Annotated in this window: 49 protein-coding genes and 2 tRNA genes (2 of these 51 cut by a window edge); 25 read left to right on the top strand and 26 right to left on the bottom strand. The window is 39.5% G+C overall.

Annotated features, from left to right (window positions below; translation table 11 throughout):
* On the top strand, positions 1-749 hold the end of the coding sequence (locus tag FBD94_RS10840; protein ID WP_136880226.1) for an OstA-like protein. 1,510 nt of this gene lie to the left of the window's left edge; only the last 749 of its 2,259 coding nucleotides appear in the window; the start codon falls outside the window, past its left edge; it ends in the stop codon at positions 747-749.
* Here FBD94_RS10840 and FBD94_RS10835 read toward each other — a convergent pair.
* The gene (locus tag FBD94_RS10835) at positions 715-1,299 is read right to left on the bottom strand and encodes a non-canonical purine NTP diphosphatase (RefSeq protein WP_136880225.1); all 585 of its coding nucleotides are present in this window, start codon (positions 1,297-1,299) and stop codon (positions 715-717) included. The genes FBD94_RS10840 and FBD94_RS10835 overlap by 35 nt on opposite strands.
* 2 nt (positions 1,300-1,301) lie before the next feature.
* Positions 1,302-1,853: a hypothetical protein gene (locus FBD94_RS10830; protein WP_136880224.1), complete on the bottom strand. Its 552-nt coding sequence runs from the start codon at positions 1,851-1,853 to the stop codon at positions 1,302-1,304.
* 111 nt (positions 1,854-1,964) lie between these two features.
* Here FBD94_RS10830 and FBD94_RS10825 point away from each other — a divergent pair, with 111 nt between their 5' ends.
* The 3 genes from FBD94_RS10825 to FBD94_RS10815 all read left to right on the top strand — a co-directional run bounded on the left by FBD94_RS10825 (position 1,965) and on the right by FBD94_RS10815 (position 4,861).
* Complete coding sequence (locus FBD94_RS10825; protein WP_136880223.1) at positions 1,965-2,462, top strand: hypothetical protein; 498 nt, start codon at positions 1,965-1,967, stop codon at positions 2,460-2,462.
* A gap of 65 nt (positions 2,463-2,527) precedes the next feature.
* A complete protein-coding gene (locus FBD94_RS10820) occupies positions 2,528-3,892 on the top strand; it encodes a peptidylprolyl isomerase (protein WP_131610068.1) in 1,365 nt (454 codons plus the stop codon).
* A gap of 6 nt (positions 3,893-3,898) precedes the next feature.
* Complete coding sequence (locus tag FBD94_RS10815; RefSeq protein ID WP_136880222.1) at positions 3,899-4,861, top strand: AAA family ATPase; 963 nt, start codon at positions 3,899-3,901, stop codon at positions 4,859-4,861.
* Between the two features lie 9 nt (positions 4,862-4,870).
* Here FBD94_RS10815 and FBD94_RS10810 read toward each other — a convergent pair whose 3' ends face one another.
* From FBD94_RS10810 to mutL, 7 genes are all read right to left on the bottom strand, one after another.
* Positions 4,871-5,749: a glycerophosphodiester phosphodiesterase family protein gene (locus FBD94_RS10810; protein ID WP_136880221.1), complete on the bottom strand. Its 879-nt coding sequence runs from the start codon at positions 5,747-5,749 to the stop codon at positions 4,871-4,873.
* Between the two features lie 105 nt (positions 5,750-5,854).
* The gene (locus tag FBD94_RS10805; RefSeq protein WP_169472279.1) at positions 5,855-6,712 is read right to left on the bottom strand and encodes a YybH family protein; all 858 of its coding nucleotides are present in this window, start codon (positions 6,710-6,712) and stop codon (positions 5,855-5,857) included.
* 79 nt (positions 6,713-6,791) lie between these two features.
* On the bottom strand, positions 6,792-8,252 hold the full coding sequence (gene cysS / locus FBD94_RS10800; RefSeq protein ID WP_136880219.1) for a cysteine--tRNA ligase: 1,461 nt from the start codon (positions 8,250-8,252) through the stop codon (positions 6,792-6,794).
* Positions 8,253-8,270: 18 nt separating this feature from the next.
* A complete protein-coding gene (locus tag FBD94_RS10795) occupies positions 8,271-9,380 on the bottom strand; it encodes an endonuclease/exonuclease/phosphatase family protein (protein WP_136880218.1) in 1,110 nt (369 codons plus the stop codon).
* The gene (locus tag FBD94_RS10790; protein WP_136880217.1) at positions 9,380-10,246 is read right to left on the bottom strand and encodes a rhomboid family intramembrane serine protease; all 867 of its coding nucleotides are present in this window, start codon (positions 10,244-10,246) and stop codon (positions 9,380-9,382) included. The genes FBD94_RS10795 and FBD94_RS10790 overlap by 1 nt, the downstream gene beginning before the upstream one ends.
* Positions 10,239-10,976, bottom strand: a complete 738-nt coding sequence (locus FBD94_RS10785; protein ID WP_136880216.1) for a rhomboid family intramembrane serine protease — start codon at positions 10,974-10,976, stop codon at positions 10,239-10,241. The genes FBD94_RS10790 and FBD94_RS10785 overlap by 8 nt, the downstream gene beginning before the upstream one ends.
* A 4-nt stretch (positions 10,977-10,980) precedes the next feature.
* A complete protein-coding gene (gene mutL, locus FBD94_RS10780) occupies positions 10,981-12,852 on the bottom strand; it encodes a DNA mismatch repair endonuclease MutL (protein ID WP_136880215.1) in 1,872 nt (623 codons plus the stop codon).
* A gap of 144 nt (positions 12,853-12,996) precedes the next feature.
* Here mutL and FBD94_RS10775 point away from each other — a divergent pair, with 144 nt between their 5' ends.
* Positions 12,997-14,790 (top strand): serine hydrolase domain-containing protein, encoded by a 1,794-nt coding sequence (locus FBD94_RS10775; RefSeq protein ID WP_136880214.1) that lies wholly within the window; start codon positions 12,997-12,999, stop codon positions 14,788-14,790.
* A gap of 48 nt (positions 14,791-14,838) precedes the next feature.
* Here FBD94_RS10775 and FBD94_RS10770 read toward each other — a convergent pair whose 3' ends face one another.
* Positions 14,839-15,549: an XRE family transcriptional regulator gene (locus FBD94_RS10770; protein WP_136880213.1), complete on the bottom strand. Its 711-nt coding sequence runs from the start codon at positions 15,547-15,549 to the stop codon at positions 14,839-14,841.
* Positions 15,550-15,649: 100 nt separating this feature from the next.
* On the opposite strand from FBD94_RS10770, the gene FBD94_RS10765 reads away from it, so the two are divergent.
* Positions 15,650-16,786 (top strand): hypothetical protein, encoded by a 1,137-nt coding sequence (locus FBD94_RS10765; protein ID WP_136880212.1) that lies wholly within the window; start codon positions 15,650-15,652, stop codon positions 16,784-16,786.
* 165 nt (positions 16,787-16,951) lie between these two features.
* On the opposite strand, the gene FBD94_RS10760 is transcribed toward FBD94_RS10765, so the two are convergent.
* On the bottom strand, positions 16,952-17,914 hold the full coding sequence (locus tag FBD94_RS10760) for an isopenicillin N synthase family dioxygenase (protein WP_136880211.1): 963 nt from the start codon (positions 17,912-17,914) through the stop codon (positions 16,952-16,954).
* 247 nt (positions 17,915-18,161) lie between these two features.
* On the opposite strand from FBD94_RS10760, the gene msrA reads away from it, so the two are divergent.
* Positions 18,162-18,761, top strand: coding sequence for a peptide-methionine (S)-S-oxide reductase MsrA (msrA, locus tag FBD94_RS10755; protein WP_136880210.1), 600 nt, complete (start codon positions 18,162-18,164; stop codon positions 18,759-18,761).
* A gap of 71 nt (positions 18,762-18,832) precedes the next feature.
* A complete protein-coding gene (locus tag FBD94_RS10750) occupies positions 18,833-19,093 on the top strand; it encodes a 4a-hydroxytetrahydrobiopterin dehydratase (RefSeq protein ID WP_136880209.1) in 261 nt (86 codons plus the stop codon).
* 20 nt (positions 19,094-19,113) lie between these two features.
* On the opposite strand, the gene FBD94_RS10745 is transcribed toward FBD94_RS10750, so the two are convergent.
* Positions 19,114-20,400 (bottom strand): SGNH/GDSL hydrolase family protein, encoded by a 1,287-nt coding sequence (locus FBD94_RS10745; protein WP_136880208.1) that lies wholly within the window; start codon positions 20,398-20,400, stop codon positions 19,114-19,116.
* Positions 20,401-20,418: 18 nt separating this feature from the next.
* The gene (locus FBD94_RS10740) at positions 20,419-21,624 is read right to left on the bottom strand and encodes an OmpP1/FadL family transporter (RefSeq protein WP_131610084.1); all 1,206 of its coding nucleotides are present in this window, start codon (positions 21,622-21,624) and stop codon (positions 20,419-20,421) included.
* Between the two features lie 262 nt (positions 21,625-21,886).
* Here FBD94_RS10740 and FBD94_RS10735 point away from each other — a divergent pair, with 262 nt between their 5' ends.
* The gene (locus tag FBD94_RS10735; RefSeq protein ID WP_131610085.1) at positions 21,887-22,519 is read left to right on the top strand and encodes an NAD(P)H-dependent oxidoreductase; all 633 of its coding nucleotides are present in this window, start codon (positions 21,887-21,889) and stop codon (positions 22,517-22,519) included.
* Between the two features lie 173 nt (positions 22,520-22,692).
* Positions 22,693-25,419 (top strand): carboxypeptidase-like regulatory domain-containing protein, encoded by a 2,727-nt coding sequence (locus FBD94_RS10730; RefSeq protein WP_131610086.1) that lies wholly within the window; start codon positions 22,693-22,695, stop codon positions 25,417-25,419.
* 73 nt (positions 25,420-25,492) lie between these two features.
* On the opposite strand, the gene FBD94_RS10725 is transcribed toward FBD94_RS10730, so the two are convergent.
* Both FBD94_RS10725 and FBD94_RS10720 read right to left on the bottom strand, forming a co-directional pair.
* A complete protein-coding gene (locus FBD94_RS10725; protein WP_136880207.1) occupies positions 25,493-27,031 on the bottom strand; it encodes a PspC domain-containing protein in 1,539 nt (512 codons plus the stop codon).
* Positions 27,028-27,396: a PadR family transcriptional regulator gene (locus FBD94_RS10720; protein WP_131610088.1), complete on the bottom strand. Its 369-nt coding sequence runs from the start codon at positions 27,394-27,396 to the stop codon at positions 27,028-27,030. The genes FBD94_RS10725 and FBD94_RS10720 overlap by 4 nt, the downstream gene beginning before the upstream one ends.
* A gap of 259 nt (positions 27,397-27,655) precedes the next feature.
* Here FBD94_RS10720 and FBD94_RS25935 point away from each other — a divergent pair, with 259 nt between their 5' ends.
* A complete protein-coding gene (locus tag FBD94_RS25935; protein WP_165503628.1) occupies positions 27,656-27,814 on the top strand; it encodes a hypothetical protein in 159 nt (52 codons plus the stop codon).
* 10 nt (positions 27,815-27,824) lie between these two features.
* Here the strand turns inward: FBD94_RS25935 and FBD94_RS10715 are convergent, their stop codons facing one another.
* The gene (locus FBD94_RS10715) at positions 27,825-28,967 is read right to left on the bottom strand and encodes a putative sensor domain DACNV-containing protein (RefSeq protein ID WP_131610089.1); all 1,143 of its coding nucleotides are present in this window, start codon (positions 28,965-28,967) and stop codon (positions 27,825-27,827) included.
* Positions 28,968-29,088: 121 nt separating this feature from the next.
* Between FBD94_RS10715 and FBD94_RS10710 the strand changes: the two genes are divergently transcribed.
* From FBD94_RS10710 to FBD94_RS10700, 3 genes are read left to right on the top strand one after another with little or no spacing between them, the layout of a single operon-like run.
* Positions 29,089-29,751: a metal-dependent transcriptional regulator gene (locus tag FBD94_RS10710; RefSeq protein WP_131610090.1), complete on the top strand. Its 663-nt coding sequence runs from the start codon at positions 29,089-29,091 to the stop codon at positions 29,749-29,751.
* A 44-nt stretch (positions 29,752-29,795) separates the two neighbouring features.
* Positions 29,796-31,082, top strand: a complete 1,287-nt coding sequence (locus tag FBD94_RS10705; RefSeq protein ID WP_169472278.1) for a DUF2130 domain-containing protein — start codon at positions 29,796-29,798, stop codon at positions 31,080-31,082.
* A 6-nt stretch (positions 31,083-31,088) separates the two neighbouring features.
* Positions 31,089-31,394: a hypothetical protein gene (locus tag FBD94_RS10700; protein ID WP_131610091.1), complete on the top strand. Its 306-nt coding sequence runs from the start codon at positions 31,089-31,091 to the stop codon at positions 31,392-31,394.
* On the opposite strand, the gene rlmF is transcribed toward FBD94_RS10700, so the two are convergent.
* Positions 31,391-32,323 (bottom strand): 23S rRNA (adenine(1618)-N(6))-methyltransferase RlmF, encoded by a 933-nt coding sequence (gene rlmF, locus FBD94_RS10695; RefSeq protein ID WP_169472277.1) that lies wholly within the window; start codon positions 32,321-32,323, stop codon positions 31,391-31,393. The two genes, FBD94_RS10700 and rlmF, sit on opposite strands and share 4 nt — an antisense overlap.
* Positions 32,324-32,430: 107 nt before the next feature.
* Here rlmF and FBD94_RS10690 point away from each other — a divergent pair, with 107 nt between their 5' ends.
* The 5 genes from FBD94_RS10690 to FBD94_RS10670 all read left to right on the top strand — a co-directional run bounded on the left by FBD94_RS10690 (position 32,431) and on the right by FBD94_RS10670 (position 34,964).
* Positions 32,431-32,790, top strand: a complete 360-nt coding sequence (locus FBD94_RS10690; protein WP_131610093.1) for a diacylglycerol kinase family protein — start codon at positions 32,431-32,433, stop codon at positions 32,788-32,790.
* A complete protein-coding gene (recO, locus tag FBD94_RS10685) occupies positions 32,780-33,505 on the top strand; it encodes a DNA repair protein RecO (RefSeq protein ID WP_131610094.1) in 726 nt (241 codons plus the stop codon). Before FBD94_RS10690 ends, recO begins: the two co-directional genes overlap by 11 nt.
* A gap of 128 nt (positions 33,506-33,633) precedes the next feature.
* Positions 33,634-33,711, top strand: a tRNA-Val gene (locus FBD94_RS10680).
* Between the two features lie 44 nt (positions 33,712-33,755).
* Positions 33,756-33,830, top strand: a tRNA-Val gene (locus FBD94_RS10675).
* Between the two features lie 492 nt (positions 33,831-34,322).
* A complete protein-coding gene (locus FBD94_RS10670; protein ID WP_131612981.1) occupies positions 34,323-34,964 on the top strand; it encodes a DUF6266 family protein in 642 nt (213 codons plus the stop codon).
* 244 nt (positions 34,965-35,208) lie between these two features.
* Here FBD94_RS10670 and FBD94_RS10665 read toward each other — a convergent pair whose 3' ends face one another.
* The 3 genes from FBD94_RS10665 to FBD94_RS10655 form a co-directional block, all read right to left on the bottom strand.
* Positions 35,209-35,685: an OsmC family protein gene (locus tag FBD94_RS10665; RefSeq protein WP_131612982.1), complete on the bottom strand. Its 477-nt coding sequence runs from the start codon at positions 35,683-35,685 to the stop codon at positions 35,209-35,211.
* A gap of 62 nt (positions 35,686-35,747) precedes the next feature.
* Positions 35,748-38,291, bottom strand: a complete 2,544-nt coding sequence (locus tag FBD94_RS10660; protein WP_131612983.1) for a phosphocholine-specific phospholipase C — start codon at positions 38,289-38,291, stop codon at positions 35,748-35,750.
* Between the two features lie 105 nt (positions 38,292-38,396).
* Positions 38,397-39,218, bottom strand: coding sequence for an SMP-30/gluconolactonase/LRE family protein (locus tag FBD94_RS10655; RefSeq protein WP_131612984.1), 822 nt, complete (start codon positions 39,216-39,218; stop codon positions 38,397-38,399).
* Positions 39,219-39,498: 280 nt separating this feature from the next.
* Between FBD94_RS10655 and FBD94_RS10650 the strand changes: the two genes are divergently transcribed.
* The 6 genes from FBD94_RS10650 (at position 39,499) to FBD94_RS10625 (ending at position 47,205) form a co-directional block, all read left to right on the top strand.
* On the top strand, positions 39,499-40,644 hold the full coding sequence (locus FBD94_RS10650) for a glycoside hydrolase family 88/105 protein (protein WP_136880205.1): 1,146 nt from the start codon (positions 39,499-39,501) through the stop codon (positions 40,642-40,644).
* Between the two features lie 89 nt (positions 40,645-40,733).
* Entirely contained in the window at positions 40,734-42,017 is a 1,284-nt protein-coding gene (locus tag FBD94_RS10645; RefSeq protein WP_136880204.1) for a PQQ-dependent sugar dehydrogenase, read from the top strand.
* 9 nt (positions 42,018-42,026) lie between these two features.
* A complete protein-coding gene (locus FBD94_RS10640; protein ID WP_136880203.1) occupies positions 42,027-42,476 on the top strand; it encodes a c-type cytochrome in 450 nt (149 codons plus the stop codon).
* A 2-nt stretch (positions 42,477-42,478) separates the two neighbouring features.
* Entirely contained in the window at positions 42,479-43,699 is a 1,221-nt protein-coding gene (locus tag FBD94_RS10635) for a glycoside hydrolase family 88/105 protein (protein ID WP_136880202.1), read from the top strand.
* Between the two features lie 138 nt (positions 43,700-43,837).
* Positions 43,838-45,226: a LutB/LldF family L-lactate oxidation iron-sulfur protein gene (locus FBD94_RS10630; RefSeq protein ID WP_131609147.1), complete on the top strand. Its 1,389-nt coding sequence runs from the start codon at positions 43,838-43,840 to the stop codon at positions 45,224-45,226.
* Between the two features lie 74 nt (positions 45,227-45,300).
* On the top strand, positions 45,301-47,205 hold the full coding sequence (locus FBD94_RS10625) for an alpha-ketoacid dehydrogenase subunit alpha/beta (protein WP_235884443.1): 1,905 nt from the start codon (positions 45,301-45,303) through the stop codon (positions 47,203-47,205).
* 2 nt (positions 47,206-47,207) lie between these two features.
* Here FBD94_RS10625 and FBD94_RS10620 read toward each other — a convergent pair whose 3' ends face one another.
* The 6 genes from FBD94_RS10620 to sov form a co-directional block, all read right to left on the bottom strand.
* Positions 47,208-47,822 (bottom strand): SprT family zinc-dependent metalloprotease, encoded by a 615-nt coding sequence (locus tag FBD94_RS10620; protein WP_235884441.1) that lies wholly within the window; start codon positions 47,820-47,822, stop codon positions 47,208-47,210.
* Positions 47,823-47,840: 18 nt separating this feature from the next.
* Positions 47,841-49,958 (bottom strand): ferrous iron transport protein B, encoded by a 2,118-nt coding sequence (gene feoB, locus FBD94_RS10615; protein WP_136880201.1) that lies wholly within the window; start codon positions 49,956-49,958, stop codon positions 47,841-47,843.
* Between the two features lie 4 nt (positions 49,959-49,962).
* Positions 49,963-50,178: a FeoA family protein gene (locus FBD94_RS10610; protein WP_090777697.1), complete on the bottom strand. Its 216-nt coding sequence runs from the start codon at positions 50,176-50,178 to the stop codon at positions 49,963-49,965.
* Between the two features lie 302 nt (positions 50,179-50,480).
* Complete coding sequence (locus FBD94_RS10605) at positions 50,481-50,885, bottom strand: VanZ family protein (RefSeq protein WP_136880200.1); 405 nt, start codon at positions 50,883-50,885, stop codon at positions 50,481-50,483.
* Between the two features lie 3 nt (positions 50,886-50,888).
* Positions 50,889-51,269 carry a glycine cleavage system protein GcvH gene (gene gcvH, locus FBD94_RS10600; RefSeq protein ID WP_131609155.1) on the bottom strand — a complete coding sequence of 127 codons (381 nt, stop codon included), beginning with the start codon at positions 51,267-51,269 and terminating at the stop codon, positions 50,889-50,891.
* A gap of 103 nt (positions 51,270-51,372) precedes the next feature.
* Positions 51,373-57,671, bottom strand: the 3' portion of a protein-coding gene (gene sov / locus FBD94_RS10595; protein ID WP_136880199.1) for a T9SS outer membrane translocon Sov/SprA. The gene runs 892 nt beyond the window's last position; the window shows 6,299 of its 7,191 coding nt (coding positions 893-7,191); the start codon falls outside the window, past its right edge; the stop codon is at positions 51,373-51,375.

Below are 57,671 nucleotides of genomic sequence, written 5' to 3'. Positions count from 1 at the left end.
ACACAAGTGCAGACTCTACACTTCGCTGGTACCGAGATCCCATTTTATGGTCGGAAGGCTCACAACAAACGGGAGATACCATTTACCTGCAATTGAAAAACAAGAAGCTAAATGCCGTTCAGGTAATTCAAAATGCTTTCCTTGTCAATGTCAATGCGGATTCGGCAAGATATAACCAGATCAAAGGAAGATTGATTACCGCCTTTTTTAAAGAGGGAAAACTGCAAAACATGTTTGTAGATGGAAATGCAGAAAGCATCTTTTTCAACCAAAATGAAAAGAAGATTTATACGGATATGAACCAAACGGTTAGCAGCCGATTAAAGGTTCTTTTTAAAAATAAAGAAATTGCAAAAATTGTAATCATTAGAGAGCCTGAGGGGGTTAGAACTCCTATTCCTGAGTTAAAAGAAGATGTTTTCCTTACCGGTTTTAAATGGAAACCTGAGCTAAGGCCGCTTTCTAAAAAAGAGGTGATTAATGGCAAACCTAAGCTTAAAGTTCCAGCTAAGAAGGCTACACCTGCAGCCTCAAAAACAACGGGTAAGCCTGTTGCAGCAACTAAAGGCAAAACAGAGCAGAAAGAGACGTCGGTTAATCAAAGAGATACAGTTAAGAAAGCGACTCCTGTCCTTAAAAAGGACAGCACAGCAGTTGTCCCTGTTGCGCCCATTAAAACTAATCCCGATACGACAAAGGTAAAAACAGATACAATTAAACCTGTTTCTGCTCCTTTAAAAAAGATATAAGTTTTTTCATGGCTAGTGCCCGGTGACTGATCTGATTCTTTTGTTCCATACTCATTTCGGCAAATGAATGGTCATAACCATCAGGCACAAAAATTGGATCGTACCCAAAACCTTGTGCTCCAGTTGGAGTTTCCCGGATGGTTCCATTTACAATGCCTTCAAATAGAAAATTCTCTCCTTCGCGCATCAAAGAAATAACAGTTCTGAAGCGTGCCTTTCTATTGGTCTGCCCCTCCATCTTTTGAAGCACGAGTGTTAAATTTGCCTGATCATCCCTACCACCTGAATATCTGGCGGAAAAAATACCTGGCTCCTGATTTAGGGCTTCTACTTCCAATCCGCTATCATCAGCAAAGCAATCTATATGATAATGCTCAACAACATAACTACTTTTCAGTGTTGCATTTTCGGCAAAAGTACTGCCGGTTTCAGGAATATCAGTTGTACAACCTATATCATTTAGGTTTAATACATTATAATCATTTAAAAGTAGGTTACGAACTTCTTGAGTTTTGTGTTGGTTATTGGTAGCAAATACGAGTTCTCTCATTGTTATAATCCAAGGTTTTGAAGACTTCCCCACAGTGCTTTTTTTCCAGCCGGGTTTTTATCCAGCGTTTTCAATTCGGCAGAGAAGATCATTCTTATGGTTCCCTCCTGTACAATTACATTTTCTGGATGCGCTGTAGCCAACGAAAGCTGTGCTGCTGTTACCCCAAATGCAAAAATGAGTGTGCTAGAGAAGTAATCTTGTAGCGCTTGAAACCCCGTACCCTTGTATTTTGCATAATTTAACAATGCAAAATCGTTGGCACTAAGATTTACTGACTTTACAATTTTTCTTAGCAATTCACGTCCCATTTCATCACTTACCTCATTTTCCTCATCGTTGACAAGGATCAGGATATTGCGTTTATTATTGCCTAAAAACTTAAAGTCGACAGATTGCGCTACAGGCGAAGCCGGAGGTTGGCTAATGGAAGCAGATTTAACCGAACCAGAAACCACCGTATCCAACTGAATACCAGGCTCATTTACCAGATAAACATCATCGGTAAAAAATAAATGCAGGGCTCCTTTGTCGGCTGTTAATTGGCTATCCATTAATGATAATTTTACTGGGAATATTTTTTCTGTTAAAATTAGTTAAATATCTTATTATAGTGCCTTTATTTATTACTTTTATGCCTTAAAAATGTACACTATATAACTTTCGTGAACGCAGTTTATCGTATTATAGCTTTAGGTCTTTTTACTTCTGGTGCATATGCACAAAATGTAGCCACCATTAATGGGAAGCCTATAACTAATAAGGAGTTTATGTGGTTTTACAAAAAAAATCATGGTGGAAACGCAAATGTGTCTGCTAAAGATTTAGAGACCTATTTAAACCAGTACATCAATTTTAAGCTCAAAGTTTTGGATGCAAGGGAAATGGGTTTAGATACAGACACAACTTATCTTGCAGAGATAAAAAACTATGAAACGACATTAGCTGCTCAAAAAAGAACATCTAAGACAAGCATGACCTATACAATGGTCTTGAATGAATATAAAGAGGCGGCTTTAATGTTTAATGTCTCGGAGATGAAAATATGGAATAAGTCGAAAGATGATCAAGATAGTCTGGAAAGAGATTGGACAGATTCACTTAGAAAGAAATTTACGGTGAAGATTAACCAGAATGAAGTAAAGAAACTGGCAAAGTTGTAAAAAACTAGCCATTAGCTATTGAGAATATTAAATTTGCAAAACGAATACAATTGAACAAACATATAATGAAGAAATTTTTAATGATTACAGGCGGATTAATCTGTTTGTTTTTAAATACTCAGGCACAAAAAAAGAATATAGACAAGGTCGTTGCGGTATTGGGAAGCAACATTATTCTATTATCTGATTTAAACCAGCAGTATGCTCAATATCTAAACATGGGTAATCCTGATAACCCAAGCGTTAAGTGTGAAATATTACGCCAGATTCTTACCAATAAGCTTTTAAAACAACAAGCGGAGATTGACTCGATCACTGTTGACGAAAGTCAGATTGATGAAGAGGTAGACAAACGTATGCGCTATCAAATTCAAAAAGCTGGTGGACAAGAGCGTTTAGAGCAATTCCTAAATCGTTCGGTATTGCAGTACAAAGACGAAATCAGACCTGACATTAAAGAGCAGTTGATTTCGAGAAAAATGGAATCACACATCACTCAGGACATTAATATTACTCCTCTTGAAGTAAAAAAATATTTCGATTCTTATAAAAAAGATAGTCTGCCGGATATCCCAACTGAGTTTGAGGTTGGAGAAATTGTAATGTTCCCTAAGCTGACTAAAGCGGAAAAACAAAAGTTTCATGATAAGATTGATGCTTTACGTTTAAGAGTAAAGAGCGGTGAGGACTTTGCGTTCCTAGCGAAATCTTATTCTGAAGACCCTGGATCGGCACCAGAAGGTGGTGACCTTGGATTTTTTGACCGTAAGGCAATGGTAAAAGAATTTACTGCTCAGGCATTTAAATTAAAAGCTGGAGAAGTATCGAATGTTTTTGAAACTGAGCATGGTTTCCATATTTTACAGGTTATAGAACGTCGCGGAGAGCAGGTTCAAGCTCGCCATATTTTGATTCGTCCGCAAAATACGCCAGCCAGTATGGATCGTATTAAACTTAAAGCCGATACGATATACAAGAGTTTAGTGTCTAAGAAAGTTCCATTCTCTTTTGCAGCATCACAATATTCAGACAACAAAGAATCTCAGTACAATGGAGGGATGTTATTATATGCAGATAATGTAACCGCCAGGACTTCTTTTATCCCTGCGGATAAATTAGATCCAAAAGTATTCCTTGTTGCAGATACCATGAAAGTTGGAGAAATATCAGCTCCTACTCTCTTCACTGATCAAAGTGGCAAAGAAGGTTACAAAATCATTTACTTAAAATCTAAGATACCTCCTCATAAAGCTAATTTAGAGCAGGATTACGCTAAGTTTAAAGAATATGCACAACAGGATAAAGTAAACCGTGAATTAAGTGCATGGTTTGAGAAAAAAAGAGTGAACACCTATGTTCGTATAGACGAAGATTATACGGACTGTGCGGAGTTAAAAATGTGGACTTCTCAAATCTCAGCAAAAAAATAAGCGCTCATGCAGTTTGACAATGACATAAAAGCCGTTGATGCGCTGCATCAATCCTACAAAAGCATCAAAGCCGAAATAGGAAAGGTTGTTATCGGACAGGACGAGATCATCAAGTCTGTTCTGATATCCATTTTTAGCAATGGACATTGTTTGCTGGTTGGTGTTCCAGGTCTGGCCAAAACGTTACTCGTTCAAACGGTAGCAAATGTGTTGGACCTCGACTTTAACAGAATACAGTTTACCCCCGATCTGATGCCCAGTGACATCATAGGGGCTGAAATCCTGGGTGAGGACAGAAACTTCAAATTCATTAACGGCCCGATATTCTCTAATATTATTCTTGCCGATGAGATCAACAGGACACCGCCTAAAACTCAGGCGGCCCTATTGGAGGCCATGCAGGAAAAAGCAATCACAGCGGCCGGATTAAGGCACATATTGCCAAATCCTTTCTTTGTACTCGCTACCCAGAATCCTATTGAGCAAGAGGGTACCTATCCCCTTCCGGAGGCTCAGCTAGACAGGTTTATGTTCAATGTCCTGTTAGGCTATCCTTCATTTGAGGATGAAATGACTATTGTTAAAAATACAACCAGCAATCATGAGGTTGTATTAAATAAAATCATCAATGCAAGTCAGATACAATACTTCCAAAAACTGGTAAGAAATATTCCCGTAACTGACAATGTTGTTGAATATGCCGTTAAGCTGGTTAGCAAAACACGCCCCAATACCCCATTATCTACCGAGGAGGTAAATAAGTATGTAAACTGGGGTGCTGGCCCAAGAGCCTCACAATTCCTGATTATAGGCGCTAAATGCCATGCGGCAATTAGCGGCAAATATGCACCTGATATTGAAGATGTACAGGCCGTAGCAGAGGCGATTCTTCGCCATAGAATTGTACGGAATTACCGTGCAGAGGCCGAAGGTCTTTCGATAGAGCACATCATCAAAAACCTTTTTTAAATCCCCTCTTTATTCTTGCATCACACGGGTGTACTGATTTGGATAATCAGTAATCACGCCATCTACACCCAGGTTAATTAAGTACTTCATATCTTTTGCTGTGTTTACCGTCCATGGGATAATTTTTACCCCCGCAGCATGACAACGATCTACTAAGCCTTTTCCAACCAAGACGTAGTAGGGGCTGTAATAGGTTGGTGTAAAACCCAATGCCTGAATGCCATCTTCAAAATCCTGCTTCTCATCTACCATTAATGATGTTTTTATAGCTGGGAAGTACTCATGAAGATACTGAAGTGGACGAAGATCGAGCGACTGAATGACCACTCTTTTTGTCAGTTTCTTTGCTTTTACAATATCCATGATCCGCTCGATAAACACCGAAGCATCTGGCTGGAATTCGTCATCCCCTTTCCTGATCAAGGAGGTTTCTATATTATAAGTTGGCTTTGGTAATTTATTTGCCTTTACATATGCCTCTACAGAGTCTATCACATCTACCAGCAGTGGCTTGTGGATTTTTAACTTCATCTGGCCAGGGAAACGCTTATGCACCTTACTGCCCACATCAAACTTTTCGATCTCTGAATAGTTCATTTTATACATATTGTAGGTCTTCTCATCCTTAAAAGTGATTGCCTTTCCATCCGGTCTGGTGCTAATCTCGTTGTTAAAGTATGGTTCGTGAGAAAGCACAACCTGTCCGTCCTGAGAGATCACCACGCCCATATTAAGTACATTTACATTGAGATCTAAAGCCTTGAGCATTCCCGGGAGGGTATTCTCGGGCATAATCCCCCTAGCTCCCTGATGACCAATAAGCAGAAATTTTTGAGCATGTACCTGAATGGCTGAGGCTAAAATTATAATCAGTAATATTTTCTTCATTTATTTTGTATAACGGCTCAAAATAAGGATTTATTGGCTGCAAACAAAAAAAGGGGCTTTACCATTTACATGATAAAAGCCCCTTTTTGGATCAAATGAGTTTATTTAGCGTTCTGCTGCTGTAAAAATCTGAGCAATAATATTCCAGTTATGATCTGGCTGACGCTCATAAATAAACACGTAATTGAAGCTTTCTCTTAGGTCTGCTTTATAATCTACAGTAGCAATACCATAAGTATAAGCCAAATCACCACCATCTGCTTTATTTGCTTTAGTTGTTTTTAGCGATACTTTATCTACCATACTATTAAAGAAAGGCAATATTTTATCTTTACCAACAATTGGCTCATATCCCGGGAATATCAATCTTGCATCAGGATTCAGGAAACCTGAAAAAGCAGAAATACCATAAGTTTTTAAAGTTGTATTTAGTGTTTTTTCTGTAGTTGCAACAATATCTGCACCTGCAGCTCTCACCTTATCATTTAAAAACTTTGGTTTATAAGACTCTTTAGGCTCTATATACTCAGGAGTTACTTTGTTTAATGGTTTATTACTTGAAGTACCTAAATCCAAAACAAGTTCCCATTTGCCATTATTTTCTTTCCATACAGACAAATATTGTCCGTATGATGGCTTAGTACCAGCTTCCGTGTATGGACCGGTTGTAAAGCCCCAATCACCACTTTTTGACACTCTTGCATATGCAGGTGTCCAGCTAATATTTTTACTATCCGGTTGCGCTGCATAAAAAGTTTTAGCATTTACAGGATTTGGTCTAAAGACAAGGCCGTCTGCTGCTGCGAAAGCAGTATATGCAGCTTTCGACCCATTTTTTGCAAAGCTATCTGCAAATTCTTTTTCAGCTTTCACGAGAGATTTAGTGCTTCCATCAGATTTTTGGGCGTAAGCTCCAAGGGTTAGAGAAGCGGCAATAATTGTATAAAGAAACTTGTTCATCATTATGTTTAAATAGTTTGCGATACGAATATAGGGTTTGGGATTATTTCTCTTTTAAAAAGTAATTAACAATTAAACAATCCTAGGCTTTAGTCCAGGTAGTACCGTCCTTACTGTCCTTTAGTTGTATACCCATACTTTGCAGGCCTACACGTATTTTATCAGAAGTTGCATAATCTTTGTTCTCTTTAGCTGCTTTGCGGAGGTCGATAAGCATATCCAACACTGAATTTAGCTCAACATTGGAGGTCTCTTCATCCTTAAGTCCGAAAATATCGAATACAAAATCGTTCATCAGCTTTTTCAGCTTTTCCAATTCCGGGGCAGAGATTTTACCTTTTCCATCAAATACGATATTGATGATCCGGCTGGCTTCAAACAGTTCCGCAATCACTACCGGGCTATTGAAATCATCATTCATTGCTTTAACGCACGCAAGCACCAAAGGCTCAATTTCGAAATCACTATCCGCTGAAGGTATTAACTTTTCTAATAGATTTACGGCATTCATTAATCTTCTGAACCCTTTCTCTGAAGCATCTAATGCTTCATTAGAGAAATCCAGGGTACTGCGATAATGTGCCTGAAGCATAAAAAACTTAACCGTCATTGGACTATATCCACGATCCAACAAAGGGTGGTCACCATTAAAAAGCTCACCTGGCAGGAATCCATTACCAGCTGATTTAGACATGCGGGTTCCATTTACGGTAAGCATATTGGTATGCATCCAGTATTTTGCCGGTTGCTTTTGGCTGCAAGCTTCAGACTGGGCAATTTCATTGGTATGATGCGTTGCTGCAAGGTCCATCCCCCCGCCGTGAATATCAAACTCATCACCGAGGTATTTAGCGCTCATAGCCGAGCATTCAATATGCCATCCAGGAAAGCCGACGCCCCATGGAGAAGGCCAGCGCATAATGGTTTCAGGTTTAGCCTCAATCCATAATGCAAAATCAAGTCTGCCATGTTTATCATCCTGACCGCCCAGTTCGCGAGTGTTGGCCAGCATATCTTCCAGATTTCTGTTGGTTAATATGGTATAATTATGAGCGGCACTATACTTCTCTACGTTAAAATAAACCGTTCCGTTTACCACATAAGCGTAGCCATTGGCAATGATCTCTTTGATCATTTCAATCTGCTCAGTAATGTGTCCGGTAGCGGTTGGTTCAATGCTTGGAGGAAGGGTGTTGAACATCCTCAATACATCATGGAAACCCAAGGTATATTTTTGGACAATCTCCATAGGCTCCAGCTGTTCCAGCTTTGCCCTTTTTGCAAATTTATCATCCCCTTCATCACGGTCGCCTTCCAAATGGCCGGCATCAGTGATGTTTCGAACGTAGCGCACCTTATAACCACTATATTTTAAATATCTGAATATTAAATCGAAAGAAATAAAAGTACGGCAATTGCCTAAATGAACATCACTGTATACGGTAGGTCCGCAAACGTACATACCAACATTCGGAGCGTTTATTGGTTCAAAGGGTTCCTTTTTTCGCGAAAGCGTATTATATAGGTGTAGGCCTGTATTCATTATACAAAGGTAAAAATTTTAGGGGTTTAATCTTAAGTCACTGCGAACAGGAAAATGGTCTGACAATTCAGCCTCAGCGATGTGATAATTCAACACATCTATGCTTTTAGTAGTCGCTATATAATCGATCTGAAAATTAGGAAACTTGCCATTGTAAGTTTTCCCAAACCCAGTTCCTTGTTCTTTAAATGTATTCTTTAATGATTTTGTCAATTGCGTTACTGCATAAGACGCAGGGGTATCATTAAAATCACCAGCAATCAAAAAGGGAGTTTCACAGGTCTTCATGTGCGCCTTCATGACGTCTACCTGTTCACTACGCAACAAAAAGGCATTTCTTAACATCACCAAAATTCTTTTTGAGGGGTAAAGCTTAGGGTTCATATCTTTAACCCGGTCAATATAGTCGTAATCCTGTTTATCAAAAGAAATGGACTGTAAATGCACATTATATACCCTGATCTTTTGTTTTTTAATCATTACATCAACATATATGCTGGCATTGCCACCGTAGTTTTCACCAAAAACGATAGTCCCTTTATCAACAATAGGGTATTTAGAAAAAATAGCCAATCCGGTAGCTTCGTAATCGTTTTTAGAAGAAGGCACAAAATAATAATGTGGCTTATTCAATATCCTCTTTAAACTATCCGTGATGTCAAAAGTTCCTTTTCTTCGGGTAAAATACTCTTGAAAACAAATGATATCTGGATTTTCATTTTCAATCAAATTCAGCATCTTCTGCTTTACTGGCTCTACATTTTCCTGACCATAAGGTTTAAAACTATGTACATTATAGGTCATCATCCGTATCAGTCCAGCATCAGATTTAGGTCCTTTTCCGGTTTCACCACTAAATCCAAATGTAGCAGTTAAGGCAGTCCAGCCAACCAGAATCAAACCCAGTGTAGCGAAAGCGAAAAGCCATCTTTTACGCAGGCACCACCAAACAATCATCAATACGTTTAGCACCAGAAAAAAGGGATAGGCCAGACCAAAAAAAGCGAGAAGCTGGAAACTACGTGGATCAAACCTACCAGCCAGGAAACCAAGCACCAAACCAAGCGCAAGCCCAGCAGCTGCCAGGCGAACCAATTGATCTAAAAAGGTAGGTTTAGCGTTTCTCATTAATCTTTACTGGCCTTAAATAAGGTTTCTTTTTCTTGTTTACTAAGTTTATCGTACCCGGTTTTAGAGATTTTATCCAATATTCTGTCTATCTCTTCCTGCTCTACACCGTCATTTTGTTTTTGTGTGCTTCGTTTCCCAGATTCATTTTTAACTACTTTTAATTTCGGTTTGCGCTTAAACCAGGTACTCCAATCTGTTCCACTTTTTAACAACTTAATGTAGGCAAAGCCAAATATAGCTCCACCAATATGCGCAAAGCTACCGCCAGCATTGCTAGAGGCAATATCTATTAAATCCAGCACAACATAAGCTATAGCTAGATACTTCAATTTTACATCGCCTAAAAGCAGCAACCTCATGCTATAATCAGGCAACAAAGTGGCTATAGCAACAATAATTGCCATTACCGAAGCCGATGCGCCAATAATTGTGGCGCCCGATAGTGACATGGCAAAAACGGGGAAAATATTATAGGCAAACAAGTATAGTAATGCACCGAAAACACCTCCGCCGAGGTATACAAAATGAAACTGACGCGGTTTTAAAAAATCAAGAAAGATGCTCCCCAGCCAAAATAGCCATAGCATATTAAAGAGGATATGGAGTAGTCCATCATGAAAAAACTGGTAAGTGAGGATCGTATAAAACCTGAATGGCAGCTTTTCCAATGCGGCCGGGAAGCCAACATATTCGCGGACCAAGCTATCGTAAGCAATCCCACCTTTACCTGACAAAAAGAAAGGAATATTTAGGAGCGCTAAAACAACAAAAATAAGGACATTAACGCCTATATAAAAGAATACAGGATTGCCCGATTGAAATACTTTATACTTTAAATCTTTTAAAACGTTATTGCTATTCATAGTAGGTATAAAATCTATCGTTATTTTTGTCTTTCCAAATCTTCACAAGGATAAAGCCAATTAATGCACCACCCAGGTGAGCATAATGGGCTACCGAATCCCCAGGCCTATTTGCAACTCCCATAAACAATTCAAAGAGAATGTAACATGGAATAAAGTATTTTGCCTTCACTGGAACTGGGATAAACATGATGTATAACTCTGTATTTGGATACAGCATACCAAAAGCAACTAACAATCCAAATATAGCGCCTGAAGCACCAACCATAGGGGACGCATAAATACCAAATAAAGTGGCCTGATCTAGCTGCGACAAGCCCGGAGGCAGTTTAACATAATTTGCAGCAATATCAATGACAACCGGATTGTTCACCGCTGATCCGGTAATATGATAAACCTCATAAGCCTGTACCCCCATTTGCAGGGCTACAGCTCCCAAACCTGTAATCAGGTAAAAATTAATAAACCTTTTTGCCCCCCATCGTGCTTCTAACACGCCACCAAACATGAATAATCCGAACATATTAAATGCGATGTGCCAGAAATCACCATGCATGAACATATAAGTAACCACCTGCCATACATTAAAAAATTGTGAATCAAAATAAAAAGCACCTAACAAGGTATCTAAATCTATGTTGGCTCTCTGAAGCACCAATTTTGCAACAAAAAACAGCACATTGATGATCAGCAAATTCTTTACTACAGGAGGTATGTGGATATTATTCATCTATCTATTTATCAAATTTCTTATCTAATTCGGCCAAACCAATGGTCTGGATAACAGGCTTCCCACTAATACTAAAGTTAGGACTTTTACAAGCAAAAAGCTGCTCAATCAATGTATTCATCTCTTCCTGTCCCAAAACTGTACCATTCTTTATGGCACTGTTTCTAGCCATACTTCTGGCCAAAGCATCTCTTTTATCTAATTTCAGCTCTTGCTGTGAGTTTTTAAACCCTTCTATTAAATGCTCAAAAAGCTGGGTTTCATTAATATTCCCACCTCCAAGATCAACAGGAATACCTTCGATCACTAAAGTATTTTTACCAAACTCTCTGACCTCAAATCCCAAACTTTTAATATCCTCCAATAAACTTTTTGCCAGTTCGTAGTCATTAGGACTTAAAGTTACCGTTTGCGGAAATAAACTTTGCTGCGAAGCGCCCTTTCTATCCTCTAGATGTACGGTAAAACGTTCATACAAAATTCTTTCGTGCGCAGCCTGCTGATCAATCAACATTAGCCCCGATTTAATTTGGGAAATGATATAACGGTTATGCAATTGCATCAATTGCTTTTGCACGGGACTAAACTGATGCTCAGCCTCCTCAGTAGGTAAATCTAATGCAGCTTGCTCTTCCGGGGCATGATTGGCAATCTCGTACAGTGATCCCCAGTTTTTTGTGCTTGGTGACATACTGCCGCCACCTCCGCCATAACTTTTTGGGAAGCTGGCATATGCAGATTCTCTTGAAGTTGCCGGTTTATCATCCGAAAAGGGATTAAAATCAGGATTAAAGCTAATACTTGGTGGCACAATTTCTTCAGGTGATTTATGGGTGATCATCCCACTAAAACCTGTTTCCTGATCAAAATCTATGGTTGGACTGATATTAAATCTGCCTAAGGACCTTTTTACTGCTGAATGCAATATGGCATAAATAGATTTTTCATCTACATATTTGATCTCCGTTTTTGTAGGATGCACATTGACATCAATATTAGCGGGATCAATATCTATAAACAGCACATACATCGGAAAATGATCATCTGCCAACAATTCTTCATAAGCCCTGCTCAATGCATGATTCAAATAAGCATCTTTTATAAAACGGTTATTTACAAAAAAGAACTGTTCTCCTCTTGTCTTCTTGGCAAATTGTGGCTTTCCAATGTATCCTTTTATGTTGATGATACTAGTTTCCTCTTCAACAGGGATCAAACGCTCATTGTAATTGTTCCCAAACAAATGAACAATGCGCTGTTTTAAAACAGACGATGGTAAGCGGTAAATCTCTACCCCATCATGGTGAAGTGTAAAAGCTGTAGCTGGATTTGCAAGCGATACCCGTTGAAACTCATCAAGAATATGACGCATTTCGGCTGGGTTACTTTTTAGGAAATTACGTCTTGCAGGTGTATTGTAAAACAGATTTTTGATGCTGATACTGGTACCTTCTGAAGTAGCAACTGGCTCCTGCTTAATAAAAACAGAACCTTCTATCTCAATAAGCGTTCCCAGCTCTTCATCATGTTTTCGGGTTTTCATTTCCACCTGTGCAATCGCTGCTATAGAAGCCATTGCCTCTCCTCTAAACCCCATAGTCCGGATAGCAAACAAATCTTCCGCCTTGCGTACTTTAGAAGTAGCATGACGTTCAAAGCACATCCTTGCATCGGTTACGCTCATCCCAGACCCATTGTCGATCACTTGTATCAATGCCTTCCCAGCATCTTTAACAATCAATTGTATTTTATTCGCCCCCGCATCTATCGCGTTCTCCAATAGCTCCTTTACTGCCGATGCTGGCCGTTGTACCACCTCGCCTGCGGCAATTTGATTGGCTACACTATCGGGTAAAAGCTGTATAATATCTGACATCTATATTTCTTCGGTAAAGCTGCTAATTTAGGCAAAATAAGCCTCATCCTTTGTTTCATTCCAGAATATTTTGTCGTAGTATGGTTAAAAAATTACCATACACTTATTTACCGTCCTTTATATCCTTTTGTTATCTTTAACCTTATGAATAAATTGATCATCGGCCTGCTTATTTTGTGCTCATTCAATGCCTGCGCACAGGACAGTAAACAAAACGAACAACAGCTTCAAATATCGAATGCCATTAAAAATAACACCGTCCTTTTAAATAATCAAGAGGCGGTTGTCCCCTTATTGAAACTCGACAAGAGAACCATTGCAAGTGTTTCATTAGGATTTAGCTACCAAACTGTTTTCGATAGTTTATTGAATAAATACGCTAAAACAACCAACTTCTCTTCGGCGCAATATTTAAGCGATACGACCCTGGATAACCTGGAAGACGATCTCAAATATTTTAACACAGTCATTATCACGCTCCCCTCTACTGAGGCGCAAAATGCAAGGAATATCAATTTTATTTTAAGCATTTCTAAAAGCAAGCAGGTTATTTTAGCTCTTTTTGGTGATGCTGGAGGGCTTCAATTTTTCAATTCCTTAAATAGTCCAATCATCTGGACCGACCAAAATACACCAATTTCTGCTTCAGTGATTCCTCAAGCTATATTTGGGGGAATTGGCTTATCTAAGAAATTAGCGGCAACACTATCACCAAAATACACCTTAGGTGCTGGTTTTACCACCAATAGTACGCGATTGAAATACACAGTGCCTGAGGACGCAGGCGTGAACACCAATAATCTTAAAGAAATTGATGCTATAGCAAGAGAAGCCATCGAGGCCCGAGCCACTCCAGGCATTGTGGTACTAGTTGCTAAAGACGGAAAGGTCATTTTTAATAAAGCTTACGGAAACCACACCTATAGCAATGAAGCACCAGACAAGCTAACTGACATTTTTGATTTGGCCTCTTTAACCAAAACTACAGCCACTACGCCTACCATCATGCGATTGGTTGAGCAGAAAAAATTAAACCTCGACACCAATATTGGCGCTTACATCCCTAAGGCCAGAATGTCACCGATGAATAACATTAAGGTGCGCGAAGTCATGCTTCACCAGGCAGGTTTTATTCCTTATATCCCTTTCCATAACGCTATACAAACGGGCGACTATAGTCGTGATTCGAGTGCTGCATATCCGACCAAAGTAGCTGATAACTATTACATCAGAAAGAATTACTTTAAAGATGTGATGTGGCCAAAAATGCTAAACTCGCCGATAAAAACGAGGGGAACTTATGTATACAGTGACATCAGCATGTATGTAATGAAGGAAATTGCAGAGCGCATTACCGGAACTCCATTGGATCAATATGTACAAGACAATTTCTACAAACCGCTTGGTATGCAAACTGCCGGCTTTTTACCTAGAAACAGATTTCCAAGAGAACAGATTGTACCTACAGAACAAGATACCTATTTCAGAAAAACATTATTGCAAGGTTATGTACATGATCAGGGTGCCGCGCTTGCTGGCGGGGTATCTGGACATGCCGGCTTATTTGCCAGTGCCAACGATGTAGCCATCATTTACCAAATGCTATTGAATAAGGGCAGCTATGGGGGCGAACAATACTTTACACCACAGATTGTAGATATGTTTACAGCCAAGCAATCTAATGTGAGCAGAAGAGGCTTAGGCTTTGACAGATGGGATCCTGACTTGACAAAAAAATATCCTTCAGAAACTGCATCTCCACAAACTTATGGACATACGGGCTATACTGGAACCTGTGTTTGGGTAGACCCTGCAAGGGGATTGGTATACATATTCTTGTCTAACCGCGTCTATCCTTCTGTAACGGATAAATTAGGTACACTAAAGATCAGAGGACGCATACAAGATGTGATCAATAAGGCCATTGATCAGAAATAATCAAAATGCCCTTCTACAAGCCGACTGCTCATGGAAGGGCATTTTATTTTACAATTGATTGCGGGTAACTTTACCTTTTATCAAAAACATCTTTTGAATAGAATCTCTAAGAACCACAGTATCCCCCTTAAAATTAGGATTTGAGGACCGAAGGATAATCTTCGCTGCATCCGGATGCTCAAAGATCAACTTTACCGTAGTCATATGATTAGAACGCTCATCAGTGACCACCAAATACGCCTCTCCCCATTGAAGAACATTGAAGTTTGTAATCTCACGAATCGCAATAATTTCACCGCTTGCGTATTTCGGATACATACTATCTCCATAGATCGGCAAATAGGCATCACAGTCATTGAATGGCCTGAAATTAACGTAGTATTCGGGAGCCTCGCCTAGTACCCCATATTCTCCAAAGGAGATTTCGGAGAGATTTACATTAAAAAAGGGTACGCCCTTCTCATCCGACTCATTAAGCCCCATTTCAGTGACCGGAGCTGTAAGCTGCATTTCTCCCTCCCCTGTCTGCAACCATTCTGGATTAATAGGATAATAACCCGTGATCTCCTTTATTAGTCTTATGCCTATCGACCTGTGACCATTTTCAATGGCCACATAATTACTGACATTTGGGTTAACCGCACCATAGAACTCTTTTGAGTTCTGCCCTTGGACTAAACGGAATTTTTTTAAGCGCAGACCAATTTTAATTGATTGAGGATCAGCTTTTTTCAAAATAATATCATCATTAATAGTCATTTGACTTTTTTATCTAATCAAAAGATGAGAAGTTTGTTTTATCAGTTGCTGCAAGATACAAAACTTACTAGCAGTAAAACACTAACCAAAACCAGATATTATGAAATACACCGCATTTTGTTGTTATGGAAACCGTATTAGCTCGTTAACAAAACAGGAAATTAAAAATCCATTATCCGTCCTTGAAACGATCTACACCCAAAGAGAGTTAAAAAGCTTCAAAGAAAACCTGTGGGATCTTTTCTCGAGCATCTACAGGGATCAACACTGGAGAAAAAAGGGCGCTGCTCAGCTTAACCGAATCTATATCGATTTAATTAGGCTGATAGATGCACTATGGTTAATCTATACTTATCACCCTCAACTTTGTACGCCAGTCCAAAACAATCAAGGGTCTATAAAAACACCGGGGTTGATGAATAATTTCAACATCCTATTTACCTGCAGGCGAAGGAACAATAAGCAAGCTCCAAGAAACACCTTAAAGTCTTTTTACAAATCCAGATCGCTATCTGCTATTAAGAAAAATATCTACAACTACTTGCAACTGGCATTAAACGCGTCTTATATGAACAGCAATAAGGATGGATATTTCGCTTTACCAGAGTATAATGTAGTTGACGATTTTTTGAAGATTGAAGGTTTAATAGCACATGGATCTAGTATTTATAGCAACTGTTCCAAACAGAAGCCAAGAACTGGCAAGGCTGTTAAATTTGCCAAAAACCTGGATCATACCACAACACTAAGCAAAGAAGAGATCGTAAACCCAGCCTATCACGTAAGAAACATATACCTCCAAGACCTCAGATTTGAGCAGATATACGAGAGTATAAAAATCTGGGAGCATAGTTTTTACAATAAAGACTTTTGGGGCAAAACAGACAACCCTGGCAATATCCTCTTTTTCACAGAATGCATAAAGCAGCTCATCGATTGTACCTGGCTAATGACTCAAACTGGCGAACTGAAAGCCGCAGATGAAAAAAAAGACATCTCCAATAGTAAGAGAAAACAGTTCGTGGCTTTAAATAATCAAGAACTGAACCAGCCCCTCTTAGTTATAAGCAGTTTTTTTGAACATAAAAAAATGCATGAATGGAAAATACAATTGGATGAGTGGACGGAGATCAGTTTGAGTCAAACAGCTATACCCGAAAACAAAATTAAAACATCGGAAGACCTCAACTATCTTTTAAAATTCGTAGAGGCCTCGCACTTACTAACTTGCTTATAATCTTTACCCACCTGATAAAAAAACTTACCCTCTAAAGCAAGGCTGCAGGCCGTATACCCCATAGCCCTATGGACGGGCGGCCCTACATCAACCTATAGAAAATCTGAACTCTTGCTGGTAAGCAAAAAATCCGTGCCCTTTTTGTGGACACGGATTTTTTAAATGTTATTTCTTAAGACCGATTTCCCTTAATCGTTCATCAAGATATTCTCCTGCCGTCATGTCTGAGTATACTTTAGGATGTTCCGCATCCACACAAGATGGCAAACTTGTTAAATCCATATTGCTTCTTGGATGTAAAAAGAAAGGCACAGAAAACCTTGAAGTCTTCATCAATGCCAATGGCGGATTTACAACCCTATGTGTAGTTGAACGTAGCTTATTATTGGTTAAACGTTGCAACATATCGCCTACGTTCACCACAATATCAGTATGATGCGCCTTAATTGGCAACCACTCGTTGCTTCTAGTTAATACTTCTAAACCATCCGCACTAGCACCAATCAACAACGTTATTAAGTTAATATCTTCATGGGCACCTGCACGAACTGCATCATCAGGCAAAGTTTCTGGATGTTCAATTGGAAAGTAGTGAATACCCCTTAATATAGAGTTCCCATTATGAACCTCTTTATCAAAATAATCAATTGGCAAGTTTAAATAAGTGGCAATGGCCCGAAGTAAATGTTTACCATTAACTTCCAAACGTTGATAAATCTCTCTAGTTACGGCATTAAATTCAGGAATTTCTTCCAAATATTCATTATCAGGATACTGCTCTTTTATTGGATCTTTATCCATTACCTCTTGCCCAATTTGCCAAAATTCTTTCAAATCAGCAGTCTTTGCACCCTTTGCAGTTTCTTTACCTGGACTAGTATAGCCACGTTGTCCTGCAAGCTCAACCTTTTCGTATTTCTTTTTCTGCTCGGGCGAAAGACCAAATACAGCTTGTATATTTTGATATAGCTTATCGATCAATTCCTGACTCACCCCATGATTGGTAATCGTTACAAAACCCGAATCATTGAATGCTCTGCCTAATTCGTCAGAGAATTTTTTACGCTGTGATTCATTTCCGTCGATGTATGAACCCAGATCTAAACAGGGAATATAAGGTGTAGACATAATCTTTAATTTATATAGCTAATAACCACGAATTTAAGAAACTATTGTTAATAAACATTAAATCTACAAATCCTTCGTTTATAAAGAGCTGCAAATAAAAAGCTTAAGTTACCAACACCACAGCCCCTAAATTCATCAATTATCAGCTGATTGTAATTTAGTGCAGTATAATCTAATGATAAAAACTAAAAGCCTGCCCGATACGTAACTTTATGAAAGAGATGATTCTCCTTTTATTTAAACAGCCATGAAGAATTTATCAATTATGATTATTGTTCTCTTATCAGCAATAGGTACAAATGCACAGTCTAAAAACCTACAGAAGGCAACTTTTGGAATGGGATGTTTCTGGTGTTCGGAAGCTTTATTCCAAAGACTTAGTGGCGTGATTAGTGTTCGATCAGGATATGAGGGGGGCAACATCGCCAATCCATCTTACGAAGAGGTTTGCACAGGAACCACCGGCCATGTTGAAGCGATAGAGGTTACTTATGATCCGCTCAAAATAAAATATGACGAGCTACTTGAGGTTTTTTGGAAAAGCCACGACCCAACCACGCTAAACCGTCAAGGTGCAGATATAGGCACGCAATACCGTTCTGTTATATTTTATCATAATGATGAACAACGAAAAATTGCTGAAAGCTATAAAAAAGAGTTAAATGACACCAAGGCTTTTGCTAAGCCTATAGTTACCGAAATCAGGAAAGCTGCGCCATTTTATGTAGCAGAAAATTATCATCAGGATTATTTCAACAAAAATGGGAGCGAGCCTTATTGTCGCCTGGTAATTTTACCAAAGATGGAAAAGCTAGAGAAATTATTTAAAGCGAAGTTGAAGCATTAAAATAAAACTTATATATCAAAACTTTGTTTCCTTATCGGATTGCAATCCCGCAGTCTGCCTAGTATACGATTATGGAAAAAATCTTGCAAAAACAATGGGAAGAAAAGGATAAAAAGCTCTATAAAGTTGTCATTTTTAAAGATTTCGAAGAAGCTTTCAGCTTTATGATTCGTGTAGCTTTTTTAGCAGAGAAACACAATCATCATCCTAAATGGACCAATGAATGGAATAAGGTAGAGATCTGGTTATCTACACATGATGCCGGAAACATAGTCACAGAAAAAGACCGAAGCCTTGCAATGGAAATCGATAAGTTACTTGGTGTAGAATAAACTACACCAAGCAGAATCAATTAAGGGAATTTAACCCCTCTGTACTTACTAATATCTACGACAGGAATGCTTGAACCATACTTAGCATTGATCGCCGAAATAAAAGCATTTGCGGTTATTGCATAGCCCAGTGGAGTTAAGTGTATTCCATCCAATGAGAAAAGATTACCCTGGATAAATGCTCCACTAACCGGAATACCGTTTATATGCTTACCCGCAGCATATTCATTTAACAAAGTGTAACCATCCATAATGGCGATACCTTTTGCATTAGCTATGCTCTTAATCGTGTTGTTGTAGGAGTTGATATAATCATTTACAATAAGAACTTCCGCTTTATCCAATACATACTGACTCGCTACAGGATTGCGTGGATCTAAACCATAAGGTATACCTCCAGTTGGCACACCTATTAAATTAGCAGAACCTAATGGCAATGTAAACAGATCACCAACCGTAGCAGCTCTAGCTTGTCCCACACCTGGCTGAATATAAATGTCTTTTACACTGGCACCCGCAGGAGTAGCATTAACTGCCGCAAGAATTGTTTTTAAAGTAACTGTATTAAAAAATGCTGTTGAAGTTACCCCAGGAATAGTCCCTACTACACCCTTTGCCCCCGTTGAAGTCAATTTAGCGATTACGGCATTGTACTCTGTCGCGAACACCCCCTTATCGGTCGGCGGTGCACCTGCGGCACCGGCAGTAGCATAGGCTAAGATATCGTTGTTACCTAACCAATTGCTAAAAAACGTCCAGGGTTTAGCTGTTGCAAAATCCAAATACGTTGTTGGGTTAGTTCCATACTCACCTGGCAGTAAACGCTCATAAAGTCCATTCGCATTCGCGTATCCAGCTATTCTCGCATGAGCCAATTTAATATTAGGGACACCAAAATTGTTAATCTCTCCTGTGTACTTAGTATACAGCGTTACGCCCCCCTGTGATCCCCGAACGGCCGTGTTAGATGTTTCCGGGACAATAGTAGGCACACCATTAGTCAATGCAGTTAATTTAAGATACCCCGTTCCATTTGCTTTATCCGCAGGAAAGAAAGGTGTACTAAAACTACCACCGCCAACTGCCTTCATCTGCTCAGCGATCATCCCTGGGAAAGAATTTTGTTGTCCTTCCAGGGATAAGCCGCCGTCAGCAAAGCCCGCAGTAAGTGAATTCCCTAAGGCAATGTAACGTGTAAAATCTTCCGTTCCCTTACTTGGGGCAGGAACATCTATGGTCGGTTTGCAGGCCGCCAATCCAAGAATGGCTAATGCCAATGCACTTTTATAAAAATATGTAGAGTTCATGATGTTACTATTTGAAGATTAGAATTTATAAGATAATGCCACACCTGGGATATAGGCCACGGTTTTAAATGTGCCACTAAGCCCTGATTCGATATTGGTTTCGGTTCTTGACTTTAAGTTCTCGTACAAGAAAGAAAAATCAATACCAAACCTTTCTGATGGTTTTAAACCAATACCTGCGCTTAGCAGAATACGATTTGCATCAGGCACTTCTGGTGTAACATAGCCTTCCCCTACTGGAGATAATGCATATGCTGCACCTGCCCTAAGTGTTAAGAACGAAGAAGCTACATGCTGAATACCTGCTCTAAAAGTTGCCGCATCATGATAATTACGTGCTGATATTGTAGAATTACCGTTGTTATAATAAAAAGCAAGCTCTTTATAAGTATGCCACCATATCCAGTTCACATCAAGTGCAATGGTAGTTTTTTCTGAGGGATAAAAACCAAAACCAACAGTACTGGTAGCAGGTAGCGGCAAAGTTGCGTTAAATGAAGCTGGTAACAATGGCTGTACAGAAGAAGGTACGTTAGTGAAGATCGCATCTCCATTCTTTACTGTTGCTGACACCTGAGAACGGTGAGTAAGACCAACCGACACTCCTGAAATTGTTTTAATAAAGATACCAGCATTCCAACCAAAATCTTTTGCATCACCTTTGAGCTTCACAGTAGCCTGCTGCCCATTACTGGTATATGGAACTGACATTTGAAGATCTACCTTCCCTAAAGCATATACCAAACCTCCGCCAATACCAATTTCATCTGTGATCTTTAAACTCAAAGTTGGCTGGATATAAATTGCTTGCAAATCAAGAGCGGTTACAGTAAACTTTCCTGACCAATCCTCTTTCCAGTGCATTGCCCCACCAAAGGGAGTATAAACGCCAATCCCAAATCTCAAACGACTTTCTGGAGAACCAAAAATGGCATAAGCCGCCGCTGGAGTAGGCACTTTATTTTTATTATATTCTGTAATTGAAGAACCTGCTTGATTAAAGGCCGTTTTTAGCCAAATGCCATTTATCCCAGCTTGTACTCCATTATTTTTGAGAAAGGAAACTGCCCCGGGGTTAAAAAATACCGCAGCCTCATCTAGGGCGAGTCCGACACCAGCGCCGCCCATTGCGGTTTGTTTTTGTCCCTGGAGATTAACCTGAAATGATTGCGAGAATCCGAATACAGGAATAGCCAGGAAAAAACTTAGTAAAATCTTGTTCATTGGTACTTAATTTAGGTGGATGATTGATTAGTTCTTTTTATCAAAAATTTAATGTTTTAACTTATAACAAGCTTTAATAAGTATAAGTTTTAGCTAATATATAACTATGCATGCATAATAAAAAGAACATTTTTCATTTAAAAGTCAAAACCGCATGAAGATTATTCAGGGAAAGAATAACATGCGTACATTTGCTAACACTGTTATTATTTCCTAAAAATAGACAGCATTTTGATTGAAAAATTGATTTAACTATTAGAATATGAGCTTAATAGAAGCATTAAACTGGCGTTATGCCACAAAGAAAATGAATGGCGAGAAAGTTTCTCAAGACAAAGTTGATCAGATTCTTGCCGCAGCACGTCTTGCGCCTACATCATCTGGTTTACAGCCATTTAGAATCATTGTGGTAACCAACCCTGAACTAAAAGAAAAAATTAAAGCTGTAGCTTATGGCCAACAGCAAATTACCGATGCATCACATGTATTGATCTTTGCTGCATGGGATAATTATACTGAAGAACGCATTAGATCCGTATTTACTTACACCAACAATGAAAGAGGTGTACCGGATTCTGCGACAGCTGATTATGTAAACACGCTAATCGGACTATATACAAACAGAACAACTGAAGAGAATTTCCACCATGCTGCTAAACAAGCTTACATCGGTTTCGGTGTAGCCCTGGCAGAAGCTGCACTATTAAAAGTGGATGCTACTCCAATGGAAGGTTTTGAATCTGCAAAACTTGATGAGTTATTAGGTTTAAACGCTCAAGGTTTACGCAGTACAACTATCCTACCTCTTGGCTACAGGGACGAAGCTGGCGATTGGTTGGTAAACTTGAAAAAAGTTAGGACTCCTTTGGAGAACTTTGTAACTGAAATTAAGTAAAAAACACGATTCATAAGAAACCGCTTCATAATCCGTTTATGAAGCGGTTTTTTTTATTCTTAATTTCCCCATCCCCTTTCAACTGTCAAAAAGTGTTAAAGATGCAAGCTAGTTAACCTATTCATTTCATAAATGAATATATTAGCAATATTAATTGTATACAACCATTTTTGATGAGATTTATAAAATTTGCAATTGCCCTTATAATACTTTCAACAAGCTTGCAGCTTTCAGCCCTTGCACAGCAAGACAGTATCGTTTTAGACAACATTTTAAAAAAGACTAAAAAGGTAAACGACGAGCGCCCGATAGAAAAGGTGTACCTCCATTTCGACAAGCCATATTATAGCGTTGCCGACACGATGTGGTTTAAAGCTTATTTAACAATGGAACAAAATCTTCCATCCCTGTTAAGTAAAATAGTATACGTTGATCTCATGAATAGCAAAGATTCGTTGATACAAACCATAAAGCTTCCTGTTGTTGGTGGTGTAGCGGCGGGATATGTCCCACTCAGTCCCGGTACTTATCAACAAGGCAATTACTACGTTAAAGCCTACACCATATGGATGCTAAACTTTAGCGATGACTATTTCTTCAGCAAAACGATCCCTATCGGAGAAGCTATTGAGAAACAGGTAAACACCCTACTCAGCTACAAAACCACTGAAACCGATAAGACTCAGGTTATTGATGCCGTTATACAATTTAAAAATCGAGACAACGCAATTCAAGCCAATAAAACAGTTAACTGGAGGGTTTTATCAAATTACGACGTGGTAGCCAAGGGTAAGGGAACCACGGATCAGAATGGTTTCTTAAGGATAAAAATAGATCCCCGAAAAAGTGATAAGATTAAAAATGGTGAACTGATTACAGACATTAACATTACTGAAAAGGAAATCGTTACCTCCACTTTCAAACTTAAACCAACCACACCTGCAGCTAATGATGTTCAGTTTTTCCCTGAAGGTGGCGAGCTAATTGCTGGAATTGCTTCCCGAATTGGCTTTAAAGCTATAAATGGAAATGGTGCCGGTATTGACTTAAAGGGTTCGGTAGTTGACAACAGCGGGACAAAACTTACCGATTTTAGCTCTAGTCATTTAGGTATGGGTGCTTTTTACATGAATGCTGAAGCTGGAAAAACTTACAAGGCCAACCTCACTTTTAATGATGGCACAACAAAAAGTTTCGACCTGCCAAAAATACTTGAATCAGGAATAGTAGCTCAGGTTAACAATACGGATTCGCTGTTATTTAACTTAAAAATAGTGGCCAATGATGCTTATTTTGAAGCCAACAAGAACAAAAACTTGTTTATCGTAGCCACCAATGGAACGATGGTCTATTATGCTGCTAAAACAAAACTAAATAATCAGGTAACTGCTGCTAAAATCCCTAAAGATAAATTCCCGGCAGGCATTGTTCAAATTACGCTATTCTCCGAAACTGGCGAGCCGGTAAGTGAAAGGCTTGCCTTTAACTATCAGCCAAACGCAATAAAGCTTTCCTTAAAAACTGATCTTGCGACATACAAACCCCGACAAAAAGTTAAGTTGGCTGTAACTGCGAAGAATGCTGCTCAATTTGCAGATGGGAATTTCTCCATAGCGGTTACAGATGAGCAAAAAGTGCCAGTTGATGAAAATTCGGAGATCACTATTTTAAGTTCACTACTGCTTACCTCGGACTTAAAGGGTTATATAGAAAAGCCCAATTATTATTTTAATAAAACCAGCGCCAAAAAATTAGCAGATCTAGATGTGTTGATGCTGACACAAGGTTTTCGCCGATATGCTTACAAAGAGATCCTTGCAGGCAAATTTCCACCGGTTACCTTTTTGCCAGAACAGAGTATGGCATTAACTGGTACCTTAAGGGACCGCACAGGTATGCCCGTAAGAAAAGGAAATTTAAGATTAACTGTACCAGGGACAAGAATTGGTGTAGAAACTATCACCAGTCCATCTGGTATCTTTGCTTTTCAAAACCTCAATTTTCCCGATTCCTCAGAAGTGGTGATCAGTGCAAAATATAATCCAAATGGAAATAATCTAATGGTTTTATTGGATGGACAACCTTCACCACAGCTTAGCAAGAATCCATATCCTGCACAAGAGGTAACCAATATTGACAGCACTTTATCTGCATACCTGAACAACAGTAAAAGACAATACAGCTATTTACGTCAGCTTAAGGAAGTAAAAATTGAAGGTGCTAAAGCGAAAAGACCAAGTCATTCTGATTATCCTGCCCTTTCGGGTTTAAGCTCTATTTCGGGTACTGTAATAGAAGGCGACCGCTTTAATGGTTGTAACATGTTAACGATGTGTCTGCAGACTATGGCTACAGGCCTTATTTTTTACGAAAACAACTTTTACGTAAACAGAGATTACCAGCAAGGCAGTCGCGTACCTGTGCAGATTTTCCTAAATGGCATGCCAATAGATTATTTTGGACTTGCCAGCGTACAATCGTCTGAAGTGGAAAACGTAGAGGTATTTACTAAAGATGAATTGGGTACAGTAAACAGAATGTACAATACCAATGGTGTATTGGTTATCAATACCAAGAAAATTCCTAAAGGCACAAAAATGAGTATGGAAGAATTTAAAAAGTTAATTCCTGACCCAAGTGTACTTAAAATTAAACCTAAAGGCTATAGTAAACAACGCGAATTTTACGCACCTAAATATGTGAATGCCGCAGCAACTTATAATTTTAATGATTTACGCAGTACGATCTACTGGAATCCTAAAGTGATTACAACTGCTGAAGGTGGATTATCATTAGAATACTACAATGCAGACGGCAAGGGCACTTACAAGGCTGTTATTGAAGGCGTAGACAAAAATGGAAACATTGGTCGATTCGTTTACCGCTATACGGTCAAATAAATTTATACTTATTCAATAGCTACATTGTAGCAGTTAAAAAAGAAGGGGGCTATTTTATTAGCCCCCTTCTTTTTTAATCTTTATTTTTAACCTTTTCAAACTTACATTTAACCCCTGTGTCTGTCATGATCCATGAGCTATACTCCGCCCCTTCCTCATGCTCACAATCCCAATAACCATACCCCCTAAGGTATCGGTAAAACTCATTGCTAACCTGAACCTCTGTTCCCACTGGAATACTTAAAGTAAGTTCTACCTCTTGTCCACGCCAGTTGCTCATCTTTGGTATATGTAAAACCGGACTAAAACTTAAAGTTGCCCCCTCCTGTAAAAAATCGTAGTGGATATTCTGAGCATTTTTTAAAGCTACTTCAAAAGTTTTGCCTCTTGACTTAAAGTTCGTACTTAAAGAAACTTTACCATCGGTACTTTTCTCAATTCTAAAGCTGATGCTCCTCGGGTTGTTAAAATTATCATCCCGGTTATTCAATATTTTTCGGCCTTTATAGCGTGCAGGATCTATTCGGTAGTTCAAGCTATCCTCCCTAGTGAAAAACCGCTCCATATTTATGTTTAACGAATAAACTGGATAAGTCTTTAATGGCGTTGTTTGTGCAAATTCAGCGCCCTCCTTAAATTCGGTAGAAACCTTTGCTATGTAATATATTCCTGTTACTACACCACCCAGCCAAATCACCAACAGTCCGTAGGATAGTACCTTATTAATCGGCCGTCCGTTAAACCCAACCCGTATTGAAAACAAGATCAGCGCCAATAACGGAATAATCAACACGATAAACGCGGCAATTGTCATTGGAAACAAGTATTCCTCGTTAACCATGCTAATCGGGAAATAGTTGTGTACATCCGAGTTCCAAAAACCTAAGAAAGCGGCAAGTGCAACAATTGTCCCCAATAAAAAGAACGATGCGAAAACAACTATCGACCCCACAATAATTTTAAAGATCACCTTTCCTGTACCTTGTAAAAATTCGCCAATTGCTTGAATAAGACCCGCAATGAAACCGCGTGACTGTTCTGCAAATGGATGCAGATAACTATTTGCAAAGCCTTTTAAGTTAGTCTCCTCTCCACGCATTTCCATTTTCTCTATTCTGGTTTTTGCTTTAGGTACCATGATCCAGAAAATCATATAAACCAACAGCCCTGATCCAAATATAAAAGTGGTAAGGAATGTGAATAATCTTACCCACTTAGCATCTATATCGAGATAATGCCCCAAACCGGCACAAACACCTGCAACCATAGCTTGATCAGTATCCCTGTACAATTTTTTGATCGAATTATACTCAGGAGTTGGAATCTGTTCTTCTGCTGATTCTTCAGAGGTTTCAAAATCCTTCACAGAGCCCATCTGTTGAATAACAGACTGAACATCTTCCACATTAACCACTTGTTTTTGTTGAGCAAACAACTTTTCTGCGAACATTTCTGCGATCCTGTTCTCAATATCTGTTACAATTTCAAAGTCATCTGCATTTTTTGAAAAATGTTGCTTCACCTCATTTAAATAAACGGTGAGTATTTCGTAAGCATCCTCTTCAATGTGAATGATTGAGTTGCCGATATTTATGTTGTGTGTCTTCTTCATGATTCGGTTTGTTTAGTTGATTCTTTTGATTCCTGATCCGCTACTTTTTTGGAAGTATTAATGGCGTAAGACAATTCCTGCCAAGTCGTATCCAGCTGGTTTAAAATCGCTTTTCCATCTTCAGTAAGCATGTAATACTTACGTGGAGGCCCCGAAGTAGACTCCTGCCAGTTATAGCTCAACAAACCGTTGTTCTTTAAGCGGGTAAGTAAAGGGTAGAGCGTCCCCTCAACCACAAGGAGTTTAGCCTGTTTTAATTCCGCGATAATATCCGAAGCATAGATCTCGCCCCTTGATATAATAAGCAGCACACAGTATTCCAGTATGCCCTTTCGCATTTGTGTTTGCGTATTTTCTGCTATCATATTACAAAGTTATATGTTTTATATAGTAATATGCAATACATAGTACTATAAAAAGAACAAAAATATATTTATAAGTCTGATTATCAATACAATAATTTACAATTGCTTTACAGATTAATAGAGAAATTTTACAGATTAGGAGAGGAACTTTTACAAAAAAGAAGAAAAAACGAAAATTATTAACAATTCAACATTTTTCAATTTTTGTGGCGCAGAGTTTGCAAATGACTAAGCAGATCCATCAAAATAATAGCTACCTATGTTAATTAAATTGAATTCCATTCTTCACATTTTTGCCAGGCAAAAGGAAGAAAAAGCAGAACGCCCTTTAACCAGAAAAGAATGGATCAATGCGGATCGTATTGTTATGCTCGTACTGATTCTAAGCGTCATCATTGGCGCCATTATTTTCTCTTAAAGCTTATAATTTAAAGTAGTAAGGTATCTATTCGATGTGCCTGAACCCGATTTTGCAGCGACGACCAAGTATAGATGGTAAAATGTCCATCTTGCGAGGCCACCAGCGCAGTAGCATCTCTCTGGTCATGAACAAACTGAGCGGCAGATAGATGTCTGGTCCCACCTACTTTTGCAGGATGCATCACTACTGCAGAGCCCCCGTGAATGGGTTCTGAAAAAGATAGTTCATCAATATTCTCTTTACCCTTTGCCCTACCTATCTTGGCTCCGAAAGCCAACAATTCATATTCGTTGCTGATCACAGTTGCACCATCCACAGCCGTTAAGCCAGCAAGATGCTCAACTTCCCGCTTTAATGCAGTTTGCCAAAAAATCTGACTTGCTTCTTTTCTGTCCTGTTGCAACAATTTAGATAAACCGGTAAAAGAAGGCTGAACCCCATACTGAATGGGCTTTATAATAGATTGAAGCCAGTTCTTCGTATCATTTGGCACAACCAGTAAGGTTCCACCACGGCCGTGCCCCCGCATAGAGACTGCCAACTGAATTAATACATTCACAGAATCATTCCAATAAGATGGTGCTGTGAGATCTAGTAGGGACATGAGCATTGGCGGACAGTCTGGTAAATTGGTGTGATTACCATCTACCATTTTTACCTGATCGCCCTTAAGTACAGCTATATTGGTAAACTTCCCGAAGCCGTAAATCCTGCGATGTTTAATCACCAGCAATGCCGGCTCGGAAACATCCAGTACAAAACAAAAATTAGGAATACTTACCGTAGTTCCCCATACATACAATTCGCCCTCTTCTATCCAAATCCCAAGATGTATTCCTGCTCGCTCTACTCCTGGCGCAATTTTGGTTAGTGTGCTGGGATTTAAAGGTAATCGCTGTTTAAATAACAGCGGATTACCCGCTTGTTCAGGCGGTAAAAAGGCCAGGGATATTTTTGGAGAGTGCCCCTCTTCTTTGCGCAAACTTGCCCAAAAGGTGGCGTCAATAATTGCCTCAACAACATTTGCCGTAGGTAACGGTGCAAGGTCTTCTTCACCGCTCTCGGTAGCAGCAGCAAGGTGCTGCGCAAAAATAGCCTCCACTTTTGGAGCGATAATTCTGGCTGCCTGATACGTAGTGCGGTAAATCATGCCATAAAGTTAATTGATTTACAGCAAAGAACCACATCATTTAATTGTCAATCTAATGCTCATTCACCTGCTATTTTTTGAAGCCGAAACATATTAAAAACTATTTATCTAAGTTTGTAGGATGCTATCTTATACAGAAGAAAACTATTTAAAAGCACTATTGATGCTCAGCTTCCAGAATGAGGAGAAGCCGGAAGTGGGCACAAATGATATGGCAGCTTATTTAGGTGTGAAGCCCGCTACTGCCACAGATATGCTTAAAAAGCTGAAAGAGAAGGAGCTGGTTCTTTATGAAAAGTATGGTAAAATTCTACTCTCGGACTTAGGCAGAAAAAAAGCCACTGCCATATTGAGAAAACACAGACTATGGGAAACCTTTTTATATAAAAAACTTGATTTTAGCTGGGATGAGGTACACGAGGTGGCGGAACAACTCGAACATATTCAATCAGAAAAATTAGTCAACAAACTAGAAGAATATCTCGACTTTCCTGAATTTGATCCACATGGAGACCCAATTCCAAAAGCCAACGGCGATATCCCCTCTATTGATAAGACCTTGCTATCGGCAGTAACAATTGGCGAAGCCTGCAAGGTGGTTGCGGTTAAGGATACTTCCGCTTTATTTCTTCAATATCTTGAAAAACTTAAGATCACCATCGGCACCAAGATCAAAGTCACAGAAGTTATAGATTTTGATGGCTCTTTAAATATTCAAATAGAAAACGCAGCAACCCGGAGCGTCTCTATGAAGTTTGCAGATAGCCTTTTTGTAAAGAGATAATAGTAAATTTGTCTAGCCAATTAAACTCCAACAACACACAATCTATGTCTACTGAAATAAAATGCCCCAACTGTGCACACACTTTTCCCATCGAAGAAGTAATGGCTGAGGAGTATAAAAAAGACCTTCGTGAAAAAATGGTCTCTTTTACCAAGCAAAAGGATGAAGAGTATAATAAAAAGCTTACTGAATTTGCACAACAGCAGAAGCAGCAGGAACAAACTTTTGAACTTCAACAGAAAGAGCAAGCCAAAGCTTTTGAACTAAAGCTCGAAGAAGAGAAAAAGCAATTGCAAGGTGTGTTGGAGGAAAACCTACGCAAAAGCATTTCTTCTGATTTTGAGAATAAGCTGCAAATGCTAGACAATGCACATAAAGAAAGTGAAGAGAAACTGAAATTGGCACGTTCTAAAGAACTGGACTTTATGAAAAAGGAACAGGCCATGAAGGAGAAGGAAGCAGAGCTGGAACTTGAAATTCAACGTAAGCTACAGGAGCAGCGCGCAGAGATGACAGAACAAATCCGTAAGCAGGAAGCTGAAAAAACGAACTTAAAAGACACAGAACATCAGCTAAGGGTAAAAGAATTAGAGAAACAACTGGACGACCAAAAGAAGCTGGCAGAAGAAATGAAGCGCAAAGCTGAACAAGGTTCTATGCAGCTGCAGGGCGAAGTTCAGGAACTGATTCTAGAAGAATTATTGCGAAATGCTTTCCCTTTTGACCTGGTTAGCGAAGTTGGAAAAGGAGTACGTGGAGCGGACTGTGTACACCATATCAGAAACCAATTTGGTCAGGATTGTGGTAAAATCATATATGAGAGCAAGCGCACTAAGGATTTCTCTATGGAATGGATAGAGAAGCTGAAAAAAGACATGCGCAGTATGGGTGTTGATGTGGCTGTAATTGTAACCCAGGCGTATCCAAAAGGAATGGACTGTTTTGGAGAAAAAGATGGGGTATGGATCTGTTCATTTGAAGAGGTAAGAGCTGTTTCGTATATACTTAGAGACGGTATCGTGAAACTATTCAGTGCTGCCAAATCACAAGAAAACCGTGGCGATAAAATGCATATGCTATACGATTACCTAACCAGCACTGAGTTTTCGGAACAATGGAAAGCCATTAGGGAAGGGTTTATGAGCATGAAATTATCCATACAACGCGAGCGTGATGCCATGGAAAAATTATGGAAGGCCAGAGAAAAACAACTGGAAAAAGTAATGCTCAATGCCACACACATCCGCGGATCTATTGAAGGTATCGCCGGTACTGATAGTATCCAGTTAAGCCTTACAGATGACGATGATGAACCACTATTACTGGAATAATCAAAAATGATCTACGCTAAAAAGAAAATACAGAACAATGCAAACCTTGCCGCGCAAACCGCAAAGATCATTGCCAATGTAACCGAATTGGAGCAAAAGAATTTAGTAAAGATTGAAGGTAATGATGTTTTTCTTTATCCAGAAATATGGAAAGACAAAGCAACAGCCTTAAACTGGATAAAATGCCTGCATTTATACTGTATGGTAAAAAAGCGGTTTAAAGAAAGTGACACCCTTAATTTTAAGCACTATGTTAGCGGAGAACTGATTGGCTCCTTTAAAAACAAAAAAGCAAGTGTAGGCGTCTTTTAACGACGCCATTTTTCTTTCTCGGCGGCATTCAGATAAGTCCAGGCTACAAAGCGACTGATCTTCTGGCCCTGTGCCATTTCAATAGTTCTAACTTCTAATGCGCCAGCACTTTCCAACGCTCTATAAATAAAGGACAAATTACTGCCTTTTGAAACCAAGCTAGAGAACCACAAGCATTGATCGGCTATATCTGCGCTTTCATTAATCATGTTTCTGATGAAGGAAACCTCACCTCCTTCGCACCAAAGCTCCGTATGTTGTCCCCCAAAATTCAACACACCAGTACTCGCCTTTCCTTTACCAAGATTGCGAACTTTCTTATTTGAGCCCGCAGCTGCTTCAGCAGCCGAAGCATGGAATGGCGGATTGCACATTGTAAAATCAAATAACTCTCCCGGTTTAACAATTCCCTTAAAAATATGCGCTTTATGCGGTTGATGTTTCAAGGTAATGCCATCCGATAAGGGCTTATTTACCGCTACAATGCTTTTTGCAGCCTTAATGGCTAAGGAATCAATATCCGACCCCACAAAACTCCATCCGTACTCCTGTCGCCCTATAATCGGGTAAATACAATTCGCACCCACTCCTACGTCCAATCCCTTCACTGTTCTCCCTGTCGGTACCACGCCACCATTGTTTTCCGCAAGCAGATCGGCCATATAATGGATATAATCAGCCCTACCTGGTATTGGCGGACATAAATAGTTTTCCGGTATATCCCAATTGTCAATCCCGTAAAAATGTTTCAGCAAGGCTTTATTTAGCATTTTCACAGCAATAGGATTAGAAAAATCAATGGATTGGTCTCCATAAGCATTTTTCGCAACAAAGGCTGCTAAATCAGGCAAGCTTTTAATCAGTTCAGGAAAATCGTACCTGGAACGGTGTTTATTTCGGAGATGAAGGATATTTTTTTCTGTAGACATTCGTTGATAAAACTTAGCCAAAGGTAAAGGTTTTAAGGAAACCTTGGATATGTAAGAAAGCATGAGTTACTTTGTAACGTTTTGTATTTGCAAGCAATTGAGACAATATGGGTAAGTTTATAAGAGGTTTTGGCTATGCATTTTCCGGATTGGGCTATGCTTTTAAAAGCCAGCTCAACTTTAAAGTACACCTATTAACTGCTATATTGGTAAGTATTGCGGGCTGCTGGTTTAAATTATCTATTGCCGAATGGCTTTGGATCATTGCTGCCATTGGAATGGTATTGATGGCAGAGCTACTAAACACGGCAATAGAAATTCTGGTCGACCTGGTTTCTCCTGAAATACACCCAAAAGCTAAGATCATTAAAGATGTTGCTGCTGCAGCCGTACTTGTAACCGCAATTACTGCAGCCATTATAGGCCTGATCATCTTTATCCCTAAAATACTCAATTATGCTTCATAAAACCCGAGGCATTGTTTTAAAAACAACGCTGTACAGTGAAAGCAGTGTTATCGTACAAATGTTTACAGAAAAATTCGGTATTCAATCTTATATGATCAACGGCGTAAAAAAGCCGAAGGCAAAAATAAGAATGAATATGTTACAACCGCTGCATCTGGTAGATATGGTTGTTTATCATAAAACAAATACGACTATACAGCGTGTTTCGGAGCTTAGACCCTTTCCCATTTTTCGAAGTATCCCTTATGACATTGTTAAAAGCACCATCGTGCTTTTCCTTAATGAGGTTTTGTACAAAAGTATCAGACAGCAAACCACCGACGAACATTTATTTGATTTTATATATAGTGCCATCTGCTGGTTTGATGAAACTGAAGAAATAAATGTAAACTTTCACCTTGCTTTTTTGCTAAAACTTTCCCGTTTCCTAGGTTTTGCACCAAGCATGCAGACGAAAAGTGATCAAAGCTATTTCGATTTGCAGGAAGGAGAATTCAAATCTTCTATTCCTGTACACCCATATTTTCTGGATAAACATGACGCATCGATCTTCATTTCCTTATTTTCTTTGCCTTTTGAAAAAATAAATGAAATAAATATTGAGAATCAGACGCGGCGGTTGATTCTGGATAAAATATTGGTTTACTATACTTTACACACTGCTTCTTTTGGAGACATTCGATCTCACCAGGTGTTGGAAGATGTACTTTCATAAAAATTCGAATCTTTTTTTTGCAAAAATCATTTAAGGGTGTATATTTGCAATCCCAAATCGAAGGGATCTTCGGTTAAAATACAACGGCATTGCTCAGCTGGTTTAATAGACAAAAGAGCAGAACCAAAGGGAAATTAGCTCAGCTGGTTCAGAGCACCTCGTTTACACCGAGGGGGTCGGGGGTTCGAACCCCTCATTTCCCACCAAAACAGCAACTCAGCTGTTTCAAAACAAAAAGAGTAGAACCGAAGGGAAATTAGCTCAGCTGGTTCAGAGCACCTCGTTTACACCGAGGGGGTCGGGGGTTCGAACCCCTCATTTCCCACGAAAGCCGGATTAACATCCGGCTTTTTTTATGCCCTTTTTTTTCCTGTTTATTTCGTGTAGCCAAAAGTTGTGGAGCGGTATAGCATATCAGGACGAACAAATCAAAGTTCATTTTGAAAAATGTGTCAAACACAAAAGTTCATACAAAAAAATCAAAATCGATCAATCAAAAAAGTTAACAATTGTTAACGAAAACAGACTTTCTATTACATAACCAGAATGTTACAACTAAAGAATTTCACACTGAAAATTTCTTTTTAGTTAACCACCTATAGGCAGTCTGCAACCCCTATTTACCCGGACATTACCCGGACATTACTCGGACATTACCCGGATACTACTTGGCTGGATTCGAGTAGTGTCCGGTTAACAGCCGAGTAACATCCCTTAATACTTGGTAAAGTAAATTACCTCAAAGTACAATCGGCTAAAAACATGTGAATTGACAATCAGCATCTTAGTGCATACATTAGGAAAAAAACGAAAAATTATGGCAAGAATTAATAATGGTATTTTAGGTGGCATTCAGGGTAATGCAGGTCCAGTAGAAGGCTATGTAAGATACGGGGTAGCCTATGTTAGGGGAAAGAAAAGAAAACGTACCACTCCCCCAACCCCAAGAGAAAAAATTCAAAGAAAGAGAATGGAAGTAGTGAATAATTTCACCAACAGTATGACGGATTACATTCGAATAGGTTTTGAAGAAGCCGCCGAAGGTCGGCCCATCACGCCCAACAATGCTGCCAAATCCTATCAACTACTACATGCACTACATGGTGAATACCCTAATATCAGCATTAATTACGCTACCGCACGTTTAACTCAAGGAATCCTTGAGCTGCCCCTCAACCCAGAAGCAACAGCCGAAGGTAATGGCGTTCGTTTTAACTGGACTTACAACACCGCATTAAACTGGAGCAACAGAGGAGCACGAGTAATGGTATTGGTTTATGCCGAAGAAACAGGAAAATCATTTTACCAATTTATTGGCGCCAGAATCACAGAAGAGACAGATTTTTTAGAAATGCCGACAGAAGTAAAAGGCTTACAACTTCATGCCTATATGTCTTTTGTTGCTGATGACAGAAGAAGTATTAGCAATAGCATATACCTAGGTAACCTTATTATTTAAATCCCTAAATCATTTATAGATTATCTTATTTAGATTGAACTCTTCTGTTCATATCTCTATGCCACTGTATTTCCACGATCCTGTTGCATGTATAATGGCAAATTCAACACCATCCCAATCACTTTTCGTGTTGGCTCTAATCAATACATGCTCAGTTGGTTTCCTTGACTTTTAGGGTTACTACAAAAAAAGATGTGGTGATAAAGGAATAAAAGAGAAAACTATAATATTGCAGAACGTAGCATTAGCCGCGTTCTACAATACTTTTTGGGTTATGTTTAATTGGGAAATTACAAGAATTGGCTATAAAGCACATCTTATGTGCCTGATCATGCAGTGAATTAGCCTTTTCAATTTGGCTTTCATCTGTGATCACCACTACCGGATTCAGCACAACTTCATTGAAATGGCCACTTCCATCTGAGTTTTCTGTCATCTTACCTATTGGCGTATCCTTATAATCCATCACAATGATTTCATTTTGAGAGCATAAATGCAGATACCATAACATGTGGCAAGACGATAAAGAAGCTAGTAAAAGATCCTCGGGATTATGCTTTGTTTTATCACCAAGAAATGCAGAGTCTGAAGACCCCGATATATCAGGTTTATTGTCAATCGAAATGATATAACTTCTGTCGTAAGACCTGTAATCCATTGTCCCCGAGCCTTTATTGCCCGCCCATGTAAGTGTCGCTTGATATTGATGTTCTTTAGCCATAACTAATCGCTCTTTATTGTTTCTACCAATTTAAACAAACTTATTTATCATTGACAAATAATCTATACAATTCCACCCATCACCGGATCGCTAAAACTGGCAAGTCCATTTTCAACCCTTCCAGCATACCTTTGCTCAAAATGATCTACTCCCACAACCAGAAGACTAAAATCATACCAGCCATGGCTTCGTTTTAAATCCAGCACAAGTTCTTGGGTACCGCCCGCAGCTATTTTCTTTTTAACATCATTATTGTGGTAGCCCTGATCTTTAATCGAGAGCTCATAGGCCTTAGAACCGTTATTTACCAATTTCAACAACACATTACCCGTCAGCCTACCACTTGCTTCATTACGTTCGTATGTACATAGCGCTACCAAGCCCGGATTATTACTTGTTCCTTTAAATTCACGATAATAACCATTCGGTCCGTTTACCCTAAGGTGATACTTTCCTCCGTCAAAGGCATCAAGTGGCCAACTATAAGCTAAAGTATCGCCCGCTTTAACCGCAAATGACCAGTTTCTACAAACCTGAGCACCGATATCAGTCGATGAGTCAGTAAACTTCGCAGGTGCATAAACTGTGAACGGAGCACCAGAAGCATTCTTACCGAAAACAGTATTCCCTGCTTTTAATTTTATTTCAAAATTCTTCCCATTATCCTGCAATTTGCCATCTACATACAATTCATAAGGTAAGGCACAAGAAGGACGAATGCCTTTCTCTTGGCTCGACATCAATCCACTAGCCTGCGGATTTGCGGCAAACGTAGTCAAGTCAGCATCGGTTATCTTTTTAAATCCTGATGGATCACCTTTAAACTTGGCATTATAAATGGTTTCAACCATATTATTGCGGTCAAGAAAATCGATTTTATCCACTTTTTCGCCATTAAAAGGAGTAAATACCGAAGTCAGGTCACCACATATCGTTCTACGCCATTCGCTGATGTTATCAATTCTGATATTTTTATTGAGTTTCTTAGTGAAAAATGTTTCCAGAAACTGCAAGGTCGAAGTATGGTCAAAAACCTCCGAGCAAACCCTACCTCCTCTGCTCCATGGCGAAGCAATCAGCATAGGCACTCTAAAGCCCAATCCAATAGGCGCTTCCCTTGCTGCCTTTTCCGGGATTCCCTGTTTCAATTCATTAGCCAACCGCACATGCTCTACTTCTGTATCAATTCCTTTCGAAACTAAACCCGTTCCTGGAACTTTAGCATCTGGAATAGAGAATGGCGGTACGTGATCATAATAACCATCATTCTCATCGTAAGTAGTGATAAAGATGGTCTTTTTCCACACTTCAGGATTCTTGGTCAGGATATCCATCACCTCAGAAACGTACCAAGCTCCATACCACGGTGCACTTGGATGATCAGAAAAGTTCTGCGGACCGGCTAGCCAGGAAACAGCAGGTAATTTACCTGTATTTACATCTTTTCTGAATTGATGCAAAATATCGCCCTTAGGAACTGTAACCTCCCTTTTAGTATTTCCGTCATTGTAACTTAATGTAGTAATACTTCTGTAATCCGGATCACCAGAGTTGGTCACAAAAGCACTTTTAAACAAAGTCTTTTGTCGATCAGATAATTTATCATACTCCTGCTGACTCCATTTTTTTAATTCAGAAGCCGCATTATCCAGCGCTTCCATTTTCTTTTTCAGATCCGCATTTATCTTTTTAGCAGCAGCATCACTCGAAGGACTCGCCTCCTGCAGTTTATTTATTTCTCCTGGAAGTGTTTCTACCAGTTTTTGCAGATTTTTAACATATCTAGATGAGAACTTCACATTATAAGCAGCAAAAAACTCTAATAAATTACAGCCAAAGTTGCCTAACCAGGCACGTTCCTCACCTTTATATCCACCGCCACAACTTAAATCATTCTGATAAAACTTCCAGGCGATATGATTTTCTTCCAGCAATTCGGGGAAAGCCTTCCATGGCAATTTTCCATAACTAAAATCGTCATTTCTGATGTTTACTTTTTGCAGTCCATCTAGATCATAACTAATCTTACCCGTCCAAAAGAAAGATCGGTTAGGTGTGGTACTGGTCATGCCCGAACAAAAGTTCTGATCACATACCGTAAAGGCATCAGCCATTGCATAATTAAACGGCAAATCTTCGCGGGTATAATGACCTAAAGTTAAAGGCATATCACTATACTTTTTATTTCCCGATTTCTTGGAAGTTAACCACTTATCGTATTTCCCACTGTTATAAGCATCAACCTGACTAGCCCGGGAGTGCGGCAAATCCCCCGTCCAGGTAACTTTAGAATCTTTAATATTTAAACGAAACGGAGCATAAGTATCTCCAAGCGCATCAGTTTGCATCCATACCGGTTTTTGGTTTGGAAGTGTGATGGCGCGAGGATCATTAAATCCCCTTACACCTTGCAGCGTACCAAAACAATGGTCAAACGACCTGTTTTCCTGCATTAGAATAACAATATGTTCAGCATCAAGAAAGCTACTCCCTAATTTGGGGTCGATCGCCAACGCCCGCTGTATAGATGCTGGGAGCATAGTAGAAAGCCCTGCAGCACCGGATAATAACAATGATTTTTTAATAAATGCTCTTCTCGATTCCATAATATAACCTGTATGTGTGTTAGCCTGATTTGATAAAATCAGGCTCCTAATTTCAAGCTTTTAAATTACGAATCTGAGCACTTAATATAAACTCTTTGTTAAGAATTATTTAAGCTGATAAGCCATAACTGTCTTTTTGTAAAAAGTAGGGATATATAAAATCTTTTTAACCGGATCGTACCCTAAATCAGCGGTATTCTTTTTCTCTAAATGCGTGTCCAACAACAAATCATATTTACCATCAGCATACATATAATAAACATAACCACCCCAACTGGTTAACAAGAAATCACCATTTCCCACAGGCTCTAAACCATCAATACCATTGGGCAATTCAGCAAGTTTCGTCATATTCTTTTGCACGTCAGCTTTCCATATGGTCTTTCCTCCTGCAATGAATAAATCATCACCAATAGCCTTTAAGCCATTCACACCATTTATATTTTCCATATATAAGGTCGGTTTGTTATTTTCTATTTTATGAATGCGTTTGGTTCTTGAGTCCGAAACATATACAATCCCCTTATCACTCACCGTAATGTCATTCAAAAACTTTGCGCTATCTATTGGTATTTTCAAGGTCACTTTCCCTTTTGCTATATCAATTACCACCACATCAGTTAAATCAGCAGCATACACCACATTCCCAATTCTTGCCAATCCTTTTGGCGAGTTTAATCCTGTTACCCAGTTCAGATCAATCACTTTGCCATCCACTCCGATTTTAGCTACCCCGCCTATGCCATCCTTATCATTAGGGTTATTACCCATCACCGAAGTATACAGTATTTTACTTTTTGTATCAGGCAATACCGACTCGGGAAGGTTAACTACGCTATCAGTTTCCCAAAGCTTTTCTAGACGGTGTTGCGCCTTCGCGTTTACAGATAAAGCAATTATAAAAGCCAAACCAAGATACTTCTTCATACAATGTTAATTTTAAGGTTAAACTGTGAGCATTTAAATTAAATCAGTATTTCAAAACACTAATTTACTAATGCAATTGAATAATAATAGGATAAAAAATACTGTCCCAATTTAGCTAAGTTCTAAGTGATCTTACCATTAAGCCGGAATTATAGCTCAAAATGCAGCAATACGGCTCCACCAGCAATTCGCACATTTTTAAAGCATCAAATTAAAGCTAACTTTAATTTGCACAATCAACTAAACAAGTAAAACCAAAGCTCATTACAAAGCAATAATTATGAACAAAAACTCTATTTTAGGTATTGCCTGTCTAGCCTCCGCCCTAACTGTTGTGGGACAAGGCAACCTTTATGCCCAGTCTAAGGATGCTGATTTAAAAAACTGGCCAAAAGGAGCTTCACCAAAAGAAATTGGGACAAAAATAGCTTACCACTTTAATGAAACCCCACATAGCAATTTTAACAGACCTGGCCCACCCAAGGTAATCACCTACCCAGAAACCTGTACCTGGTATGGCGCATTAACTTTTGCAAAAGAAAATAAAGACGGTAAACTTGTTAAAAAACTACAAGAACGGTTTGAACCACTATTTGGGGTAGAAGCTAAAATGATCCCTATACCTGACCATGTGGATTATAGCGTATTTGGTTCAGTTCCCTTGGAATTGTACATGCAAACTAAAGAGAAAAAATACCTGGATCTAGGTATTTCTATAGCTGACAAGCAATGGGGACCTCCTGAGGGCCCAAGAGTAGTAAAAGAATCACAAGGTTATTATGACCAAGGCTATACCTGGCAGACCCGCTTATGGATTGATGATATGTTTATGATTACCGCTTTACAAGCTCAGGCTTACAGAGCTACAGGCGATCAAAAATACATAGACCGTGCAGCTAAAGAAATGGTCTTTTATCTGGATCAATTGCAAAAACCTAATGGACTATTTTATCATGCCCCTGATGTACCTTTTTATTGGGGACGTGGAGATGGCTGGATGGCAGTAGGAATGGCCGAATTGTTAAGGTCGCTCCCAAAAACTAGCCCTAATTACAGCAGAATTATGAAGGGTTATAAAGACATGATGGCTTCCTTGCTAAAGTATCAGGCCGAAGATGGTATGTGGCGTCAATTGATTGATAAACCAGAATCTTGGCCAGAAACTTCAGCAACAGGAATGTTTACTTTCGCCATGATCACAGGTGTGAAAAATGGCTGGTTGGATAAAGAAGTGTATGGCAAAGCAGCACGTAAGGGATGGCTTAAATTGATCACTTATATCAATGAGAACAACGATATTACAGAGGTGTGTGAGGGCACAAACAAGAAAAACGACTTGCAGTATTATTTAGATCGTAAAAGAAATATTGGCGATTTACATGGACAGGCCCCTATCCTTTGGTGTGCAACTGCTTTATTACGTTAACTTACGAGAAAGCCGGCATAGAAATGATAATTTTATATAGTCAATTATAAAATTGCCCGGGCTTCTTAACCTTTTAAACAAAACAACCAATGAAAAAAATACTGTTAATACCAGTTTTACTTAGCGCACTCGTATTTTTCACCCTTTATGCATTTAAAGACATCTCAGCTTTGGGTGGTCCTAAGCCAGATGCAGACAATGTAGGCTTAAAACTACCCGAAGGATTTGGCGCTTTAAAGGTGGCCGATATAGGTGCTAAAGCAAGACATATTGTAGTTACACCTCAAGGCACGATCTATGTGAAACTTGCTAGAGTAAAAGAAGAAAAGGGAATCATTGTGCTAAAAGAAAATAGTGATGGCAGAGCCCAAATCACTGGGGGTTTTGGTAACTATGGTGGTACCGGCATCTATATGAAAGATGGATACTTGTACGCTTCTTCAAACAAAGAAGTATTTAGATACAAATTAAACGACAAAAACGAGGTAATAGACCCAAACAACCCTGAAACCATCGTTAAAGGTTTAAAAATGGGCCGTCAACACGAAACAAAATCTATTGTATTGGACAATGATGGAAACTTATACGTAAACATTGGCGTACCTTCAAACTCTTGCCAGGTACAAGATCGCGGCTTAAGATCTCCAGGTATCCCAGGATGTCCTTTATTAGACTCAGCAGCCGGAATCTGGCAGTTTAAAAAAGACAAACTAAACCAGAGCTACGACGAAGGTATACGTTATGCTACGGGTTTAAGGAATGTAGTGGGCTTAGACTGGAATCAACAAAACAATCAGCTATACGTGATGCAACATGGCCGTGATAACCTGAATAGCTCCTGGCCAGAAATTTACGACACTAAAGAATCTGCTGAATTACCAGCTGAATGTTTGTATGCTTTAAAAAAGGGCGACAATGCGGGCTGGCCATTTATGTACTATGATGGCTTACAACACAAGAAAATTGTAGCTCCTGAATACGGTGGTGACAAGAAAAAAGAAGCTGATCCTAAATACCTTGACCCAGTAGTTGCTTACCCTGCACATATGGCGCCTAATGGACTGCTATTTTATACTGGAAATATGTTCCCTGAAAAGTATAAAAACGGAGCCTTCATCGCTTTCCATGGTTCATGGAACCGCGCACCTGAACCTCAAAAAGGTTTCTTCGTAGTTTTCCAGCCATTTAAAGATGGTAAACCATCTGGTGACTGGGAGATTTTTGCGGATAACTTTGCCGGTACTCCAGAAAAAGCAGCCATGAATAAAGCAGATCACCGCCCATGTGGACTTGCACAAGGCGCCGACGGCTCTCTTTACGTAACTGACGATGCTAAAGGAACAATCTACCGCATCGTATATAACAAAAAATAATAGAATAGCATGAAAAGAGTTTTAATGATCTTATTGATCTTAACGACAGGTGGAATAAAATTATCTGCTCAGACAAAAGGAAAAAAAGCGCCTGCGGCAAAGCCTAAGGTAGTGACGGGAGCAGTAATGGCCAACGGAAAGAAAATATATGGTCAGTATTGCTTAGCCTGCCACATGGCAGATGGTGCCGGTGTTCCAAACATGAATCCACCGCTTACTAAAACATCCTACGTATTGGGCGATAAAATGAGGCTGATCAACGTCATCCTTAATGGACTTTCCACCGGCGAAGAAATTGACGGAGAAACTTATACCAATATCATGCCTCCTCACAATTTCCTAAAAGACCAGGAAATTGCAGATGTATTATCATTCGTTAGAAATAGCTTTGGTAATAAAGCAGGGGGAATTTCAGTAGCAGAGGTAAAAGCCATCCGCGCAAAAAACACTAAGAAATAATTATGAAATATACCCTTCTCCTGGCCGCCTTAATGGGGACAAACTGTGTCTTTGCACAAGACAGCGATACTGAAACTGTTGTCAGAAAAGTGGCAGACAATATTATTCAGAACACCACATTCAAGTTTGTAAACACGAAAACAAACGAGACTTACGAATCTACAAAAGGATTGGCTTCCTCTCCAGATGTAAAAGTGGCGAGCAAGTTTAATAAATGGATGTATGTAAATGGCGTTTTAACCATAGGTATGATGCAGATGGCTGATGTACTTAAGGATAAGAAGTACTCAGATTATTCGCTACACAACTTTGAATTCATATTTGGCAATCTTGGGTATTTTGAAACCTTATATAAAGCCAAAAACCCCAGAACGGAGTTTGGTGCCGTTTTTAACATCACCAACCTGGATGCATGTGGTGCCATGGGAGCAGGGCTTTCGGATGTAAATGCGTTGGCCAATAAACCAGAATACAAAGCCTACCTACAAAGAGCGGCAGATTATATCTCCAATAAACAACTTCGCTTAGCCGATGGAACATTGTCACGCCCAAATCCGCGTTACAGAACCATGTGGGCAGACGATTTGTTTATGAGCGTCCCGTTGCTGGCCAGAATGGGTAAAACTACCGGAGACACCAAGTATTTTGACGATGCCATTAAACAGGTAGAAAGCTTTAACAAATACCTTTACGACACGAGAACAGGTCTATTTTTCCATAATTATTATGAAGATGTAGACTTACAGGGTGTGGGCCACTGGGGTCGTGCCAATGGTTGGTTGGCCGTTGCACAAGCACAATTATTGGATAACTTACCAGCTAATCACCCTAAAAGACCGGAGTTAATTAAACTATTGTTACGTCAGATTTCAGGGTTTGCCCGTTATCAGGATCAGACTGGACTATGGCACCAATTGCTAGACAAACCTGATTCTTATTTAGAAACTTCAGTTACTGCAATGTATGTTTATACGGTAGCCCATGCGGTAAATGAAGGCTGGATTAACCCTAAATATATTTCAATAGCAAATGAAGGTTGGAAAGGATTAGTGACCAAAATCACCCCTGATGGTCAGATGCAGGACGTTTGCATTGGCACGAACATGGATGAGGCACTTAAATTTTACTATACCCGTCCAACCGAATTAAATGACACCCATGGTTTAGGCGCATTTTTACTTGCCGGAACAGAAATGATCAAGGCAGAGAAGAATAAAAAATAAGCATCCCATTAACATTGTTAAAACCTGCCCAAGCCGGCAGGTTTTTTTATGCCCAAATTTGGGGTATCTAGTAAACAAAAGGTAATATAAACCCAACATGCAAGTCATAAACTTAATTATTTTTATATTTGGAAGCATATGAAGGTATCTGAGGATTTTTTGGCAAAGGCAGATGAGAAGGCCTTTGATTTAGGGCATCGCACAACTATTAATTATAATATCGGCAAGTATAACGCTGCCGTTGAGCGAGGGTTGTCTAAATTCGAAAATCTAGAGAACTCCAAAAAGAAGGCTCATGTGATTAAATGGCGGGTGATGGAGCATCTGGACAAATTTTTACCTGAGTTCGAGTCCAACTTCCAACGCAGAGGCGGCAAAGTAATATGGGCCAATACTGCTGAAGAAGCTCAAAAAGAAATCCTCAATATCATCAAAAAAAACGGTGGCAAAACCGTAATTAAATCAAAATCCATGACTACCGAAGAGATTCACCTCAATGAATTTCTAGGAGAAAACGGGATTGAATCATTGGAAAGTGATTTGGGAGAATACATTGTTCAGCTACTTGGACAACCGCCCTACCACATTGTAACTCCTGCAATGCACCTCAATAAAGAGGATATTGCGAAGCTGTTTCATGAGAAATTTGGTACTCCACTTGACTTTACACCACAACAACTAACTCAAAAGGCACGTGAGCTTTTGAGAGAAAAATACCTTAATGCAGATATTGGAATTAGTGGTGGGAACTTTCTGATTGCCGATACCGGAAGTATTGCATTAACAGAAAATGAAGGGAATGCGAGACTTTGTACCACCTTCCCTAAAATCCACATTGCTATTGTGGGCATTGAAAAGATCATTCCTTCAATGGCCGACCTCGACCTGTTCTGGCCATTGCTTGCCAGTCATGGCACTGGGCAAAACTTAACGGTGTACAATACCATATTAAGCGGTCCTAAACGTGGCGAAGAAACTGATGGCCCGGAAGAAATGTATGTGATATTGCTCGACAATGGTCGAACCAACCTATTGGCTCAAAAAGACCAGCGTCAAGGTTTGTATTGCATCAGATGTGGGGCTTGTTTAAACGCATGTCCTGTTTACAAAAACATTGGTGGTCATACTTACAATACGACCTACAGCGGCCCAATTGGCTCCATCATCACTCCTCATTTAAAAGGAATGAAGGATTTTAAGCATTTGAGTTACGCTTCCAGCTTATGCGGAAAATGTTCTGAAGTTTGTCCAGTTAAAATCGACATCCATAAAATGCTACTGCTAAACCGAAGGGATGCAGCTGCAACGCATGAGAATACAAAAAAAGAAGAAATTGGCTGGAAACTTTGGAAAACCGGAATGCTAAAAAGGTCAAGAATGGACTGGTTTGGCGGAAAATTCAAGAATTTCCTGCTTAAATTCCTCTTTAAAAAGTCAGCAGGAAAATACCGAGAAATGCCGACTGTTGCTCCCAAATCTTTTGCTAAATTATACGAAGAAAAAAATAAGGGAAATAAAGACCTCTGACCATGACCTTCGACAGAAAAGATAAGGATAACGCAACACTGCTAAATTTATATTTACGCTTACTTTACCCTCGAATGGTAGAGGAAAAAATGCTTATCCTACTTCGTCAGGGTCGTATAGGGAAATGGTTTTCTGGTATTGGACAAGAAGCAATTGCTGTAGGCAGTACACTTGCCATGCACAATGAAGAGTACATCCTTCCCATGCACAGAAATCTGGGGGTTTTTACCTCCAGGAATATTCCACTCACAAAATTAATGGCCCAGTGGCAGGGTAAAGTCACCGGCTTTACCAAGGGCAGAGACCGCTCTTTTCATTTTGGCACACAAGAACACCGCATCATCGGGATGATCTCTCACCTCGGTCCTCAAATGGCTCTTGCTGATGGCATTGCATTAGCTGATTTGATTGAAAAAAAAAAGCAAGCAACCTTAGTTTTTACGGGTGAAGGTGCCACCAGCGAAGGTGATTTTCATGAAGCCATTAATGTTGCCGCAGTATGGAACCTTCCGGTCATCTTTTTAATAGAGAACAATGGCTACGGACTTTCCACCCCAATTAACGAGCAGTTTAAATGCAAAAATCTGGTCGACAAAGCTATTGGATATGGAATTGAAGGCTTTCAGGTGGATGGCAATAACATTCTCGAAGTGTACGACCTGATTAATCAGGTTGCTACAAGTATGAGAGAAAATCCAAAACCAGTACTGATCGAATGTTTAACATTCAGAATGCGCGGTCATGAAGAAGCCTCGGGAACAAAATACGTCCCGCAGGAATTATTCGAAGAATGGGCCGCCAAAGACCCGGTTAGAAATTTTGAACAATACCTGCAGGAACAGCAAGTCCTCACAATCGAATCCATAGCTGAAATAAAAACAAGGTTTAAAAGCCAGATTGAACAAGATGTTGAAAATGCCTTTAATGAAGATGAGCCTGAAGTAAATACCGAAGTAGAACTTGAGGATATGTATTTCCCTTACGTTTCGACAACCATACCAGCTACCAAAGCAGCAACAGAAATGCGGTACCTTGATGCCATATCAGACGGGCTTAAAGTTGCCATGCAAAAACACAAAAACCTGGTATTAATGGGGCAGGATATTGCAGAATATGGCGGTGCTTTTAAAATTACGGATGGTTTTGTACAGGAATTTGGAAAAGCCAGGGTACGCAATACGCCGATCTGCGAATCAGCTATTGTTGGTGCAGCATTGGGGCTCTCTATCAATGGCTGTAAAGCGATGATGGAAATGCAATTTGCTGATTTTGCCACCTGCGGTTTTAATCAAATTGTAAACAACCTTGCCAAAACCCATTACCGATGGGGAGAAAAGGCCGATGTTGTGGTACGGATGCCTACTGGCGCAGGTACCGGTGCTGGCCCCTTCCATTCGCAAAGCAATGAAGCCTGGTTTACTAAAACCCCCGGACTAAAAGTAGTTTATCCAGCTTTCCCTCAGGATGCCAAAGGTCTTTTGCTGGCCTCAATCGAAGACCCGAATCCGGTCATCTATTTCGAGCATAAATACTTATACAGAAGCTTAAGTGGCCCGGTTCCGCAGGGCTTTTATACCTTTGAAATCGGCAAAGCAAATGTTTTAAAACAAGGTGAGCAATTTTGTATCATCACTTATGGCTTGGGTGTACATTGGGCACTATCCTATTTGAGTGAGAATCCTGACCACTCAGCGACTTTAGTAGATTTACGAAGTTTGCAACCTTGGGACAGAGAAGCGGTCGCCAATGCAGTTAAAACAACAGGAAGAGTACTTATTTTACATGAAGACACACTGAGTTCTGGTTTTGGAGCCGAACTGGCTGCCTGGATCTCTGAACATTGCTTTGAATACCTGGATGCCCCGGTAATGCGTTGCGCGAGCAGTGATACTGCAATTCCAATGAGTAAAGTTTTAGAAGATGATTTTCTTGCAAAAAGTCGTCTGCAAGACACTGTTAAACGGTTATTGGCTTATTAAGATTATGTTCCTGTAGCCGCTAACGTAACCTCTGCAAGTGGGTTAAATAGGTAAATATTCCCGTTATCCAGACAAACACAACGATACCTTTTTCTCAGCTTTTCGCCCTTTTTAAACTGCCTTCCATCTTTAATCGTAAACACAGCATGTAATGGGAGTTCTTCCAGCCTTGAAGCGTCTAGCAGCTCATCGTATTTTTTTAAGGCTCGGGAAAGTTTTAAATCTGTACAGCTCGCAGCAGAAGGATTACTTAAATAACTAATGATCGCTTGTTTAACATCATCAGGAAAAATGTTTTGTTCCAAAAAAGGAACCATCATTCTCTTAAAATTATACTTCCACTCAGTTCCATGAGGCTTCACCCTGTTTTTATGATCGTTCCAGGTTAACAGGTGAGCAAATTCATGAACTGTAGTTACCAGAAACGCATAAGCATTAAGGTTATTATTTACAGAAATTTTATGCCCATCACCTTTATAAGGATGCCTGTAATCGCCAAGCTTAGTAGCCCTTCCTTTGGCGATCTTAAACTCACATTGAAAATAATCAATCCATTTAGCTATGATCGGTGCAGCATCTATGGGCATATATTGTGATAAGACTTTCTCCTTTTCCACGATCACAATATAGCTAAATTACTTTAAAAGCTGATAAGCGATTAAACTGGCCACATAAGCCAGCGAAGTCATATAGACCAACTGAGTAACCGGCCATCGCCACGATTTTGTTTCCCGATAAACTACAGCCACTGTACTCATGCACTGCATTGCAAAAGCATAAAACAACATTAAAGAAAATGCCGTAGCAAATGTAAACACAGGCAATCCCGTTTCGGCATTCTTGGCACTCCTCATCTTGTTCCTTATCGTAGCCACTTCTTCATCTCCCCCATCAACGCTATAAATAGTCGCCATGGTACCCACAAAAGCTTCTCTGGCTGCAAATGAAGTGATCAGGGCAATCCCGATCTTCCAATCAAATCCTAATGGCTTAATCGCGGGCTCAATAGCATGACCCAATATTCCGGCATAAGAATTTTCCAATCTTTCAGCAGCCCTATCTCTCTCCAGCGTACTAATCTGCACACTATCTTTTTGCGCCTCTATGGCCGCATATTTTTTGTCTATCTCCGCAAACCGTTCAGAAGGTCCGTAAGTAGCCAATACCCAAAGAATAATTGAAATGGCGATAATCACCTTACCGGCTTCTACAACAAAGGTTTTAGATTTTTCATACATGGTGTAAAGCACATTGCTCCAACGCGGCTTCCGGTATACCGGCAACTCCATAATAAAGTATGATTTCTCCTTAGCCTTGATCAAAAAGTTCATCACAAACGCTACGAGGATGGCCGTAACAATACTGATCAGATACATCCCCATCAAGGTTAATCCCTGCAAATTGATAAAGCCCCAAATCATTTTCTCGGGCACTACCAATCCAATCAATAAGGTATAAACTGGTAATCTGGCCGAACAACTCACCAGCGGAGCGACCATAATCGTAATGATCCGGTCTTTCCAGCTTTCAATGTTCCTTGCACTCATGATAGAAGGAACGGCACAAGCCAAACTACCAATCATTGGTACAACAGATTTACCACTCAATCCAAACTTACGCATGATCTTATCCATCATAAAAGTCACGCGAGCCATATAGCCAGTATCTTCCAGAATAGAAATAAAGGCAAAAAGTATTGCAATCTGCGGAATAAAAATCACTACACCACCTAAACCTGCAAGTATACCATCCAAAAATAAATTGGTAAGAATCCCCTCAGGAAGATGTTGATGACCGTATTCGGTAAGCCATACAAAAGTATATTCAATCAACTCCATCGGGTACGAAGACCAGGAGAAAATCGAATTGAAAATAAAAAATAATATACCAATGAAAATAATGAACCCCCAAAAGCGGTTGGTCAGGACAGCATCAATCTTATCACTAAAGACAAACTTCTTCGCTGCACCTGTATCTTTTACTATCCCTGTGAGTATAGTTCCCAAGTAACGGTAACGGGCTATCGTTTCGGCAGCCTGTAATTTCGACGAGTCGAAATGATACTCCTTTTTAATCTGATCAAATACATTTCTGTCTATGGCAGAAAAAACATCGAGCGTTTCATACTGATGAAGCACCTGCAATGCAAAATAATCGTTGTCTGTTTTTAAATGTTTTTTGGCCAAATCTATGGCCTCGGGAGCCAGTACGTGCACATCAGCACCATCAACCTGGGTAGGTATTTTGGTGGTATTACTGATGGCTTCCTTTAGCTGATCCAAACCTGAATTACTTCTGGCGGATATAGAAACAATCTGGATCCCCAATCTTTGCGAAAGCTGATCTATATCGATTTCTATCCCCTCCTTTTTGGCCATGTCTGTCATGTTCAAAGCCAAAACAACAGGTAGCTTCAAATCAGCAACCTGCGAGTAAAGGAGTAAATTTCTTCTAAGGTTTGTAGCATCAGCTACCAATACCACTACGTCAGGATGACTAGCATTATTTTTATCCGCCAATACCTGAAAAACGATACTCTCGTCTCTACTTTTCGGATATAAGCTATAAGTACCAGGTAAATCTATGACCTCAGCCTGTTTACCATTGTTCAACTTGCAGTAACCTACTTTTTTATCTACTGTAATCCCTGGAAAGTTTCCAATCTTTTGATTTAATCCGGTAAGGAGATTGAAAAGTGTAGATTTTCCAGTATTGGGATTACCAACTAAGGCAATTTTTATATCTCTTCCCAAATCACTATTGTATTATAATAACAGATGCTTCACTTTTACGTAAACAAAGTTGATAACCCGCCACCCGAATCGCGATCGGGCAACCAAGTGGCGCAAACCGTTCAACTTCTACAATCTCGCCAGGCAAGCAACCCATTTCCATTAATTTTAGAGACATCTCTAAATCTGTAAATGCGACAATAGTTCCTTGTTCTCCTGGATTAAGCTGTGAAAGTTTCATCTATATTAAGGTTTTTATAAATCAACCAAGAGCTTCATTTTTAAAGGGTAGACCCATGATTTACTGCGTGGTATGATAGGGGCGCAATTTAGACTTAATTTATAATAATTCCAAATAAAGACCGTATAGGAAAGCCATCCTATACGGTCTTTATTTGGTCATTTTATGCACTATTGAGGTCCTAACCTCAAAGGATAAACTATCGCCTGGGATAATTGTTATAACTCACCTTTGGACATTTGCAGCCTCCTTTAAAAACGCTGCAACTGCTTACCAGGCAAACCAACAACAATAAACCTAGCTTAATGATCAGTCTTTGCATAATTTGATTTATGTAATAATACATAGCTAAAAACTCCCATAAACACACCGATCATATCACAACCAAAATCCCACCATTCGGCAGATCTGTAGCTGAAAAACTTCCATTGTAACAATTCTATTCCTCCACCCAAAGCGGCAGTAATTACAATGATTTTAAAGATAGTTAAGGAGCTAAAACTATAATTGTGTTGATAGTTAATCTTGCCGTAAAACAAGAGTATAGTTAGCACAAAAAAGAAGCCCATATGGACAAATTTATCAAAGCCTTGAAAAAAGAAGCCACCGCCACCGCCCGAAGGCATTCTCATGCAGCAAAGCACAACAATGACAATGGTCCATAGCACGGCCCAAATTTGATACTTTAATTGTCCAAAGATGCTCATTTATTAAGCGCCTACCAGTGCTTTGTAAGCATCAGCTGTTAACAGTCCATCTACTTGAGATGCATCTGAAATAGCCACTTTTACCATCCATCCCTGGCCATAAGGATCAGAGTTTACCAACTCAGGATTATCATTTAAAGCAGCATTGATTTCTAATACTGTACCTGTTACCGGCATAAACAAATCTGAAACAGTCTTAACCGCTTCAACAGTACCGAAAACTTCATCTTTACCTACTTCATCACCTACAGTATTGATATCAATATATACAATATCACCTAACTCACGTTGTGCAAAATCAGTAATACCGATAAAAGCTTCATTACCTTCAACTTTAACCCATTCGTGATCTTTTGTGTACTTTAATTCTGATGGAAAATTCATTTTTTTAATATTATATGTTAGTTGCTATATTTTAATTCAAAATCAGGTAAGCTTATACCCAATCCGCGTCAAAGGTAATTAAATCTCATCATTTAAAACAACTCTAATTCAGCGTAATCCTTAGGCTAAAGCCGAAATTACTAAACGAAGTATTAAACGATTGTGAGGTATACGGCTTGGTAACATTGGAATCATAAAACACCCTCACATTAAATCGCTGATTTAGTATGTAATCAACACTTGGTCGTAAGGTAATGTTTTTAGCCCCCGAAGAAACCTCTGCCTCTGCAACATCGGATCTGTAAATAACGGTCTTGTTATCTCTCACGGCGACATCCAACTTAAAGTCCATGTTGTTATCCATTTTCAATTCCTTAAACAAACCGAAAGGGAACCTGAATTTAGTCGTACGGTAACCTAAACCAAAGACCATGTTGTTTTCCGATAGCTGCGCCAGCTGACTATTGGCCAAACTTAGTCCCAGCATCCGTGTGCGTCCTATTTCAAAATTAGCCGTCATGTTGTTTTTTAACCGTGTATCTACCCCAATTAGTGGCGAGAACTGCTCGGCAATAGTCACCTGAGTATATTGATAGTATGGTAAAAAGTTTCTGTTTTCATCTCTGGTCACTACAGCACCATTATCTTCCTTATAACGAATCAAGGAATTAAAACCATTGATACTATATACGGAGCGATACGAATGTCGAAGATCTATCGAACTGAATGTTTCCGCAAGGAAACCAATCCTGGTAAGCCCCCTATAATTCAATCGCCAGTTTGGCAATGGAATCTTTGGCTGAGAATTCAAATTGATTGATGATGCGCTCTTCCCGCTATAAGCAGCCAAAAATGCCGAGACAATCACATCCTGAGAATTCTTGTCATAACCATCGGCATAACCACCAGCGCTGCCAACAGAGTTGGCATTTTGCCTACCCAAACGTTGAGAAATCACTTGCCTATTGTCCATAAACTGACTAAACAATTTAGAAACCAAACTGCCTTGTTTTTCAGAAAACGCTGTTCCAATAGAGATGTAGGAAATACTATAATCTCCGGTTGTAAAAGGACTCATACTCTGGAAATCCGATATGGTTTGGTCATATCTAAAATTAGTAGAGTAATTTAAGGTCCTGTTTTTATTCGCCGTAAGTGTAATGCTCAAATCTTTAATCGGCTCAATTAATCCTGTTAAACTTAAATCCTCTCTTAAAGTATTGATGTAAAGTTGTGTTTGTAAAGTGTCTCTGGTAATCCAATTGTGGCTTAAAGCCATTTCCCTGATGTCGCGCTGACTACCAAACACAAAGCCTAACCCTGGTGCCCCAGTAGCTTCGTCCAAACCAAAATAACTTACTCTCGGTAGGTAGCCCGGTAAAAATGTCCCCTGAGTTTTAGTATAAGCCGCATTTACATTCTTGATGCTGGTTAATAAACCAACAAGGAATGAACCACTCGGTGGATTATCGCCACCAGCATTTGCACGCCTTACAAAACCGAATTTATTATATAAACCAGCAAGATTAAGTGTTGGATTTAACTGTATCGTTCTAGAGTTTTGTATCGTATTCCCCAGATCAATCAATGGATCTCTTAAGGTCGATAGCGCTTCCGTTTGCCAGTTAAAGTTAGTTCCATATCTAGTGGCCACAGTTACCCAATCCATGCCAGGAATCTTATTTAATGGCAGTGAATAGGTAATGTTCATGTTGTGGTTATAGTCGGTTGTTCTACCCAGTCGTTTTAAATTATTCCATACCGTATCACGCTTCATTCCTTCAATCTTACCTTCTGGTTCATCAATGATGGAGTAGTTTGTCGCATCAAAATCCAGCGTCAACGACTTCGTTAAGTTCCATGAAATACCATAAACCCGCGTAACCAAAAAGTTCTTATTAAAGGTCGTATTGATAGGGATATAATTATTCGGATCATTATTTCTCAATGTATTTTCCGAATAATAACGGTCTACATCAATTCTGAAGTTCAAGGCATTTGGCAGTATATTGAAATTAAAATCTCTTAATAAAGCTAATGTATTCGACTTGATGATCTTTGCAAAAGGCTCAACCGTTTTCGACTGTCCAGCGTAATTATAAGCCAGCGACCCTCTGTAAGTTTGCTGGATATTCTTTTCGTTGATAAAATCACGGTGTGCAAACTTCGTATAAGCATAACTTACATTAAAGTTCTCAATATCCCATACCTGAGGCTTCTTATCAGGATTTGTGCGCTCCTTGCGTACATTGGTAAAGTTGATAGAATTTCTTGTTGTATAATCCTGAGCATACTCTAAAATCGCTTTCTTCTCAGAACTTGATGCTTTTGACAAAGCATTGCTCAACTCAATATCAGGTGTTTTAGGGTCGTACTGAGGCGTACTCACCTGGCTTGAATAACTCACAAACATAGGAATCTTGATCCCAGTTTTTTGAGGGAAGAATTTTCCAAGCTCCATGCTTGAAGAAATATCAAAAAACACATTATCTGCGCGATTTCTTTCGCTTACTCGTTTTTCTAATGATCCAAATCCTATTGTTGATTTACTACCTGATACATTCACATCTGCAAAATCAGCAAGCTTGGCATTCATCCTTGCGGTAGCAGCCCAACCCCCACGTTCGTCAAACTCAGTCAGTCTCATTTCATTGAACCAGACCTGCGCATTCTTATCCAAACCATCATCACCATTGCCATTTGCATTGTTCCGGGATGGATTCAGTACGCCGAGCATATACACCCGAACCTTGCTCATATCAGGCTGCCCCTTTACAATAATTGTTCTTCCATCAACTACATACTTAAAAGGCTTGCTAATGTTCCATGGAAATCCATCCACATCCAATGCCTTATTCCGCTCCAACTTTGCTTTCTGGAACAGCTCCAACTCAATGTCCATCTTATTCTGATCTGGCCAAATTGCATATGGATCACTCGTGCCTGGTCTGGTCACTTTCAAAGGCAATGAATATTCGTAGTAGTTATCCTGGTTATCCGTTCCTATTCTTAAAAAAGCATGCAGGTCGTTATCATTTAATATCGCGGTACCCAATGCCTCGAGGTGAATATACATCTCCAGGTGCTTGTATGACCTGAAGTCGTTCAGTGCAGTTTTAAATGTTGCCCTTCCATAACCATCACGTAGGCTCTTTATTGTTGCGGCAAGCGATTGCTCATTCTGTCTCGTATCCCCACGGTAATTGCTAAAATCACGTTCGCGCTCAATACCCGGTGGCACTACGTAAGGAATAGGTGTTCTCTTACCGTTCTCCTCAATATTTACTGTTGATATTTCAATGGTTGAATTATCAGGACCCAAATTTTGCAAAGGTGGATCAAGGATCACCTGCGAGGCCTCATTAGCCGCATTGTACTGTCTCCACTCTCCTCTCACTAACTGAATCTTTCCAAACCTCAACACCGTTGTATCGGCGAAGTTTGTCATGAACATTCTGATGAATCTAATCGATTTAAAATCCTGAATGTTTCCTACCTTTTGCTGGTATTGTGCCAATGGAATGCGAACCTGATACCAGGTTACCGCTTGAGTTTGTCCGTTGGCCAACTTCACCTGCGAAGTAACCTTATCCGTAACAAAGTTCTGTCCAACCATTAAATCGCCAGGACGCATAGAAACTTTATACTGAAAATACTCGTCACTCTGGGTCATGTTGTTGTCCCTATTGATATCCTCGCCATCAGGCAAAGACGTAGAAGCAGAATTGTCTACGCCGAAGTCTTCCATCGATTGCTGTGAAGTCTTCGAATTTCCTTCCGGACCATTATAACGTTGGTAGCGTCTCAATATTCCGGCATTAGCCTGATCCTGTTGTCTACCCCTAAAATATGCATAATCATCTGATGAAGGGTCATTATCAAACTCAGCCGCAGCATCAGGATTTAATTGTCCCTTTATCTGATTGATCAGCGTAGAAAACTTCGCTTTCTCATTTGCATTAGATAATCCATCCAATCCTACATCCTGTACTTTTCTGGCAGCAGGATCATTATCAAACGCTTGTACCACTGGTTGTAACTTTGGTACTCTACCCCAGGTGGTTTCATCATAAGCATTTGGATCACCATTTGCAGGTAAACCATTTTCTAATGATTTACGACCATCCTTTAAAATATCCTCAGAGATATTTCCAAGGTTGAAATATAAATCACCTCCCGTCGAATTTGGCTTATAAATATTTGGGTCCATCACCCAAAGTTCAATGTATTCAATATTCAAGGCTTGGAAATCGGTTGTTTCAATTTTCCTGAACAAGCCACCCCATCTTGATCTAGGGTTAGTCAATGTTCCATTGGCATTAAATCCTGTAGTTGTATAATTATAAGGGCCGCGAACAGTAGGATAAAAAGCAACATCAAGCGTTGGTAAGGTATAAGCCTGTCCGGTGCTCGTTTCTTTAAAAGGAAAAACCTCCTGCTCAATAATCTCACGCACATAATGATTGGAGCGTTCATTTACATTATTCCTAAGGCTTGCAGGTAAATCTCCCGAACTCCGGTTATAGAAAATTGGGTCTATATTATAAAATGCAATTCTAGCCCGGTTAAAACCGTAGCTCAAATCGTCCATTCTGCTTGCTTCTGGAAAAAGCTGAGGTGTTCCCGACAACTGCCAAGCGATAGCACTTTTCAAATCTATCACCGAACGTGAAGCTTCAAAGTCATCAAGGTAACTTACTCCACCCTTTTGTCCACCAAAATTTAATGCACTTGGATGTCCTGGAATTAACTGCGCAAACTCACCGGCAAAAGTAATATTCGATGGCGCCTTGGTAGAAAGGAATGGTAATTTATCCACCAACTTAGTCAAAAATCTTGAAGGTGAACTGTAGCTCATATCCAATCCCCACATAGTGTTCGAAATCGGTTCTTCACCAATATTCACTTTAGGGGTAAGCGGCTTCTCGGTAAGGTTCATTAAAGTACCCCCCAGATTTAATTTGCTGTTTACCTTATAATCTAATCGCGTACCAAATAACGACCGCTGCTGTAATCCAAACAACTCATTATTTTCTGTAGTGATCCTGATCGGTTGTCCCGAACTTAATAAAGCCGGATTGATAATCCTTACCCTACCGCCCTGGTAATCTACTGTAAAGTCAATACCTTCCTGCAAAGGAATCGTACCGGCAAATACTTTCACGGATCCTTCTGGAACGTTGATCGCATTTAAACTAAACTCAGAAGCAATTTCTGATTGATAAGCCCCTTTAATGATGTACCTATTTTGGTTACTAAACAATTGCTGAGCAACAACCTTCGTTGAATCATAAAGTGCTGTAAAAGTATACCTGTCGCTAAGCGCTTGTTCTGATGGCAAAAACTGACTGGCAAGGTCCCTACCAAAAGGTTCGATAATAGGGAATATAATCCGGCCATTTAATGGATCTATCGTAATGTAACCATTAACGGTATTGGTGGAAAAATTTACCAGGCTATTCGTCGTACCGCTAGTATTACCCGCATTACCAAATGAAGTGTTCTGTCCGTTACTTCCATTAGAGCCAAATGGCTTGTTTTCTGTCTGGAAATCAAATACCGCATCTGGTTTACGCTCATTTTGCTGGTTCAGCCTATCCAAGCCTGTGATCTGTATCCACTGCTTGCCATTAAGTGGCTTACGGTCAGCATCCAGTTTTTCGCCCTCCTGTATCAGTGGTTTTTCAACACCTGTTTTCTCGTCAATTCTAAAAATATCCAATTTAAAATTCTGCTGACTGATTTGATAACCGCCAATAGAATAGATGTTTTTCATCATCAATCCCCAGGTTGGTAAATTGGTTTTTATCGTTTCGTTTTTCAATAATTTGGTATACAAAACCTTAGGTGTTGCCGGATCAAAAGGAACATCCGTAGAAAACTCACCAACCTGATACTCCACACCATTAAAAGTATATCGGTAAGCTACCGTAAGTACCTCATCACTATTCAATCCATTATTTAAGGATATATAACCCAGCTGGGGATGAAAAGTATATTCTCTATCAGCCAGCTTCCTTGCATAAGTTAACTTCGCGTAGTTATCTGTTTTGCCTTTATCCTCGAAATAGCCAATGATCGCATTAGAATTGGTGTTACGAGAATCAGCGGGAATCTTATCAAAAAGGTCATTGGAGTTCCTAGGAAATACCGGATTTGTAAAACCCGAAGGCAGTACCGATCTCCCACCTGCTATTGCCGAATTATAAGGCCTATTTTCACCAAGATCCAGAAAACCCAATACGTCCCGTGAATCTTGTGTACTTCCTGCCCTATTGGTAATCCAAACCTCTATTTTAGTAATTGACACCCCCGAAGTGATGGTTGGGGCATTAGATTGTGATTTATTATAATTATCCCTGAAATATTGAGCCAGGAAAAAGTGTTTATTTGCTTCGTAAT

Source organism: Pedobacter hiemivivus, assembly GCF_005144565.1.
Classification (GTDB): domain Bacteria; phylum Bacteroidota; class Bacteroidia; order Sphingobacteriales; family Sphingobacteriaceae; genus Pedobacter; species Pedobacter hiemivivus.
Note: the sequence above shows the minus strand (reverse complement) of the source record. Positions and strands in the feature narration are given on the sequence as shown.

Bases quoted from the DNA above. Each gene is read 5' to 3' on its own strand.
- FBD94_RS10835 (WP_136880225.1), bottom strand. From the start codon at position 1,299: ATGAGAGAACTCGTATTTGCTACCAATAACCAACACAAAACTCAAGAA.
- FBD94_RS10830 (WP_136880224.1), bottom strand. From the start codon at position 1,853: ATGGATAGCCAATTAACAGCCGACAAAGGAGCCCTGCATTTATTTTTT.
- FBD94_RS10820 (WP_131610068.1), top strand. From the start codon at position 2,528: ATGAAGAAATTTTTAATGATTACAGGCGGATTAATCTGTTTGTTTTTA.
- FBD94_RS10815 (WP_136880222.1), top strand. From the start codon at position 3,899: ATGCAGTTTGACAATGACATAAAAGCCGTTGATGCGCTGCATCAATCC.
- FBD94_RS10810 (WP_136880221.1), bottom strand. From the start codon at position 5,749: ATGAAGAAAATATTACTGATTATAATTTTAGCCTCAGCCATTCAGGTA.
- FBD94_RS10805 (WP_169472279.1), bottom strand. From the start codon at position 6,712: ATGATGAACAAGTTTCTTTATACAATTATTGCCGCTTCTCTAACCCTT.
- cysS (WP_136880219.1), bottom strand. From the start codon at position 8,252: ATGAATACAGGCCTACACCTATATAATACGCTTTCGCGAAAAAAGGAA.
- FBD94_RS10795 (WP_136880218.1), bottom strand. From the start codon at position 9,380: ATGAGAAACGCTAAACCTACCTTTTTAGATCAATTGGTTCGCCTGGCA.
- FBD94_RS10790 (WP_136880217.1), bottom strand. From the start codon at position 10,246: ATGAATAGCAATAACGTTTTAAAAGATTTAAAGTATAAAGTATTTCAA.
- FBD94_RS10785 (WP_136880216.1), bottom strand. From the start codon at position 10,976: ATGAATAATATCCACATACCTCCTGTAGTAAAGAATTTGCTGATCATC.
- mutL (WP_136880215.1), bottom strand. From the start codon at position 12,852: ATGTCAGATATTATACAGCTTTTACCCGATAGTGTAGCCAATCAAATT.
- FBD94_RS10775 (WP_136880214.1), top strand. From the start codon at position 12,997: ATGAATAAATTGATCATCGGCCTGCTTATTTTGTGCTCATTCAATGCC.
- FBD94_RS10770 (WP_136880213.1), bottom strand. From the start codon at position 15,549: ATGACTATTAATGATGATATTATTTTGAAAAAAGCTGATCCTCAATCA.
- FBD94_RS10765 (WP_136880212.1), top strand. From the start codon at position 15,650: ATGAAATACACCGCATTTTGTTGTTATGGAAACCGTATTAGCTCGTTA.
- FBD94_RS10760 (WP_136880211.1), bottom strand. From the start codon at position 17,914: ATGTCTACACCTTATATTCCCTGTTTAGATCTGGGTTCATACATCGAC.
- msrA (WP_136880210.1), top strand. From the start codon at position 18,162: ATGAAGAATTTATCAATTATGATTATTGTTCTCTTATCAGCAATAGGT.
- FBD94_RS10750 (WP_136880209.1), top strand. From the start codon at position 18,833: ATGGAAAAAATCTTGCAAAAACAATGGGAAGAAAAGGATAAAAAGCTC.
- FBD94_RS10745 (WP_136880208.1), bottom strand. From the start codon at position 20,400: ATGAACTCTACATATTTTTATAAAAGTGCATTGGCATTAGCCATTCTT.
- FBD94_RS10740 (WP_131610084.1), bottom strand. From the start codon at position 21,624: ATGAACAAGATTTTACTAAGTTTTTTCCTGGCTATTCCTGTATTCGGA.
- FBD94_RS10735 (WP_131610085.1), top strand. From the start codon at position 21,887: ATGAGCTTAATAGAAGCATTAAACTGGCGTTATGCCACAAAGAAAATG.
- FBD94_RS10730 (WP_131610086.1), top strand. From the start codon at position 22,693: ATGAGATTTATAAAATTTGCAATTGCCCTTATAATACTTTCAACAAGC.
- FBD94_RS10725 (WP_136880207.1), bottom strand. From the start codon at position 27,031: ATGAAGAAGACACACAACATAAATATCGGCAACTCAATCATTCACATT.
- FBD94_RS10720 (WP_131610088.1), bottom strand. From the start codon at position 27,396: ATGATAGCAGAAAATACGCAAACACAAATGCGAAAGGGCATACTGGAA.
- FBD94_RS25935 (WP_165503628.1), top strand. From the start codon at position 27,656: ATGTTAATTAAATTGAATTCCATTCTTCACATTTTTGCCAGGCAAAAG.
- FBD94_RS10715 (WP_131610089.1), bottom strand. From the start codon at position 28,967: ATGATTTACCGCACTACGTATCAGGCAGCCAGAATTATCGCTCCAAAA.
- FBD94_RS10710 (WP_131610090.1), top strand. From the start codon at position 29,089: ATGCTATCTTATACAGAAGAAAACTATTTAAAAGCACTATTGATGCTC.
- FBD94_RS10705 (WP_169472278.1), top strand. From the start codon at position 29,796: ATGTCTACTGAAATAAAATGCCCCAACTGTGCACACACTTTTCCCATC.
- FBD94_RS10700 (WP_131610091.1), top strand. From the start codon at position 31,089: ATGATCTACGCTAAAAAGAAAATACAGAACAATGCAAACCTTGCCGCG.
- rlmF (WP_169472277.1), bottom strand. From the start codon at position 32,323: ATGTCTACAGAAAAAAATATCCTTCATCTCCGAAATAAACACCGTTCC.
- FBD94_RS10690 (WP_131610093.1), top strand. From the start codon at position 32,431: ATGGGTAAGTTTATAAGAGGTTTTGGCTATGCATTTTCCGGATTGGGC.
- recO (WP_131610094.1), top strand. From the start codon at position 32,780: ATGCTTCATAAAACCCGAGGCATTGTTTTAAAAACAACGCTGTACAGT.
- FBD94_RS10670 (WP_131612981.1), top strand. From the start codon at position 34,323: ATGGCAAGAATTAATAATGGTATTTTAGGTGGCATTCAGGGTAATGCA.
- FBD94_RS10665 (WP_131612982.1), bottom strand. From the start codon at position 35,685: ATGGCTAAAGAACATCAATATCAAGCGACACTTACATGGGCGGGCAAT.
- FBD94_RS10660 (WP_131612983.1), bottom strand. From the start codon at position 38,291: ATGGAATCGAGAAGAGCATTTATTAAAAAATCATTGTTATTATCCGGT.
- FBD94_RS10655 (WP_131612984.1), bottom strand. From the start codon at position 39,218: ATGAAGAAGTATCTTGGTTTGGCTTTTATAATTGCTTTATCTGTAAAC.
- FBD94_RS10650 (WP_136880205.1), top strand. From the start codon at position 39,499: ATGAACAAAAACTCTATTTTAGGTATTGCCTGTCTAGCCTCCGCCCTA.
- FBD94_RS10645 (WP_136880204.1), top strand. From the start codon at position 40,734: ATGAAAAAAATACTGTTAATACCAGTTTTACTTAGCGCACTCGTATTT.
- FBD94_RS10640 (WP_136880203.1), top strand. From the start codon at position 42,027: ATGAAAAGAGTTTTAATGATCTTATTGATCTTAACGACAGGTGGAATA.
- FBD94_RS10635 (WP_136880202.1), top strand. From the start codon at position 42,479: ATGAAATATACCCTTCTCCTGGCCGCCTTAATGGGGACAAACTGTGTC.
- FBD94_RS10630 (WP_131609147.1), top strand. From the start codon at position 43,838: ATGAAGGTATCTGAGGATTTTTTGGCAAAGGCAGATGAGAAGGCCTTT.
- FBD94_RS10625 (WP_235884443.1), top strand. From the start codon at position 45,301: ATGGTAGAGGAAAAAATGCTTATCCTACTTCGTCAGGGTCGTATAGGG.
- FBD94_RS10610 (WP_090777697.1), bottom strand. From the start codon at position 50,178: ATGAAACTTTCACAGCTTAATCCAGGAGAACAAGGAACTATTGTCGCA.
- FBD94_RS10605 (WP_136880200.1), bottom strand. From the start codon at position 50,885: ATGAGCATCTTTGGACAATTAAAGTATCAAATTTGGGCCGTGCTATGG.
- gcvH (WP_131609155.1), bottom strand. From the start codon at position 51,269: ATGAATTTTCCATCAGAATTAAAGTACACAAAAGATCACGAATGGGTT.